General features: G+C 35.0%; 51 protein-coding genes, 1 tRNA gene, 1 pseudogene and 1 other annotated feature (2 of these 54 running past the window's edge). Of the genes and pseudogenes, 13 read left to right on the forward strand and 40 right to left on the reverse strand.

The features are described 5' to 3' along the window. Window positions 1-462: the 5' portion of a PTS sugar transporter subunit IIA gene (locus tag ACTQ54_RS03815; protein WP_441754822.1), read on the reverse strand. 33 nt of this gene lie to the left of the window's left edge; the window shows 462 of its 495 coding nt (coding positions 1-462); it begins with the start codon at window positions 460-462; the stop codon falls past the left edge of the window. Window positions 463-591: 129 nt separating this feature from the next. On the opposite strand from ACTQ54_RS03815, the gene ACTQ54_RS03820 reads away from it, so the two are divergent. Beyond that, the gene (locus tag ACTQ54_RS03820; protein ID WP_441754823.1) at window positions 592-1,431 is read left to right on the forward strand and encodes an undecaprenyl-diphosphate phosphatase; all 840 of its coding nucleotides are present in this window, start codon (window positions 592-594) and stop codon (window positions 1,429-1,431) included. 56 nt (window positions 1,432-1,487) lie between these two features. Here ACTQ54_RS03820 and ACTQ54_RS03825 read toward each other — a convergent pair whose 3' ends face one another. From ACTQ54_RS03825 to ACTQ54_RS03885, 13 genes are all read right to left on the reverse strand, one after another. Further along, complete coding sequence (locus ACTQ54_RS03825; protein WP_441754824.1) at window positions 1,488-2,111, reverse strand: V-type ATP synthase subunit D; 624 nt, start codon at window positions 2,109-2,111, stop codon at window positions 1,488-1,490. Window positions 2,112-2,117: 6 nt separating this feature from the next. Further along, complete coding sequence (locus ACTQ54_RS03830; protein WP_441754825.1) at window positions 2,118-3,500, reverse strand: V-type ATP synthase subunit B; 1,383 nt, start codon at window positions 3,498-3,500, stop codon at window positions 2,118-2,120. Window position 3,501: 1 nt separating this feature from the next. Continuing rightward, window positions 3,502-5,280 carry a V-type ATP synthase subunit A gene (locus tag ACTQ54_RS03835; RefSeq protein ID WP_441754826.1) on the reverse strand — a complete coding sequence of 593 codons (1,779 nt, stop codon included), beginning with the start codon at window positions 5,278-5,280 and terminating at the stop codon, window positions 3,502-3,504. A gap of 27 nt (window positions 5,281-5,307) precedes the next feature. Beyond that, window positions 5,308-5,628 carry a V-type ATP synthase subunit F gene (locus ACTQ54_RS03840; protein ID WP_441754827.1) on the reverse strand — a complete coding sequence of 107 codons (321 nt, stop codon included), beginning with the start codon at window positions 5,626-5,628 and terminating at the stop codon, window positions 5,308-5,310. After that, on the reverse strand, window positions 5,621-6,628 hold the full coding sequence (locus ACTQ54_RS03845) for a V-type ATPase subunit (protein ID WP_441754828.1): 1,008 nt from the start codon (window positions 6,626-6,628) through the stop codon (window positions 5,621-5,623). The genes ACTQ54_RS03840 and ACTQ54_RS03845 overlap by 8 nt, the downstream gene beginning before the upstream one ends. Before the next feature lie 9 nt (window positions 6,629-6,637). Continuing rightward, the gene (locus ACTQ54_RS03850) at window positions 6,638-7,222 is read right to left on the reverse strand and encodes a hypothetical protein (protein WP_441754829.1); all 585 of its coding nucleotides are present in this window, start codon (window positions 7,220-7,222) and stop codon (window positions 6,638-6,640) included. A 45-nt stretch (window positions 7,223-7,267) separates the two neighbouring features. Then, a complete protein-coding gene (locus tag ACTQ54_RS03855; RefSeq protein ID WP_441754830.1) occupies window positions 7,268-7,723 on the reverse strand; it encodes a V-type ATP synthase subunit K in 456 nt (151 codons plus the stop codon). 4 nt (window positions 7,724-7,727) lie between these two features. Further along, window positions 7,728-9,728: a V-type ATP synthase subunit I gene (locus ACTQ54_RS03860; protein WP_441754831.1), complete on the reverse strand. Its 2,001-nt coding sequence runs from the start codon at window positions 9,726-9,728 to the stop codon at window positions 7,728-7,730. Beyond that, a complete protein-coding gene (locus tag ACTQ54_RS03865) occupies window positions 9,718-10,041 on the reverse strand; it encodes a hypothetical protein (RefSeq protein WP_441754832.1) in 324 nt (107 codons plus the stop codon). The genes ACTQ54_RS03860 and ACTQ54_RS03865 overlap by 11 nt, the downstream gene beginning before the upstream one ends. A 299-nt stretch (window positions 10,042-10,340) precedes the next feature. Next, on the reverse strand, window positions 10,341-11,624 hold the full coding sequence (serS, locus tag ACTQ54_RS03870) for a serine--tRNA ligase (RefSeq protein ID WP_441754833.1): 1,284 nt from the start codon (window positions 11,622-11,624) through the stop codon (window positions 10,341-10,343). 37 nt (window positions 11,625-11,661) lie between these two features. After that, window positions 11,662-11,883: a binding site (T-box leader), on the reverse strand. Between the two features lie 46 nt (window positions 11,884-11,929). Then, window positions 11,930-12,457 (reverse strand): tRNA (uridine(34)/cytosine(34)/5-carboxymethylaminomethyluridine(34)-2'-O)-methyltransferase TrmL, encoded by a 528-nt coding sequence (gene trmL / locus ACTQ54_RS03875; protein WP_441754834.1) that lies wholly within the window; start codon window positions 12,455-12,457, stop codon window positions 11,930-11,932. Window positions 12,458-12,473: 16 nt separating this feature from the next. Next, complete coding sequence (queG, locus tag ACTQ54_RS03880; protein ID WP_441754835.1) at window positions 12,474-13,652, reverse strand: tRNA epoxyqueuosine(34) reductase QueG; 1,179 nt, start codon at window positions 13,650-13,652, stop codon at window positions 12,474-12,476. 148 nt (window positions 13,653-13,800) lie between these two features. Beyond that, window positions 13,801-14,427: a 50S ribosomal protein L25 gene (locus ACTQ54_RS03885; protein WP_441754836.1), complete on the reverse strand. Its 627-nt coding sequence runs from the start codon at window positions 14,425-14,427 to the stop codon at window positions 13,801-13,803. Between the two features lie 197 nt (window positions 14,428-14,624). Here ACTQ54_RS03885 and ACTQ54_RS03890 point away from each other — a divergent pair, with 197 nt between their 5' ends. Beyond that, the gene (locus tag ACTQ54_RS03890; protein WP_441754837.1) at window positions 14,625-15,035 is read left to right on the forward strand and encodes a NusG domain II-containing protein; all 411 of its coding nucleotides are present in this window, start codon (window positions 14,625-14,627) and stop codon (window positions 15,033-15,035) included. 39 nt (window positions 15,036-15,074) lie between these two features. On the opposite strand, the gene ACTQ54_RS03895 is transcribed toward ACTQ54_RS03890, so the two are convergent. The 7 genes from ACTQ54_RS03895 to ACTQ54_RS03925 all read right to left on the reverse strand — a co-directional run bounded on the left by ACTQ54_RS03895 (window position 15,075) and on the right by ACTQ54_RS03925 (window position 22,629). Beyond that, the gene (locus ACTQ54_RS03895; RefSeq protein ID WP_441754838.1) at window positions 15,075-16,187 is read right to left on the reverse strand and encodes an FAD:protein FMN transferase; all 1,113 of its coding nucleotides are present in this window, start codon (window positions 16,185-16,187) and stop codon (window positions 15,075-15,077) included. A gap of 140 nt (window positions 16,188-16,327) precedes the next feature. Continuing rightward, window positions 16,328-17,248 (reverse strand): 2-keto-3-deoxygluconate permease, encoded by a 921-nt coding sequence (locus tag ACTQ54_RS03900; RefSeq protein ID WP_441754839.1) that lies wholly within the window; start codon window positions 17,246-17,248, stop codon window positions 16,328-16,330. A gap of 157 nt (window positions 17,249-17,405) precedes the next feature. After that, entirely contained in the window at window positions 17,406-18,734 is a 1,329-nt protein-coding gene (locus ACTQ54_RS03905) for a LysM peptidoglycan-binding domain-containing protein (RefSeq protein WP_441754840.1), read from the reverse strand. Between the two features lie 567 nt (window positions 18,735-19,301). Further along, window positions 19,302-20,297, reverse strand: coding sequence for an FMN-binding protein (locus ACTQ54_RS03910; protein ID WP_441754841.1), 996 nt, complete (start codon window positions 20,295-20,297; stop codon window positions 19,302-19,304). 430 nt (window positions 20,298-20,727) lie between these two features. Then, on the reverse strand, window positions 20,728-21,744 hold the full coding sequence (locus tag ACTQ54_RS03915; RefSeq protein WP_441754842.1) for a peptidylprolyl isomerase: 1,017 nt from the start codon (window positions 21,742-21,744) through the stop codon (window positions 20,728-20,730). Window positions 21,745-21,837: 93 nt separating this feature from the next. After that, window positions 21,838-22,191 carry a YtxH domain-containing protein gene (locus ACTQ54_RS03920; RefSeq protein WP_441754843.1) on the reverse strand — a complete coding sequence of 118 codons (354 nt, stop codon included), beginning with the start codon at window positions 22,189-22,191 and terminating at the stop codon, window positions 21,838-21,840. Window positions 22,192-22,203: 12 nt separating this feature from the next. Next, window positions 22,204-22,629, reverse strand: coding sequence for an HIT family protein (locus ACTQ54_RS03925; protein ID WP_441754844.1), 426 nt, complete (start codon window positions 22,627-22,629; stop codon window positions 22,204-22,206). A gap of 325 nt (window positions 22,630-22,954) precedes the next feature. On the opposite strand from ACTQ54_RS03925, the gene ACTQ54_RS03930 reads away from it, so the two are divergent. The 3 genes from ACTQ54_RS03930 to ACTQ54_RS03940 all read left to right on the forward strand — a co-directional run bounded on the left by ACTQ54_RS03930 (window position 22,955) and on the right by ACTQ54_RS03940 (window position 24,447). Further along, window positions 22,955-23,656 (forward strand): hypothetical protein, encoded by a 702-nt coding sequence (locus tag ACTQ54_RS03930; RefSeq protein ID WP_441754845.1) that lies wholly within the window; start codon window positions 22,955-22,957, stop codon window positions 23,654-23,656. Between the two features lie 73 nt (window positions 23,657-23,729). After that, a tRNA-Arg gene (locus ACTQ54_RS03935) sits at window positions 23,730-23,801 on the forward strand. Window positions 23,802-23,862: 61 nt separating this feature from the next. Then, the gene (locus ACTQ54_RS03940; protein ID WP_441754846.1) at window positions 23,863-24,447 is read left to right on the forward strand and encodes a Gx transporter family protein; all 585 of its coding nucleotides are present in this window, start codon (window positions 23,863-23,865) and stop codon (window positions 24,445-24,447) included. 71 nt (window positions 24,448-24,518) lie between these two features. Here the strand turns inward: ACTQ54_RS03940 and ACTQ54_RS03945 are convergent, their stop codons facing one another. The 10 genes from ACTQ54_RS03945 to glgB all read right to left on the reverse strand — a co-directional run bounded on the left by ACTQ54_RS03945 (window position 24,519) and on the right by glgB (window position 40,775). Continuing rightward, a complete protein-coding gene (locus tag ACTQ54_RS03945; RefSeq protein WP_441754847.1) occupies window positions 24,519-25,463 on the reverse strand; it encodes a 3'-5' exoribonuclease YhaM family protein in 945 nt (314 codons plus the stop codon). Window positions 25,464-25,508: 45 nt separating this feature from the next. Continuing rightward, window positions 25,509-28,334, reverse strand: a complete 2,826-nt coding sequence (locus ACTQ54_RS03950) for an AAA family ATPase (RefSeq protein WP_441754848.1) — start codon at window positions 28,332-28,334, stop codon at window positions 25,509-25,511. After that, window positions 28,324-29,595, reverse strand: coding sequence for a metallophosphoesterase family protein (locus ACTQ54_RS03955; protein ID WP_441754849.1), 1,272 nt, complete (start codon window positions 29,593-29,595; stop codon window positions 28,324-28,326). The genes ACTQ54_RS03950 and ACTQ54_RS03955 overlap by 11 nt, the downstream gene beginning before the upstream one ends. A gap of 168 nt (window positions 29,596-29,763) precedes the next feature. After that, window positions 29,764-30,123 (reverse strand): YlbF family regulator, encoded by a 360-nt coding sequence (locus tag ACTQ54_RS03960; protein ID WP_441754850.1) that lies wholly within the window; start codon window positions 30,121-30,123, stop codon window positions 29,764-29,766. 88 nt (window positions 30,124-30,211) lie between these two features. Further along, entirely contained in the window at window positions 30,212-32,317 is a 2,106-nt protein-coding gene (locus ACTQ54_RS03965) for a transglycosylase domain-containing protein (protein ID WP_441754851.1), read from the reverse strand. Between the two features lie 315 nt (window positions 32,318-32,632). Beyond that, window positions 32,633-35,044: a glycogen/starch/alpha-glucan phosphorylase gene (locus ACTQ54_RS03970; RefSeq protein WP_441754852.1), complete on the reverse strand. Its 2,412-nt coding sequence runs from the start codon at window positions 35,042-35,044 to the stop codon at window positions 32,633-32,635. Between the two features lie 21 nt (window positions 35,045-35,065). Next, window positions 35,066-36,505, reverse strand: coding sequence for a glycogen synthase GlgA (gene glgA / locus ACTQ54_RS03975; RefSeq protein WP_441754853.1), 1,440 nt, complete (start codon window positions 36,503-36,505; stop codon window positions 35,066-35,068). A gap of 9 nt (window positions 36,506-36,514) precedes the next feature. Next, entirely contained in the window at window positions 36,515-37,660 is a 1,146-nt protein-coding gene (gene glgD, locus ACTQ54_RS03980; RefSeq protein WP_441754854.1) for a glucose-1-phosphate adenylyltransferase subunit GlgD, read from the reverse strand. Beyond that, window positions 37,647-38,798: a glucose-1-phosphate adenylyltransferase gene (locus ACTQ54_RS03985; RefSeq protein WP_441754855.1), complete on the reverse strand. Its 1,152-nt coding sequence runs from the start codon at window positions 38,796-38,798 to the stop codon at window positions 37,647-37,649. The genes glgD and ACTQ54_RS03985 overlap by 14 nt, the downstream gene beginning before the upstream one ends. A 54-nt stretch (window positions 38,799-38,852) precedes the next feature. Continuing rightward, window positions 38,853-40,775 (reverse strand): 1,4-alpha-glucan branching protein GlgB, encoded by a 1,923-nt coding sequence (gene glgB, locus ACTQ54_RS03990; RefSeq protein WP_441754856.1) that lies wholly within the window; start codon window positions 40,773-40,775, stop codon window positions 38,853-38,855. 592 nt (window positions 40,776-41,367) lie between these two features. On the opposite strand from glgB, the gene ACTQ54_RS03995 reads away from it, so the two are divergent. After that, window positions 41,368-41,583 (forward strand): hypothetical protein, encoded by a 216-nt coding sequence (locus ACTQ54_RS03995; RefSeq protein ID WP_441754857.1) that lies wholly within the window; start codon window positions 41,368-41,370, stop codon window positions 41,581-41,583. A 638-nt stretch (window positions 41,584-42,221) separates the two neighbouring features. Here the strand turns inward: ACTQ54_RS03995 and gloA are convergent. The 4 genes from gloA to ACTQ54_RS04015 form a co-directional block, all read right to left on the reverse strand. After that, a complete protein-coding gene (gene gloA, locus ACTQ54_RS04000; protein ID WP_441754858.1) occupies window positions 42,222-42,602 on the reverse strand; it encodes a lactoylglutathione lyase in 381 nt (126 codons plus the stop codon). Window positions 42,603-42,671: 69 nt separating this feature from the next. Further along, window positions 42,672-43,079, reverse strand: a complete 408-nt coding sequence (cdd, locus tag ACTQ54_RS04005; RefSeq protein ID WP_441754859.1) for a cytidine deaminase — start codon at window positions 43,077-43,079, stop codon at window positions 42,672-42,674. Window positions 43,080-43,094: 15 nt separating this feature from the next. Further along, on the reverse strand, window positions 43,095-44,492 hold the full coding sequence (locus tag ACTQ54_RS04010; protein ID WP_441754860.1) for a hypothetical protein: 1,398 nt from the start codon (window positions 44,490-44,492) through the stop codon (window positions 43,095-43,097). A 1-nt stretch (window position 44,493) separates the two neighbouring features. Next, the gene (locus ACTQ54_RS04015; protein ID WP_441754861.1) at window positions 44,494-44,757 is read right to left on the reverse strand and encodes a hypothetical protein; all 264 of its coding nucleotides are present in this window, start codon (window positions 44,755-44,757) and stop codon (window positions 44,494-44,496) included. Between the two features lie 166 nt (window positions 44,758-44,923). Between ACTQ54_RS04015 and ACTQ54_RS04020 the strand changes: the two genes are divergently transcribed. After that, on the forward strand, window positions 44,924-45,766 hold the full coding sequence (locus ACTQ54_RS04020) for a DUF368 domain-containing protein (protein WP_441754862.1): 843 nt from the start codon (window positions 44,924-44,926) through the stop codon (window positions 45,764-45,766). A gap of 67 nt (window positions 45,767-45,833) precedes the next feature. On the opposite strand, the gene ACTQ54_RS04025 is transcribed toward ACTQ54_RS04020, so the two are convergent. Continuing rightward, the gene (locus ACTQ54_RS04025) at window positions 45,834-46,829 is read right to left on the reverse strand and encodes a LacI family DNA-binding transcriptional regulator (protein WP_441754863.1); all 996 of its coding nucleotides are present in this window, start codon (window positions 46,827-46,829) and stop codon (window positions 45,834-45,836) included. 208 nt (window positions 46,830-47,037) lie between these two features. Between ACTQ54_RS04025 and malQ the strand changes: the two are divergent. The 4 genes and pseudogenes from malQ to ACTQ54_RS04045 all read left to right on the forward strand — a co-directional run. Beyond that, window positions 47,038-48,519 (forward strand): annotated as a pseudogene (gene malQ / locus ACTQ54_RS04030) (4-alpha-glucanotransferase); the annotation flags it as partial. Window positions 48,520-48,807: 288 nt separating this feature from the next. Further along, a complete protein-coding gene (locus tag ACTQ54_RS04035; RefSeq protein ID WP_441754864.1) occupies window positions 48,808-51,090 on the forward strand; it encodes a glycogen/starch/alpha-glucan phosphorylase in 2,283 nt (760 codons plus the stop codon). A 118-nt stretch (window positions 51,091-51,208) separates the two neighbouring features. Then, window positions 51,209-51,742 carry an alpha amylase N-terminal ig-like domain-containing protein gene (locus ACTQ54_RS04040; RefSeq protein ID WP_441754865.1) on the forward strand — a complete coding sequence of 178 codons (534 nt, stop codon included), beginning with the start codon at window positions 51,209-51,211 and terminating at the stop codon, window positions 51,740-51,742. A 17-nt stretch (window positions 51,743-51,759) separates the two neighbouring features. Continuing rightward, on the forward strand, window positions 51,760-52,968 hold the full coding sequence (locus ACTQ54_RS04045) for a glycoside hydrolase family 13 protein (protein WP_441754866.1): 1,209 nt from the start codon (window positions 51,760-51,762) through the stop codon (window positions 52,966-52,968). 466 nt (window positions 52,969-53,434) lie between these two features. Here the strand turns inward: ACTQ54_RS04045 and ACTQ54_RS04050 are convergent, their stop codons facing one another. After that, a complete protein-coding gene (locus tag ACTQ54_RS04050) occupies window positions 53,435-53,899 on the reverse strand; it encodes an S-ribosylhomocysteine lyase (RefSeq protein ID WP_441754887.1) in 465 nt (154 codons plus the stop codon). A 126-nt stretch (window positions 53,900-54,025) separates the two neighbouring features. On the opposite strand from ACTQ54_RS04050, the gene ACTQ54_RS04055 reads away from it, so the two are divergent. Further along, window positions 54,026-54,460, forward strand: a complete 435-nt coding sequence (locus tag ACTQ54_RS04055; protein ID WP_441754867.1) for a VOC family protein — start codon at window positions 54,026-54,028, stop codon at window positions 54,458-54,460. A 21-nt stretch (window positions 54,461-54,481) separates the two neighbouring features. Further along, the gene (locus ACTQ54_RS04060) at window positions 54,482-55,276 is read left to right on the forward strand and encodes a helix-turn-helix domain-containing protein (RefSeq protein WP_441754868.1); all 795 of its coding nucleotides are present in this window, start codon (window positions 54,482-54,484) and stop codon (window positions 55,274-55,276) included. Between the two features lie 117 nt (window positions 55,277-55,393). On the opposite strand, the gene ACTQ54_RS04065 is transcribed toward ACTQ54_RS04060, so the two are convergent. From ACTQ54_RS04065 to ACTQ54_RS04075, 3 genes are all read right to left on the reverse strand, one after another. After that, complete coding sequence (locus ACTQ54_RS04065; protein WP_441754888.1) at window positions 55,394-56,344, reverse strand: LacI family DNA-binding transcriptional regulator; 951 nt, start codon at window positions 56,342-56,344, stop codon at window positions 55,394-55,396. 29 nt (window positions 56,345-56,373) lie between these two features. Continuing rightward, the gene (locus ACTQ54_RS04070; protein ID WP_441754869.1) at window positions 56,374-57,249 is read right to left on the reverse strand and encodes a hypothetical protein; all 876 of its coding nucleotides are present in this window, start codon (window positions 57,247-57,249) and stop codon (window positions 56,374-56,376) included. A 244-nt stretch (window positions 57,250-57,493) separates the two neighbouring features. Continuing rightward, a protein-coding gene (locus tag ACTQ54_RS04075) for a sugar ABC transporter permease (protein WP_441754870.1) crosses the window boundary here: on the reverse strand, window positions 57,494-57,671 show its 3' portion. It continues 674 nt past the right edge of the window; the window shows 178 of its 852 coding nt (coding positions 675-852); the start codon falls outside the window, past its right edge; the stop codon is at window positions 57,494-57,496.

The following is a 57,671-nucleotide window of genomic DNA, read 5'->3' on the forward strand; positions in this document are numbered from 1 at the left end:
TTTTGTTACTGTTCCACTTGTGGTTAATTCAAATGATTCAATGACTTCATCGCCATTTGTAAAAATAACGACAATATCAGTCTCTTTCTCTGCATCCAAAACTTCTTGTAGATTCATTGTGGATACGACATCATTGTGTGTAATTTTTTGAGATTCTTTTACTACCGTATCAAAAGGCTTGCCATCTAGTGATACAGTGTCAATTCCCATATGTAATAAAACTTCTAGTTTTGAACTTAATAAGCCTACCGCATGCTGAGTAGGAAAGACTGTGCTTACATTACCATCAACAGGTGCCGTTACTGTACCATTGGTTGGTCTAACAGCATAGCCATCGCCCATCATTTTTTGCGCAAAAACGGGATCACTGACATCTTCAACTTTGATTAATTCCCCATCAGCGGGTGCATATAAAATAATTTCTTTTGTTTCTTCTTCTTTCTTTTTAAAAAAATTAAACATTTTCTTCCTCCATATTTTGTGGCATTTATACCAAAATAATACCATAAGGCCAGCATTTAATAAAATAATAAAGCTATAAAAGACTTATTAGTGTATAATGGGATTTGTTATTAATGAAGAGGTGATTAAATGCAAAATATTATAGATACGATAGAATTACTGAAAATAATCCTTTTAGGTGTTGTCCAAGGTATTACCGAATGGCTACCGATTAGTAGTACTGGACATATGATTTTAGTCGATGAATTTATTACATTAAATAGTTCAGCTGAGTTTAAAGAAATGTTCTTTGTTTTGGTTCAATTAGGGTCCATTTTTGCAGTTATTTTGCTTTATTTTAATAAACTAAACCCTTTTTCTTTTAAGAAATCAAAAGAAGAACGAAAAGATACTTGGATGCTATGGTTCAAGGTTGCTGTCGGTAGTATTCCGGTGATGATTGTTGGATTAGCGTTGGAAGATTACGTAAATGAATATTTTTACAATCCATGGGTCGTAGCAATTGCCTTAATTTCATACGGTATTATCTTTATATGGGTTGAAAATAATCAAACTGCTAAACATTCATTTATGGTTAAAACTTTTAATGAGTTATCCTTCCGTAGAGCCTTTTTTATTGGATGTTTCCAAGCTCTAGCCATTATTCCAGGGACATCTCGTTCTGGTTCAACGATAATCGGTGCCTTATTACTTGGTACGTCCCGCTTTATAGCAACCGAATTTTCATTTTTCCTAAGTATTCCAGTGATGTTCGGGGCAAGCTTCTTAAAATTAATTAGTTTTGGCTTTAATTTTACGCAAGCTGAACTTATTTATTTGATGGTAGGCATGTTCGTAGCATTTATCGTTTCAGTCATTGCCATTCGTTTCTTACTTGGATTCTTGAAACGCAATGACTTTAAAGCTTTTGGATACTATCGTATCGCATTAGGTTCGCTGGTTATCCTTTATTTCTTATTTAATCGTTAAAAAATAGACCTAGAATTGTAGTCATCAAAATTACAATTCTAGGTCTTTTATTGAATTTAACGATCTTTAATTTTAATCATACGCGTTATTGAAGAACGTTCATTTTCTTCTAATTTCATTTCAATAAAATAAATAGTTTCTTCCAAATTCGGAATTGTCTGATATTCCAGAGCGTTGACACGACGACGTGTTTTTTCAATTTCACTCGCCATCAACTGGCAGGTTTTTTCAATTTCTGCCAAATCTAACAAATCTTGCAATGAATTTTCAATAGCAACAATTGTCTCATCCATTTCACTATTAGAAGCAACAAAACTATAATCACTATCGGATGATGTATCTAAATCCTCAATGTCTACATGTAATTTAGGCACCCGAACACTCATAATATTGTCTTCACGGATTCGCAAAGAAACATCTTTAGTTGGGGTAGCGAACGTCTCACTAACCATGCGGTCGTTTTCTAATGTTTTAGCTAAAACAAAATCTTGCATGACAGGTTGTAAATTCTCTTCAACTTTTTGGCGTAATTCATTATTTTGTCTAATTAATAAAATAAATTGACGTACTAATTCATCACGCTTGTCTTTAAGTAGTTTATGCCCTCTTGTGGCTAATTCAAGACGGTCTTTTAATTTACTCAGTTCACCACGTGTAGGTTTAACATTTAGCTTTGCCAAATGGCATCACTCCTTATCTGGTAAATACTGATCAATCATCGAAGATTTAATTCGTTTTAATTCTGATTTTGGTAATATATCTAATAATTCCCATGCAAGATGAAGTGTTTCAAAGATTGAACGCTCTGTATCAAACCCTTGATTCACATATTCCTTTTCAAAACGATCAGCAAATTCAACATAAAGCTTGTCTGTTGGAGATAATGCAGCTTCTCCTAAAACGGCTGATAGTTCTTTCGCTTGTTTTCCTTCAGCATAAGCTGCAAAGACTTGGTTCATCGTTGGAGCATGGTCTTCACGCGTCTTGCCTTCTCCAATACCATCATCTTTCAATCGTGACAAGGACGGTAATACATCAATGGGTGGACGGTAACCATTATTATATAACTCAGCTGAAAGAATAATTTGCCCTTCTGTTATATAACCTGTTAAGTCTGGAATTGGATGGGTAATATCATCTTCCGGCATGGTTAAAATAGGTAATTGTGTAACTGAGCCTTTTTTTCCCTCGATACGCCCCGCACGTTCATATAAGCCAGCTAAGTTGGTATATAAATAACCTGGATAACCACGTCGACCTGGCACTTCACGGCGTGCAGCAGAAACTTCACGCAAGGCTTCACAATAATTGGTAATATCTGTCATAATAACTAAAACATGCATACCTTTTTCAAAAGCTAAATATTCTGCTGTCGTTAAGGCAATTTTTGGCGTCGCTAATCGTTCGATTGATGGGTCACTTGCTAGATTTATAAACATCACAGAACGGTCTAGTGCGCCTGACTCACGTAAATCATCCATAAAGAATTGTGCCTCTTCGAAAGTAACACCCATCGCTGCAAAAACAACCGCAAAATTATCATCAGAATTCAATACAGCTGATTGTCTTGCAATTTGAGCGGCTAGTTCTTTATGAGGAAGCCCTGAACCTGAAAAAATAGGTAATTTTTGGCCACGAACCAATGTATTCAAATGATCAATGGTCGAGATTCCTGTTTGAATAAATTCATCTGGATAAACACGTGAAACTGGATTAATCGGCTCCCCTTCGATATCCAATTCTTTTTCAGATATAATAGCAGGTCCTTCATCCATCACTTTACCCATTCCATCAAAGACACGCCCAATCATGTCTTCTGAAACATCAATGGTTAATGGTTTCCCTTGAAAACGGACACGGGTTCTATCAATATTAATTCCGCTTGAACCTTCAAATAATTGAACAACAGCGGCATCTTCACTTAATTCTAAAATCTGTCCTTGGCGAATTTCACCTGTTTGTAATTCAACTTCCACTAAATCGTTATAATGCGCATCTTGAACCCCTTTTACAATCATAATTGGGCCTTCAATTTGAGAGGTTGTACGATATTCAATAATTCTTGCCATCTTAATTTTCCCCTCCAGTTTGTAAAACTTCACGCATATCTTGATCAATTTGTTCTTTAATTAAATCAATTTGATCTCTGTTATCTTCCGTAATTTCTTTACTACGTGCGATACGTTCACGTACCTGATTTGTGCCATTTTCGATATCAGAATATGTCGCACCATATTCTTGGGTTTCGCGAGCTTTTTCATCAAAATGCAAAATATTTGATAACATACTTGCTTGTTTATCAAAAGATGTATAGGTATCAATATCATCATAAGCATTTTGCTGTAAATAGTCTTCACGTAGCATCCTAGCTGTCATCATTGTGATTCGATCACGATCAGACAAGGACTCTACTCCAACTAGCTGAACAATTTCTTGAAGTTCACTTTCATTTTGTAAGATACTCATCCCACGATTAACCATTCCAAGCCAATTCATATTAGTCCTTTGGTTAATTGTTTCACCAATTTCATCTAAGTAAAGTGAATACGATTCTAACCAATCAACGGCTGGGAAATGTCGTCTTTGTGAAAGACCTGAATCTAAGCCCCAGAACACTTTAACAACTCGTAAGGTATTTTGTGTTACAGGTTCAGAAGTATCTCCACCTGGAGGTGAAACAGCACTTATAGCCGTTACCGACCCTTGTCTACCACTATTCCCAAGTACTTCGACAAGACCTGCACGTTCATAGTATTCAGCAATACGAGAACCTAAATAGGCAGGGTAACCTTCATCTCCTGGCATTTCTTCCAAACGTCCAGACATTTCTCGTAATGCTTCGGCCCATCTTGAAGTGGAATCGGCCATTACTGCAACAGAATAACCCATATCACGGTAATATTCAGCGATTGTAATCCCCGTATAAATAGAGGCTTCACGCGCTGCAACTGGCATATTTGAAGTGTTGGCGATCAAAATAGTCCGTTCCATCAGTGATTCACCTGTATTAGGATCAATCAGTTTTGGAAACTCATCTAATACTTCAGTCATTTCATTTCCACGTTCACCACAACCGATATAAACAACGATATCAACATCTGAATATTTAGCAATTTGATGTTGGATAACTGTTTTTCCTGCACCAAAAGGTCCCGGAATCGCAGCTGCCCCTCCTTTGGAAACAGGGAAAAATGTATCAATCACTCTTTGCCCTGTAATTAAAGGCTGTTTTGGTAGCAATTTACGTTTATATGGTCGCCCTTGACGAACGGGCCATCTTTGTTTCAAAGTTCCTTCGAATATACTACCATCTTTTTGCTCTACCGTATAAACGATATCATCAACTGTTTTTTCACCCGGTTCGATACTTTTAATTGTTCCTGAAACACCTTTTGGAATCATAATACGGTGTTCAACAATTTTAGTTTCTTGTACTACAGCAACAACATCACCATGTTCAACAGTATCACCAATCGAAACTTTAGCTTCTACTTCCCAAAGCTTTTCTTTATCTAAAACGGGAACGCTGACTCCTCGAGCTAAATACTCACTTTTGGTTACTTCTTCGATTTTTTCTAATGGTCTTTGAATCCCATCAAACATTTGTGACATTAATCCAGGACCTAACTCTACGGATAATGGTAATCCTGTTGTTTCAACGGGTTCATTTAAACCAAGTCCTGACGTTTCTTCATATACTTGAATAGCGGCGACATCATTTTCCATTTGAATAATCTCACCAATTAGTTGCAAGTTTCCTACTTTGACAATATCACGGATATTAGCTGATTCCATATTTGCAGCTTCAACTAATGGTCCAGCTACTTTAATTACTCTTCCTTGACTCAAATGTTTCCCTCCTTTTATTTTTCATCATTATAAAATATCAGCTCCAATAGCTTTTTCTACATTCTCTTTGATACGTGCCATACCTAATCCTTTACCTTTTTTATGGGTAGGAATTAAAATAACAGCGGGTACCATAACAGAATCATAATATCGTATTGTATCAGGTATAAGTTCAGCTATGTCTTCCGTTATATATACAACACCATATTGTTCTTTGGCTAATGTATCTAAAATAGTTGTGGCTTCTTGTGCTTTTGTCGTTGGATAAGCATCAAAGCCTAACATCTTAAAAGGAAGTATTGCATCTCGATTACCGACAACTGCAATACGATATGTATTTCTAGTCATAAACCGGACGCATCCTTTCTCTAATTTTCTCAGTTGAAATACCACTTATGCGTCCATTTAAAACAAGGCGTAAGTTGGTGATTTCCATTTCTTTGCGATATAAATAAAATAGCAAAGGTGCAACTTCATTAGACGTTAATTGTTCTTCTTGAAGCATTTGATACATATACTCCGTCTCCAATTGCTCCAATTGAAACGTCTCAATCGTGCCATCCTTCATTTTTTTAATATAATCGTCAAATGCTTTACTATAAGGTAATTGCGTAAAAGACTCAAACCATTCAGCAATTCGATTTTCCGAAACTAGACTTATCAACTCATTAATCGGAATAGACCCCTTATCAGTTGTCATCTCAAACATAAAACTGCGTGGTTTATTTAAATCTAAGCCACGTTTAACTGTAATGACATTATAGAAGTCAATCATTGTAGTAATTGTTGCATCAATAACAGGATTAGAATTAGCTTGCCTAATATCATCCAAATGATCAAAATAAGCCATGTCTAACCCTAAGTTAACGACTTTTATATCTTGATAGTTTTGATAATCTGACCAAATATGTTTCATTCGATCAATAATCACTTGAGGTATAACAGATGATTCATTTGTTTGAATAATGTGATATAACTCATCATAGCTAAATCGACCGATGGGAATCATTAAATTTTCAAGATCCTGATTCAGAATCTGATTTCTAAAAATAATTTTAAAGTTATGATAAATATATTTAGCCGCAAAAACCTCTACAACCGTTTGATCCGGCGCTTCTGCCAAAGCAAAACGATAGTTTGAAATTAGATTATTCATTAAATGTTCTTCAATCTTATCTAAATCCTGTAAATCTTCTGCTTTGAAAAAATAACGGGTATCTTCTAAAATACGCAAAGTCGCAGAAATCGAAGGACTGCCAAGTAATTGTTCAAATTGTTGACCATTTAAAAGGGTTCCTGAACGAACATCAATCAAGGTATTTATTTGACTATAATTTGTTTTACTCAAATAATTCACCTACGCTTCATTGAAAACACGTTTGGCAATTTCAGCACTCATATCATGACGCGTTGCATCAACCAATTTGGAATAAATATAATTATAATCCACACGACCAATCGAAATAATAAAGCCACCTTTTTTCTCAATAGGATGAAGGTTTATTTTGATCTTATTAAATTCAGCTTTTAAGTCTGATAAATCCTCTTCCGTGAAATGCTTCAAGGTATATTCACCAAATTGAATACGTAAATAATTATCGTGATACATTTCTAACACTTGATAAACAAACTTCAAATGTTCTTCCTTAGACCAATGATTCATCGCATCAATCGCTTGATCAAACATACTTACAATCATCTTTTGTTTACCAATCAAGGCTGATTGACGACGTCTATTTTCAACTTGTTGAATCTGTTGTTCATACTTATTTTTCATTCGTTCAAGTGCTAATTCTTCCTCATAAACAAAATTATCATGGAAATCACGACTGTCTTTTTCAAATTGTTTAGCAGCTTCTTCTTTTGCTCTATCTAGCTTTAACTGCCCTTTTTTATGCGCTTGCTTTATGACAGACGCTTGTAAGCGAGTTAATTCTGACATTAGATATCCCCCTTCTTAAATAATTCAATTCTAATAAATATCTCCTTAAATTAATAAGAAAGAAATAACAAATGCTAAAATAGCGTACATTTCCACCATCGAAGCAAAGATAATACCTCTTGATGTCTCTTCTGGACGTTTAGCTAAAATTCCCATAGAAGTTGTAGCAACTCTTGCTTGGTCGCCTGCTGAGAAGTAACCAACAATGGCGATAGGTAAAGAAGCAACTAATAATCCAAATCCTTGTTCTAAACTCATACCAGGTTCCATTTCTAAGAAGATCATAAAACCAATAACGAAACCATATAGACCTTGTGATGCAGGCATCAGTTGTAAAATCAATGCTTGTGCGAATTTCTCAGGTTCTTCTTTAACTAAAGAAGCAGCTGCTTGACCAACGGTACCTAGGCCTCGAGCAGAAGATATCCCACATAATGAAACTGCTAAAAACACACCAAGTCCTGCTAAAATCATGCCACCATTTTCCATAAAAAAGTTCATAAACTTATTCCCCTACTTTCTGATTTTTCGTTATCGAAACATATTTCTCATTAATTTGTAATGGCTTAAACGGACGTCCATTACCTATATAGAACTTACCAAAAAACTCAACAAATATTAAACGTAAGCTGTGGACTCCACCTGTTAGGAGTGACAAGGACATGTTGAAGATATGTAAAAAAGCAAATATGACTAAGCCAATTGTGATACGACCAATAAATGGAATTTGTCCGACAATAATGTTAAAGGCCGCTCCAATACTAATTCCTGACAGTCCAAGCGCCATTAAACGAGAGTAACTGATAATATCTCCAAAGTAACTAACTGCATTTAATAGTCCTAACAAACTTGTTCCAAGGCCAGAAATACTGCCTGCTTCAATCACATTCGCTACCATCATGCCAATAAAGCTGATAATAATCATTCCAACGCCGACAGTCATTAACGCATCCATATTTGGAATAAAGAAACTTAAAGCGACTAGTACAATCCCTATTAATACAACGATCCAATGAATACCATCTGAATAAGCTTTAGCATAATTTTTATCTTTTATTTGTAAATATGTATTAATACCAAAAGCGATTCCCATGTGGATAATACCAATAGCCAATGATAATATCATGACTTCCATAACGGATGACTGTAAGTCTATCAGCTGCATCCATTCAACAGTAAAGCCGAAGAAAGATCCATAAATAATTCCCCAAACCATAACTGAAATACCTAAACTTAGGATTAGATTTAAGATGTTCTTAACACTGTCTGTTACTTTAAATAATAATAATGGCACCAAGGATACTGCTGAGATTAATAAACCATAACCTAAGTCAGCAATCATCATACCGAAAAATAACCAGTAAAATGGCATCACAAATGGTGTTGGATCAACTTCTTTATAATTAGGTAATCCATACATCGTTGTGATCATTTCATATGGTTTAAAAATGCCTTTATTTTTGAGCTTTGTAGGTACGGTATCATAGTCATTTTGGTCTAATGGCTGGATTTTAGCTACAACTAATTGCTCAAATCTATCTTGGATTGTTTGTAGAAAATGCGTCGTATTGTCTGCTTCAATCCATCCGTTAATGACAACTAAATTATCTGCCTTTTTTAATGCATATTTGACTTGTTCGCGCGCAGATAAATTATTGACATATTCATATTGAATTTTAAGTTCATCGAGAGTTGATTGATAAGTTTTTAATGTTTCAACAATTTCTGAGCGTTCATATTTTGCATCTTTGATTGTCTGATTCCATTCATCCAGTTGATCTTTTGGTAACTTATCCGAAGTATATTTAAAAGGGAGAAATTGGTAGGTCTTTAGGTCATTTAATATTTGTGAATTTTCTTTACTATAGCTAAAGACGACTACACCATAATCATTTTCATCAATAAAAACAACTTCAAAAAAATAATTTTCATTTTCTCTTAAGTAGTTAATAAAGCTGTCTTCATTGGTACTAGGCACACGACCTACAACGCCATTAACATAGCTAAAACCGTTTAATTTGTTTGGTGTGATTTCAAGATTTTTCCATCTTTCTAAATCATTAACCTTATCACGTGTATCTTCAAGAACCACTTCTAATTCATCTAAACGTTCTACGAGTTGAATTGTTTGTGAAACAATTTCTTTTTCATCAAACTGTTCACCATGTAGTTGAATGTGATTAAAACTTACTTCACGTTTCCCATCTTTAAAAGTTTTGATAAATGATGGTTTTTCAACAAAGCGATCGGCTAATTCGATTGCTCGTTCAATATTATGTAAACGGTCATCTAAATCTTCCAAAGCTTCTTTGCTAGTATTGACTGAAGATTGTTTTTCATATTCATCTAATAATTCGTCTGTCGATTCCTCTAAACTATCCCATGGATCCTGATTATCTAAATTAATTATTTCTACTTGCTGCAGACCTTGAAGCTCCATTAGCAAATCGTCTACTATATGTTCGGGAGTTAGAAGAGTTAGCTTATTCATTTTACTAATTGCCATATCGTTTCACCACCTCTTTAATAATTTGCGGGACATATTCCGTTTTTGAAATCTCTAATGCATCATCAATGCGTTTCTGGTTATGATTTAATGCATCTTCTAGTTCTTGCTCGGCATGTCGAAGTCTTTCCTTTAAGCTTCCTTCTAATTCAGCTAGTTTTTTATCACGAGAAATTTCTAATTCTCTCTTTTGCTCTGCCAATCGATTTTTATAATCTTGATGGACTTGGTCAATTTGATGATCGTAATCATTTTGAATTTCAAGAGCTTGATTTTCAATCGCTTCGACTACTTGCATGGTTGTTTTGGCCATTTTATCACCTCCATTTCTGACAATTACTCTTTAATTATAACAAATAACGATGCATTATTCAGGTTTTTTGTTTTAAATTTTCAATAAAATCAATGTTTCTGATTGGATTTAGTTATATATTGACATATTAATATTATCGTCAAAACTTGCGATAACTATTTTAACAAACAAAAAAAACGACATTTTCAAATAAATGTCGTTTTGTCTTAGTATGATAAGAATACTTACTCATTCCATAGTAATAAAACATTAAATTTTAAACAAAAAATTATTTTTTTATTGTTTTTTAATCTTTATTATTATTTTTTAATTGTAATTTCTTCTACACCGTTCATATAAGGGACTAGCACTTCAGGAATTTTTACAGTTCCGTCTGCTTGTTGGTTGTTTTCTAAAATAGCAACAACAGTTCGTCCAACAGCTAAACCTGATCCATTTAAGGTATGAACAAATTCAGTTTTACCTTCATCGTTACGGAAACGAATTTTAGCACGTCTAGCTTGGAAGTCTTCACAGTTAGAACATGAAGAAATTTCACGGTAGGTATTTTGTGCTGGTACCCAAACTTCAATATCATAAGTTTTCGCAGCCGATAATCCCATATCACCGGTAGATAAGGTAATCACTCGATAAGGTAACTCTAAAGCCTGTAAAATTGCTTCAGCATTACTTGTCATTAATTCTAATTCTTCATAAGAATGATCTGGATGCGCAAATTTCACCATTTCAACTTTATTAAATTGGTGCAAACGAATTAATCCACGTGTATCACGTCCAGCGCTTCCTGCTTCAGAACGAAACGATGGCGATAAAGCTGTAAATTTAATGGGTAATGCTTCTTGATCAATGATTTCATCGGCATAATAATTGGTTAATGGTACTTCTGCCGTAGGAATTAAAGAAAAATGTCTTTCGTCTGTTAATTGGAAAGCATCTTCTTTAAATTTAGGGTATTGTCCTGTACCAAACATGGCTTGATCGTTAACAATATATGGGGGAATCATTTCAGTATAACCATGTTCTTGCGTATGCATATCTAACATGAAGTTATACAATGCGCGTTCTAAACGAGCACCAAGGCCTTTATAATACACAAAGCGACTTCCTGCTACTTTTGCTCCACGTTCAAAATCTAGGATGTCTAGATTTTCAGCAATATCCCAGTGGTTTAATGGCTCAAAGTCAAATTCAGTTGGTGTACCCCATCGTCTATTTTCAACATTTGCTTCTTCATCTTCACCTACAGGAACAGATTCATGTGGTATATTAGGCAAGATAAATTCGATTGCTTCTAATCGCTCGGTAACGTCTGCTAATTGGGCATCGAACTGAGCAATTGATTCACCAACAATTTTCATTTCAGCTATTTTATCATCAGCATTTTCTTTATTACGTTTCAATTGGGCAATTTCTTGTGATGTTTGATTACGATATTGTTTTGCCTGCTCTGTTTTTAAAATAACTTCACGTCTTTCTTCATCTAAAGTCCGATACTCATCCAAAACTTCTCTTTTCACACCACGAGCTGCTAATAATTTAGCCGTTGCTTCAAATTCATCTCTTAATTTTTTACGGTCTAACATAAAATACCTCCTATAAATATAAAAAAAGCCCTCATCTTTTTGGGACGAAAGGCTCTTTTCGCGGTACCACCCGAATTCAAATATTCCTTATTGAATATTCACACTCTATATCGATAACGGTGATACCGGCACTATTTAATCAAAAAGTTTTCATAGGCATAAAATAAATGTGGATTCACTGATTAATTTTAATGATTTGCACCAACCATCATCTCTCTAGAAAAACGCTTCAGCTACTATTCATTCTTAACTGTATTATAAAAGATAAAATTTCTTTGTCAACTAGAACTGACAAAGGCTGCTCGCTACCAGTTTAACTGATTAGCTTTTTGTGTATCATCATAATGATGAATTTTTTCTAAGCCTTGAAAATTTTGCTGTCTTAAAGCTTCATAAATAATAATATTAGCTGTATTGGATAAATTCAGTGACCGAACATGTTGGTCATTCATTGGTATTCTTAGACATTGTTCTTTATATCTTTCCATAAATTCTATCGGTAAGCCCGTTGTTTCTTTACCAAAAATAAAATATTGATCTGAGAAGCTGGAATCAGCTAGATTAGCCTCAGTATATACTCTTGGTGCAAACTTAGTAATTAGATAGAGAGATTTATCATTTACAATGTCTAAAAAAGCCTCCAAGGAAGCATGGTATTCAATGTCGACAGCATGCCAATAATCCAAACCTGCACGCTTTAACATTTTATCATCTGTACTAAAGCCAAGTGGTTCGATTAAGTGCAAAGTCGTATTCGTAGCGGCACACGTCCGAGCAATATTACCTGTATTCGCTGGCATAAGCGGTTTATACAATACAATATGATTTTTCATAACATTAATCTCTTTTCTAACGTTGGTCTCTTGGTAAACGCTTGTTTCTAAGGGTTTCTAATGCTGTTTCCATTTCTGCAATTGTTTCTGGATCTGTTTCTTTAGCCAACTGGTCTGCGACACACTCTACCATCGCTTCATTGTAATACCTTTGAATTTGACCAATTGCCCAAGCAGCAGTTCCTCGAATCATAGGACGTGGGTCTTCTTCTAAAACTTCGATTAATTGAGGCAATGCTGTTTGATCACGGAAATTGGCTAATGCAATAATGGCATTCCTTTGAAGAGGTTTTTTACCGCGCCACGATCCAGCCATTTCACCAAATTGTTCTTTAAATTCACGATTTGTCATGGTTAACATTGGCTTTAACAAAGGTTGTACGGCTTCAGGTTCAGGTTCCATTTCTGGGTGAATATGAAAATTCTTACCTTGGTTATACGGACAAACTATTTGACAGATATCACAACCATAAATGACATGGGTTATTTTACGGCGATATTCAGCAGGCATGTAGCCTTTCGTTTGCGTTTGATAAGACAAACAACGTCTACCATTCATTCTACCATCACCTAATAATGCATCGGTTGGGCAAGCATCGATACAACGATAACAATCACCACAACCAAAAGCGACTTCTTCATCTGTTTCAAATTCAATATCCGTAATAATTTCACCTAAGTAGACATACGAACCAAATTCTTCCGTTATTAAAAGGCCATTACGCCCAATAAAACCGAGCCCCGCTCTTTGAGCGGTTACGACATCCATTAATTCTCCTGTATCAACCATTGGTTTAAAATTTGCATCAGCATATTCATCTTGAATAACCTCAACTAAGCGATTCATACGATCTCGTAAAACATGATGATAGTCCGTTCCCCACGAAGCTCTCGAGAAAAACCCTCTTCGTTTATCTTTTTCTTGAGGTAGAGGATCTTTTAATTGACTTGGATAAGCTAAGGCAATTGCAATAATTGTTTTAGGTTTATTAAAAATACGTTCTGGATAAATTCTGTCTTCAATGACTGGATGTTCAAAGCCAGTTGTATGTCCAGCTGCTTTTTGCTCCCTCAGCGAGTCTTCTAAATGATTGAAGGGCTCAGCTGAAGCAAATCCTATTTTATCAATCCCAATGTCTTTTGCAGCTTGAATAATTCTTTGTTTAAAATCAGCCGTTGCTTTCAATTCGTTCACCCCTCCAATCACTCTTTTAAAGTTATTTTAACATATAACTTCATTTTCTTCGCCTATTTTACTATAATCATTCTTCTAAATAGATAAAACCAGTAAACAAGGCTTAGTTAAAGCCGCATCTACTGGTTTAAAATTTAACTTAAATAAATTAAGCTTCTTCCTCTTCTTCAGAATCAGATTCGCCAATTACTTCGGGCTCTAATTCTTCTGCATCAACTTCTTCAGCTTCTTCTGGTTCTTCAGTTGGAACAGAAACTGTAACGATGGTTGCTTCTAGATCATCTAAAAGTTCTACGTTTTCAGGTAATTCTAAATCGCTCATTGAACGAGTATCACCGATTTCTAATCCTGTTACATCAATTTCAAAATGGTTAGGAATGTTATCTGGTGTTGTTTCAACAGAAACAGTGTTAACAACTAATTCAACAATACCATCCTCAACCGTTTCAGCATTCACTAAACGTAATGGTACATCAACTGTAAGTTTTTGGTCAGCTGAAATAGCTTCTAAATCTAAACTATAAACTTCATCTTTTAAAGATGCGCGTGTATAATCTTTGATCCATACTTTTTGAACTTTACCATCGTAGTTAAGATCAAAAACGGCGTTTGTACCTTCAGCTTTTAATAAAGCTTCAAATTCTGCACGGTTAACCAACAATGAAACAGGTTCAACTGTTTTACCATAAAGTGATGTAGGGATTTTTCCTTCTTTACGAGCTTTACGGGAATCGCTTGTTCCAGTTGCTGTTCTTAAATCTGCATTTAAATTCATTATATTGTATTCTCCTTTATATAGTTTCCGATGCTCAAGTTATAAATTTTGCACATTCCTTATATTATCAAATTTTCTATAAAATTGCTAGAAAAAATTGGCTTTTTTTATTACAATAGAGATAAGTCATAAGTTTTTTCAATGAATACGAGCATTTTACATAAACAAAAATACGTTAAAAGTCTAGAGGAGGCTATATGAAAGCTATTTTAAAGCAAATGAAAGCATTTGATTATGTCATCATTGTAGTTTGTCTCATCATCTCTTTCTTACCTAATATCGTTACCGCAAATATTTATTCGAATAGTAATGATGAACAAACGATTGTTGCATTAATTAAAATTAATGGTCAAGAAGTCGATCGTTTTGTCTTAGGCGATGAAACAGAAGATTTTGAAAAGACTTATTATCCTGATACAGGACAATATAATATCATTCAAAAACAAGGCGACCAAATTCGAATCCAAGAAGACAACAGTCCTGATCAAATCGGTGTTCGGACAGGTTGGATTAGTCAGCCTGGTCAAACAGCTATCTGCCTTCCACATGGATTTATTATTGAAATCCAAGGTAAGGTTGATGAAGATCCGCTTATACTACCTTTATAACACATCATACCTCTATCAAATCACGATAGAGGTATTTTTTTATTTAACAATATGATAAGCGTCATTAGTTAATTCAAATGTGTCCTTTAGGCCTTCACTCAAGTGTACACCCTTATCTTTATCAATAAATACCGCTTCAATTCCTTCAGTTTGGTTAACAAACGCAAGACCATCTTCAATACCGAATAAGAATAAAGCTGTTGAATAGGAGTCACCATCAAAGGATGTTTGGGCAAAAACAGTCACACCACTAACTTCATTTTCTAATGGATAACCTGTTTCGGGATCCATAATATGGTGATAAATTTCGCCATCCTTTTCAAGATAACGTTCATAAATACCAGAAGTCACAACGGCTCTATCAATCACTCTTTGAGCCCCAACGACAGAGCCACGACTTTGATCAGGATCTTGCACACCAACATTCCAGCCGTTTTCGTTAGTAGGAGAGCTACCCATTACAACAACATTCCCACCTAAATTGATGATGGCAGTTGTGATACCATATTTCTTAAAAATATCCACAATACGACCACCGATGTAACCTTTAGAAATACCACCTAATTCCATTACCATGCCTTCTTCTTCTAACATAACGGAAACATCTTGCGGATTCAAAGCTATTTTTGTATAGTCAATCTTTTTTATGGCAACTTGGATTTCTTCATCTGAAGGGATGCGAGCATCCCCAGACCCAATTTGCCATAAATTTGTAATCGCACCAATCGTAATGTCAAATTTTCCATCTGATTGGTCTCCAATTTGGATAGCTCTTTCGATAACAGTGTATGTTTCAGGATCTACCTTGACGAATTCTTTGCCTGCTGCTTGATTAATACGATAAACATCTGAACCTTTTAAGTTAGTAGAAAATATCTTCTCCATCTCAGTCATATAATCAAACGCTTCTTGCATGGCATCTTCCGTATTTTCATGATAAATCTGAATTTGAACAGCCGTATGAAGTAATGATTCAGTTCGTGTCAATGGTTCTTCACTTATAGGTAGAGGCTCAACATCTTCAATCGGAGTAGCTGTTGATGTAACCTCAATATCAGAATCAGATGAACTCTCTTGCCCATAAATAATATTGACAGGCGAACTAATTAATAACATAGCGGCTAATAAATACTTATTAAATTTAGAAACCATAATAAATTACTCCCATATAATAAATTGTAAATATTGTTAATATTTTAACATATTTTATTATATGATGGTATCTTTACAGTTATATATTAAAATAGCGAATTGTCTTTACGAAAGTAATGAAGACAACCGCTATATTAAAACTATTTTCTATTGTAAACCATTCTCGTTAAAATAGGTGTAACAATGACCGTTAAGATGGCTATCGTTAAAATTTGGGCAACCGCTGATGGCACAAAAGTCATTAGAGCGGGTGAAGATGCAGCAATGATGGCCGGAAAGGCAGTTGATGCTCCAGCAGCTGTCGTCATCGACATTCCCACTACACCATTATTTTTTAGGACATTTTTGTCAACGATGAACAATGGCGACATCAATAGGTAGAATAGGATACATAATATAATACCTGATCCACCTGACTGCAGTGCTTCAATTAGATTCATTCCTTGACCAAGATTCCAGCCTAAGATAGGGGTTAGCACACTAACGCCTGTTCCAAAAATTGTATTGAACTCTTGATCAATATTTCCCAGAACAATCCCAATAATCAAAGGGATAAAAGTTGAAACAATTGGCATCCAGTCAATGGAGCCTCTACCTGAAAAGGCATAAACAATCATTGGAAATACCGGAATACTAAATAAGGCTGTTAAGGCAAAAGCAGCTTGATCTTCTTTATTACCATATTCCCAAACCAATGCAATATACACTGCTGGGTTCATACTAAACATCGCAACGGTAAATGCAATCGCACTAATACCAAAGATTCCTGTTTGTCCAAAAATATTGATATAAAGTAAGCTCACTGCAAAAGCGATGATTAATTTAACCAACACAATCATGCCGTGTCGTTTAAATAAAGATGTTAATTGGTTTAAATCAATCATGAGTCCTGAACAAAAAGTTAACATACCAATGATAAAATTCGTACTGGTTCCACCTAGGAAGGCTTCGGTTACCCCACCCAATCTAAATAAATTGGGTGATATTGTATATAATAGTGCACTTAATAGCATTGGAACGAGAAATGTTCCAGCCGGGATTTTTTTAAGAAAACTTACCATGTAAATCCTCCTATTTCTTTTATCTTAAATAAATACTCGCATGCTTATTTTATATTAAAGTCAATAAACTATGAAGTAAAAAGACATACAAACCTAAGTTTATTTCCATAAAAAAACGCGAATGGAATTATCCACTCGCGTTATAATAGTATTTATTTTATGGGTTAAAAGAAACGTGAACGTGGTCATAATGATTTGCTGTGACACTTCCACGGTCTTCCATCAAAGACCATGATTGATTCCAAGAACCATAAATTTGTTGTTCCCAGATAACATATGAAATATTGTGAGCTCCCATGTTACTGATCGCGTATTGAGCAATCGCATCACCTAGATCAGAACCAACAGGTACCATGAAGTCAACGGCTAATCCCTGACCGTGGTCACCACCATCACCAGGACGATATGTACTGAATGATGTAACGCCAAAGACGCTTGCTACTTCATCTTTAAAAGCAGCGGCATTGTAGCTTAAACCAGAGTTTGATGGGTTAGTTGTCGGATCATATGGTGGAGTTGATGGCTCAACCGCTGGCTCTTCTGGAATGATTTCTTCCACAACAGGTTCTTCTTCAACTGGTTCTTCCACAATAACTTCTTCTTCGATAATTGGTAGTTCTTCTTCTACAGGAAGTTCTTCGTCAATAATCGGAAGTTCTTCTTCTAGAACCGGAAGTTCCTCATCAACGATTTCTTCTTCAATAACCTCTTCAGAAATAATTTCCTCGATTGTTTCTTCGTCGATACTTTCTTCGATAATATCTTCAACTGGAACTTCTACAATAATTTCTTCTTCAAGCCAATCTTCTACTTCATCGATCACATCAACTGGGATAATTTCTTCTGACACAGGAATTACTTCTTCAGTGATATTTTCTTCGATGATTTCTTCTTCGATGATTTCTTCTTCGATGATTTCTTCTTGGATTACATCGTCAGATTCTACCACTTCAGAAATAACAGGTGTTTCAGACCATTCTGGTACTTCTGTAACAATACCAACTGAGTTATTAGCCTCTGTTTCCACTACGATTTCGTCTGTTTCTACATCTTCATGATTTTCCACAATAATTTGTTCTTCAATTGCCACATCTTCTGAAAATGTTTCAGGTAAATCAATATCAAAACCTTCGCCATCTGGTGTTACAATCGTTAAGTTGGCAACAAATTCGTTTTCTTCTGCTGTCGTTTGATAGGTTGCTGTTAATAAAGTATCTGGGAAGATTAAATCAATATTTACAATGTTATTAATCTCTGCTAACACATTTAAATCAACTTCTAAAGCTTCAGAAATAACACTTAATGTATCTCCATATTGAATCGTATAAATCAATTCATCATCTTCATTAACGACCATGTCTGCTAAAACTTCTTCAACTATACGAGCTTGCCATACATCGTTTGCTTCAAAAGCACTAACACCGATGCTTGAACTCATTATTGCTAGCAATGAGGTGCTAATCCATAGTTTCTTCTTAAAATTCATATTATATTCACCTTTTGCATATTATTTTTCACAAATGTAAGTTTATCACAGCCTTTATATTATTCAACAGCTTCAATCGCTTTTTAAATGAACTGTATTCGTTTTGAAATATATACCCTAAAAATTGATTTTTTGTAATATTTTTATAAAAAGGAATGAAATCTAGTTTGCTACAAGAGAAACTTTGAGTTAGTTCTAGAAATTGTGTAAATTGATTGAGTTATCGTAGGTATGAAGTAGCTAATCGTTTCCTCAACGAATACAAAAAATGTCTTCATTACTGCGATGAGTTTAAAACTTTAGCCAGGTCCTTTCATGGTTTTTACACAATTTTGTGGACTTTATCGTGTATGTATTAAATAACAGTTAATGTATGTCTATGGAAGTATTGACTGACAATAAATACCTTTATCGGTTTAACCTTACTGATCAACAATTTAAATACACACCAAAATTAAGTCAATAAAAAAACAGAAACCACTAACTCGTAAATGAATTAGTAATTTCTGTTTTATATTTATCCGAAACCATTTGTTTCAGACTTTTATTCTTTAAATCAATTATAAATTATTCTGACTCGTCATCTGATTCTGATTCTGATTCATCTTTTGATGATGACTCATCAGTAGATTCTTCAGATTCTTCTTCATCTTTTAATGACACTTCAATTGTTTCTTCGTTACCTTCAGCTGCAGCTTGCATTAATAATAAAGTATATTTTTTGAATGCTTCACTTGTTTCTGTAGCACCTGAAACAACATCAACTTCATTAGGATTTTGTGATTCTAATAAACTTGCAACTAATTCTTCTACAACTTCACCAAATTTGTTGCCAGTATGCTCTTCTAATAATTTGTTATATTCCTCATCTTCTGACTTCAAGTTTCCTTCATCGTCTACCATATCATAATTAGCTTCAGCAATTTCGCCGTCTTTAACTACGATTGTATAACGGTGAGCCCAACCATGATCATCCGCATCCGTTTCAAGTGAATATTCACCATCTTGTAACTCTAAATCTTCAGGATTAACAACTACTTCAGATGCTGATTCAGTTGACTCTTCTGATTCGTCTGACTCGTCGGTTGACTCTTCAGATTCTTCTGCTGATTCCTCTGACTCGTCGGTTGATTCTTCTGATTCTTCTGCTGATTCATCAGACTCGTCGGTTGATTCTTCTGATTCTTCTGCTGATTCCTCTGACTCGTCGGTTGATTCTTCTGATTTCTCCGCTGATTCTTCAGACTCTTCTTCAGATTCTTCGGACTCTTCTTCAGATTCTTCGGACTCTTCTTCAGATTCTTCGGACTCTTCTTCAGATTCTTCGGACTCTTCTTCAGATTCTTCGGACTCTTCCTCAGACTCTTCAGATTCTTCCTCAGACTCTTCTACTACTTCAACAGATTCTACTTCTACACTAACTTCTTCTTCAACAGATTCCACTACAGTACTTGTTGCTTCCTCTACTGATTCAACAGATTCTTGTGAGTCACCACAAGCTGCTAAAACCATCATTGAAGCCAGTAAAATTGAACCTCTAGTTAATAATTTTTTCATTTCCATTATGAAATACACTCCTTAAACAGTCTGTCTTTCAAAAACATAATTTCATATTAAACTAAATCTTTTTTTTTGTCTAGTTAACACAATTATATAATTAAAATAATTTTATTATATTAAATATTTTGGGACAAAATAAACTTTTGATAGTGCTGTTTCTTGGCATACTAATGAGCTAAGTTGCTTGTTTTGTTATTATCTATAAATTTAAACTATAAATATCCTGAATACATTTTATATCAATCAGTTGCATTTCTAAGTAACATTAAAGACTTGTTGAGCCTGTCTTTATTTAGATAAAAGCTATTTTAGAATTCAACCAATGCCATTTAAGGAAAAAAAGGCAATAAAATAAACAGAAGCCACTACTTCATAAATGAAATAGTGATTTCTGTTTATTTAGATAACTGAAACCTTTTAACTCTCTTAAAGCTTACTCTGCATCTTCTGTTGACTCTTCTTCTACAGTCTCTTCTGTTGCTGATTCTTCTGTGGCAGCAGATTCTTCCGCGTCTGTTGATTCTTCAGTTTCTGCTTCACCTTCAGCAGGAGCTGCCAACGCAATTAAGTCATCAATTGCATGTGTTAAATCTTCATCATTAATTTGTACATTCGCTTCTTGAACTAAACGTCCAATAATTCCGAATGCATAAGCTGAATCTTCTAAACGACTATTAATATATTGTAACTCTACTTCTTCACGCACTTCTTCTAAAGGTGCTTTTGAACCGTTATTGATTGTACGGATTACGTGAAAACCAAAGTTTGATTCAACAGGTTCTTGTGTCATTTCACCATTTTCTTGCGAAACAACCGCTTCTTCAAATTCAGGAACCATTTGACCAGTTGTGAATGATCCTAAAAGACCTCCGTTTGAAGCAGAACTATCAAGTGAAACTTCTTGAGCTACGGCATCAAATTCTTCGCCATTATTAATTCGTTCAATAACATCATATGCTTCTTCTTCAGTTTCAACTAAAATATGTTGTGCTTCCATAATTGGAGAATATTCATTGTCATAATAGCTTTGAATAGCTTCATCTGACATATCTGTATTTTGTTCAATTACTGATTGAAATAAATTACGTAAGTAAATTTGTTCAGTAAATTCTTCAGTCGAACCTAATTGTTGGTAAGCTAATAATTGATCAAAAACTTCTTGTCCACCAGCTTCATCAATTTGTCCTTGTACTTCTTCTTCTGCTGCGGTTCTTAAAGCAGTTGCATCAGGAACACTATTTTCAAGGACCATTTCTAAAATAAGTGTACGTAAAGTTACGTCTCCTGCAACGGCTTTTAACTCTTGATAAAATTCCTCTTGCGTTATTTCTTTATCACCAACAGTTGCAATAACACCATCTTCTTGTGCTAGTACTGCTGTTTGAAATACTCCACCTAAGGCAACAAATGATGTTGTTGCTACAATTATTTTCTTAAAACTTTTTTTCATTTAGAAAATCGACTCCTATTTATTAATTTTTTTAACTAACAAAGTACACTATACCATTAAATATTAGTCAAACTAAAGCGAATACAAGAAACTTTAAGAAATTTCATTAAAATTTTCTATATTAACTTCAATACTTTGTTGCAATCTTTCTGCACGATCTTTAATTCTACGCATTCTAGGCTGCGTTTCTTCTTGAAAATGTTTCAAAGATAACTGAATATCTTCCGATGCTGTTTGAGCACTTGAAAGACCTTCTTTTGTCAAACGTTCAATAGCCATTCTTAAATTATCAACTTTAAAACGAACATCATTAACGTCTTCAGTCGTTTGATCCACAAAGTCTTTAAGATTTTGTCTTGTTTCACGACCACTAGCTGGAGCATTCATTAATCCAGCTATACCTCCAAATACTGCTCCCCAAAATAACCCACTTCCAAATCCTGCCATCATTCCCACTCCTTATTTTATAGATTGGTTAATGCTATTAGCAATTTCACTAAGTTCTTCTTGCTGATATTTATTTTGATTATTTTCAAATTTAAGCGCAAAACCTTCATCTTCTTGGTAACGAGGAATTAGGTGAATATGTGAATGAAAAACTGATTGGTATGCTAGAGCTTCATTGTTATTAACCAAATTCAAGCCTTTCATATCAGGAAACGCCTCTTTTAATGCACGTGCTAATTTAGGCACACGGGCAAAGAAATCAGCCGCTAATGTTTCATCTAATTCATAAATATCTTTAACATGCTCTTTTGGAATGACTAAAGTATGTCCTTTCGTCACCTGAGAAATATCTAAGAAGGCATAAACTTTATCATCCTCATAAACTTTTGACGAAGGAATTTCACCATTAATTATTTTGCAAAAAATACAATCATTCATCAAACTAACTCCTATCTGCTTATTTAGCTATCATTATCAGAATACTTATGATGATATTTTAACATAAACGAACGATAAGCTAAAGAATCCCCACACCCTTTAAAATAAATATCACTATCTTTATACCATGGCATGCTTACCTCAATCTAAACAAATCAATAAATTTCATTTATCAAGAAAATTCATACTATATTCATAATTACTTCATAAAAAAGATTGTTCTTCAATCTTATTTCGATTATTCATCACTAATCTATGCATTTCATATGCTATAATATTCAAGTAAGGAAGAGAATTATATTAGCATAATTAAGGAGGTACATTTATGTTAAATATACGATTTAATTTATATAAAAAAACAATCATCTCATTGATTATTGCCTTTTCTGTTTTCACATTATCAAATGTAACGGTTATTGCTCAAAGTGATGCTGAAGATACTGAGATTGAATATGTACAATCTGAAGGGACAGATTTTGATTCATTTATACCCTACTCTCAATTTGTGAAGTATCAATATTTAGGCAATGGGTCAAATTTTTCAATTAAAGATATTATCATGGAATATACACCCGATGCGAACGGGGTATTTCAAGTAACAGAGTTCACCGGAGACCAGGCAAAAGCCTTCATCTATCAAAAACGTGAAACGGGTCTCTATGAACTTGCCTTCTTTGATCAATATCACGATGTGGAAGATTTAAGATATTCAACTGATGCAACGGATGGCGTTGATTCACTTATTTTACCTGCCAATTTAAGTGTCGGTTATACTTATCAATCTGGTTATAATAATGAAGCTATCCGCACCATTATTGACAAGTATTCTATCGTCACGATAGGTAATATTAGTTATGAAGATGTCTTTTTAATTGAAGAGCAATCGACAAGTAATGGTCAAAATATGAAAAAACAATTCTACTTTGCGCCTCAATATGGGATTATCCAAGTAGATCAAATTCATAGTGATGGCAGTACATCTCCACTCATGCAACTATCACATACAGAAGGATTTATAGGTCACTAAAATTAATTTTTACTTTAAAATCATGTTTTTGCCTTGCAAAAACATGATTTTGTTAGTATTATGAGAAAGTTAGGTCAGCGTAGTGTAATGGATATCACACAAGATTCCGGTTCTTGTAATGGGGGTTCGATTCCCTTCGCTGATGTTATAGAAACGCACCTAAAAGGTGCTTTTTTCATATCTTTTTTCAAATTTTGGAGGTTTATATGTCAAGAAAAAATAATAATCGTATGATGGTTTATATAGCGACGCTGGCTGCCCAAGCGGTTATTATCAGCCTGCTTGAGCGCTTTATCCCCTCTCCTTTTGCTTTTGCCCCAGGTGCTAAACTCGGTTTATCAAATTTAATATCTGTCATTGCTATCTTTACTTTGCCTTTTAGATACAGTCTTCAAGTTGTCCTTTTAAAATTTGTCCTGACTGCTCTTTTAGGTGGAACATTATCAACCTTTATCTATAGTTTTTCAGGTGGAATGCTGAGTTACTTTATGATGTTACTGGTCAAACAGTTAGGTCCAAAACGTGTTAGTATTATCGGAATTTCCATTCTCGGTGGTGTGATGCATAATGTCGGCCAGCTAAGTGCAGCCGCTCTTATGGCTCAATCTTGGTCTGTTTTAAATTACCTACCGGTTTTATCTATCAGCGGAATGTTAGCAGGTTTTGCTGTGGGAATTGGTGGAAATTATTTACTGAACCGAATTTCCGTTTTACGTGTTTACCATACAGAATTAACAGTATCTGACAACCAAGCATCATGGTTAAATCCAATTGAAGAAACTGAAAAATAATTAATGATTTCCAAACAAAGACCCCATAAGCATTGTGTTAACAATGTTTATGGGGTCTTTAATGTAGATATTTATTTAAAGGTTGGACGATACATGCTTCGGCGATCCATTGGATAAATGGCTTCACTGAATTCACCTGGTTTTGTTTTTGAAGTGGCTGATAAAATCATATTAACGGATGCATCTAAATTATCAATCATATGAATAACCTCAGCTTCCAGTAACCTTGGTGTCACAGGACTTCCATATTCCAACTTACCATGATGTGATAATACCACATGCTTTAACAAGACAATTGCTTCATGATCCGTATTAATCCCTATTTCTAGACATGCCCGATCAATCATTTCATTAATAATCACAATATGACCTAATAATTGGCCTTTAAATGTATATTCCGTCGACATTGGGCCACTTAACTCAATTGTCTTGCCTAAATCATGTAAGATGATACCACCAATTAATAGGCTAGAATTCAATTCAGTATAGACAGTCAACAGATGACGCGCAATTTTCAACATGGTTGTCGTATGATAGCTCAAGCCACCAGCAAGTGCATGATGGTTTCTTTTTGCTGCTGGAAAAGTATAGAAGTCGTTATCTACTTGATTTAAAATTTTACGAACAACACGTGCGATGTTCGGCTCTCTAATTTCAAATAAAGCTTCATTCAATTCTTCTTGCAATACTTCTTTCTTAATATCAATTCTTTCAACATACAGTGTCGGATCATCTGGTTCGCCTGCTTCAGCTAGACGAATAGCCTTTATTTTAACTTGAGGCTGTCCTTGATAGGTATCACGTTCCCCGCGGAGAAAAACCACTCTTCCTGTTTGAAAAGTTGAAATTTCTTTTTCCGTTGCGGACCAATACATCCCATCAATGGAACCTGAACGATCTTGAAAGGTAAAAGCAATAAAAGGATTCCCATTGCGGGCTGTTTTAACATCGGCTGTTTTAATTAAAACGAACAAACTGAACTCTTCGCCATTTTCAATATCATAAATATGTTTCATTTCTTCCTCCTGACGTTTTTCATTCATTTTTGTTTTCCACAATCATTACTCACCAGCATGTACAACTTCTTTCTCCACTAAATTATTGCTTACACTCAAATCAATTCGTTGTTCATCCTTAAAGGATTCTTTAGCTTGTTGGTCGAATGTAAAGAATAAAATTTGAATCTCTTCACTCATTTTTTCAAGGACTTGATACATACTTGTCTTACGGAAATCATCAAAATTAACAAATGCATCATCGATAATAATCGGCATCTTAACCATACCCGTTGCACTCAATACAAAAGCTAAACGTAGAGCAACATAAAGCTGCTCCAAAGTTCCTTGTGATAATTCATGTGGTTCAAATAAAATATCACTGAATTGTTTAACTTTGATTCCTGTTTTATTTAATTTAATTTGGGTGTAACGGCCATAATTTAGGGTTGCAAATAATTCATTGGCTAATTCATTCATTTCAGGAACTGGATTATCTAAACCTTGACGTAATGTTAATTGGATTAACTCCATGGCGACACGCTTACGTCCCCATTCAGCAATAGCTGTTTTAATTTCCTCTTTTTTGTTTTCCAATTCTTGACTGAGTTCTTGCGAAGTACCATCTTGTTCTAATTGTTGAATTTCAACCGATAAGTTAGCTCGCTCATTTTGATGTGGCGTTAGCCGCTCTTTTGTTACTACTAGTTGATTTTCTAACTTCTGCATCAAGAGTGTTAGCTCCTGTTTGTTAGACACTTGTTCTAATGCTTCTTCATAACCTACCATTTGTTCTTGATACATTTTATGTTTAGATTGAAGTTCAACAATACGTTCATTTACCTCTACTTTTTGATGAAACTCAACTTCATTATGACTATCAGCATCTCTTAAAATATTTTGAATCACTTCATTTGTCTGCTTAATCGTCTGTTCAAGTTCACTGATAGATTTTTCAGTCGATTGAATTTTCTCTCGAATGATATTTCCGCGTTCTTGTGTTCGCGATAAGGATACTTCAATATCCTCAACATGGCGGATTAAAAGTCGTATCGAATCATCGTTTGAAGGGAATCTTTTTAAGAGGTCAGCAATAGATTCCTTCCAAGCATTAGTTTGTTGTTCTAATGTTTCTTTTTCTGCTTCTAGTAAAGTGCGTTTATCCTTTGCTTCAAAGTACTGCTTGGCAGGGTTTGTTTTTAATATAATTTCAGGATCTGCTGTTGGGTAAAAGCCAATTTCAACTAACCAATGTTTTTGATCACGAACATTATTTTCAATTTCAGCATCAATTTGATTAATTATGTCATCACGATGGTTGATTTGAATGCCTAGTTGATTGATTTGTTCTTTGTATTGATTCTCTTGCTCCCTTAGCTCAGAAATTTTACTGACGATGGGACTTTCTTTAAAGGCTTTAAATTCTTTACGATGCTTAATAAAAACTGCAAAAGTCATGATTAATCCAACGATTGCTACAACAGCCCCTATAATTAAATTCATTCGACTTGAATTATTGAAACTTAAAATCCCAACAAATACACCTACAACAATAAAGATTAAACCAATAAAATAATTTTTAAGGCTGGTTTCTTCCATTAGTTTGGCTTCATCATTGATTCGTTGATTCTCTAATTTTGCCGCTTGCGAACGGACAACAGCCGTAAAATTCTGTTGGTCTTTACGGTGATCCAAAAACGCTCTTCGTTCACCAAAAATATTTTCGCGTTGACTCTTCAAGTCATCAATATTCGCCTGGATACTTAATCCATCTTCTAATTTCTCATCATATTCGACAGACTGCGTTATTTTTTCAGGATAAAACTGACCTCTTTGAGCCAATTCATTCATCATATGATTTTGTTCTTTAATCCGATCAATCGTTTGCTCTAGTTTGGATTGAACTTCCTTTATCTTTTGCGCATCTGCTTTCCATTGTCGGCGTTCGTCTTGATGACTCACTGCCCAGTTATAGCGAGTCAAGGTATTTATTTCATCATTGAAGTGATTGATTCTCTCTTTCAATTGGATGATGGATGTTTGATTTTGCTGATTCATTCTTAAACTATCATCTAATGTCGAAATTGAATCTTTTTCAATCGGGGTATAAACCAACTCATCTAATTCGCGCATAACCGTTTTATCTTTAATAAAAATATCATAGCGACTAATTAATTTATCTAATTCTCGAATTTCCTTCTCAAGTTGAGTGATCTCTTGATTAATTTCATTTACGAAATCTTCTTGTCTTTTTTGTTGATCCACTAAACTAGTGTAACGATGCATATTTTTTGTTACAACTTCAAGTCTCGCTGCTAAACTATCGTACTCAGTCAACAATTGATTTAAATATCGGTTAGTCGCTTGGGGACGATACATGTCATTGGTTTCTTTTTCGAATTTTTTAGCAATTTGAAGGAATTTATCGCTTCCTATCGTTCCAATACTTAAGAAATAGTCACTTAAGCGCTCTGCATCAATATTTGCTAATTCTTGAAGATTTTGTAGATTAAAGGCATAAAAGTTATCAAACAAAACTTCGTCAAGTCCACCTAAGATTTGTTCTAAGGCAGAATTTTCTAATTCAGTTCCATCTTCTTTATAGATACGAAATACCTTACTAGTCCGCTCTACCCAAACCGTTCCAAATTGAGTATCCGTCAAACAAATCCTACCGCCATAGACATCTGAATGGTGTGGCTCATAGCGATTAACTTGATTTACTTTTTTTCTTCTCGTTGGGAAGCCGAATAGAATACTCCGAATAAACGACTGTAAGGTCGACTTACCTGCTTCATTTTTACCATAAAAAAGTTGTAAATGCTCATTAATCTCAAACCGTTGGTTGACCCATTTACCATATCCATAAATATCGAGTGTTTTAATCTTCATGGTCAACCTCCTCAACATCAAATCCAATTGATTGGACGAGTAATTCTTGCGCTTCTTTTATTATTTCTTCCTTTAAAGATTCATCTAGGGCAACATCACTTAAACGTGTACGCAAAATACTATGGTTGAAAACATCACTCATAATATTTTCATACAATTGATTCGTTTCAAGTCCTGCAACAGCCTTTTGATAGCTTGCATTCAATTTAGGATCATATTGAAAAGCATCTAAAGACATTTGACGATTGAGTTCAATTGAAACAACAACTACAAAAAAAGACTCACCTTCATAATCCGATACCACTTCAACCAATTCACCCTTTTCAACTTGTTCCTGAAGGTCAACTGGCAGTCTCTGAGCATTTTCTAAAATAATATTTAATAAATATGATTGCTGATTAGGGACTGTTTCGAGTTGATAGTTTTTAATGGCCTCATTTATTTTTTCCACTAAATCATTAGCTTGCCAACTAAGTTGACAATCAATCTCAACATTCTCATACACAATTTTGGCTAATGAAATAAACGTAGATTTAACTGGCTGATTTTTCTGTAGTTCTATGATATAAGCACCTTTATCGCCTGTTTCTAATCGATTACGCCCTTGAATGGTTCCAGAATATTGAATAAGGGGATTTTGATTTAAGGTCATCGCAAGATGAATGTGGCCTAAAGCCCAATAATCATAGTTTTTGGATAATAATTCTTGAATCGTAAAAGGAGAATAATTTGTTGGATTCGAAGTAGAACTGGATAAATCGCCATGCAATAAACCAATTGTATAATCGGTTTGACCTTGGTTAATTGGAAATTCTTCAATTTTACGTTCAGGAATCCATCGTCTATTATAAGAAAACCCATAAAATCTAATTGTTTCTTTATTTTTTAACGTAAGGTCAATATGTCCAACATCTTCACTCGTTAGTTGATGAACGTTGTTATAAGAATAAGTAATTGGTTGCTCATTTTGTATAAAATCATGATTACCATTAACTAAAACGACCGGAATATTCGCTTTATCAAGACGTTCTAGTTCTTTAGAAAAAAAGTGTTGGGCATAAATCGTTTGCTTACTAGAATCATAAATATCACCTACAATGGTTACTGCATCTACATTTTGATTGATTGCAATAGAAACACAACGTTTAAACGCTTGGTAAGGGGCCTCTATTAGAGGTTTTTGTAGATGATTGATTTTCTTATTTAATCCTACAAATGGACTATCTAAGTGTAAATCAGCTACATGTAAAATTTTTACCATAGATAAACTCCTTTCTTATTTTTATAGAAAAGTAAAATAGTATTAAATTTAAAAGTAATTATACTACTAAGATAGGATTATTTTTCAATTTATGAATAAAAAACAACTGAAAGCATATCGAAATAATCGAATGACTTCCAGCTGCCTCAATAAGTTAATTAAATCCAATTACGCATTATCTTGGTTCTGGTAAATTTCTTGTAGTGGTTGCGTAATTATACGATTTATATCTTCCATAACTTGACTAATTTGTTGTTCGCTTTCCATTAAAAGCTTAATCCCTTCATCTTGAGTAACCTTTACTGATAGAGCTTGAAGAGATTCAATTTCTTCTTCAGTTGGTTGCTCTCCATTCATTTGTTTCATTTGGAATGATTGAGATATTTCTTTAAATTCTTCGAATAAGTTATTGGATTCTTCATTCCCTCGAATTAATTGAAAGGCTTCTTTTAATTTTGCAAAAGCAGGTAACGCACGCAAGTCACGTTCTAGCTGATTCGCTGTATCATAAATATTATTTTGGGTCATGATCTTCCTCCTATCTTCTATATATGATAGCAAAGATAGAAATAAATTGATAGGATAAAACCAGCAAAAATAAAAGTTTTTTTTCGGTTTAATTAACTTGTTCGATAAAATCCGAAGCTGTCTGCCATAAGTCAGATCCTATTTCTTGAATACCATTCCAAGCTTGTTCTAGCCAGATTGCTCCTTGGTCTAAAAAGTCATTTAAGGATTCATTCCAATTTGAACTGACAACTTCATTGGTATCAGCCTCCATTTGCGATGCATAGGTAATGCTATGACTCGTCTGTGGTGAATTTGCCATCAAATTGGTCGTTTGTATGTTAAACAGTTGCCCCATCCCAGTAGGCATTAATTCGTCTAAAGAACCATCATCAACATTATCTAAACCTGACCATGTTACAATGACAAAGTCTGGTGTGTATCCAACCATCCATCGGTCACGAGTATCCATATTTTCTTCAGACACTTCGGTACTTCCAGTTTTCCCCGCTAAGAAGCCATAATCAGGTCCTGCACCATAACCAGTCCCATATCCACCATAAGTATCAAGCATCATACTCGTCATATCTGCTGCCACATTTGGTGTCATGACCATATGCTTCGTTGGTCGACGATTATCATAAACAACTTTTCCTTGTGCATCTTCAATATAACGAATAAAATAACTTTCATTTCGGACCCCCCGATTAGCAAAACTTGAATAAGCATTCGCTAATTGTAGTGGCGATACCCCTTGTTGCATAGCCCCAAGCGCAAGCGTTAAACTTTGGTCTTCTTGGGCAACACGAATTCCGAATTGACCTAGTTTTTTCACCGATTCATTAATACCAAATTCATCCATTAAATATACGGCTGAAGTATTTTTACTTTGGGCTAAAGCGTAATAAAGTGGTACTTCTCCGTTTGGATCCGTTTGTAAATTATAATTTTCTGGAGCATAGTTATCAGAACCATACCCTTGTACCACATCAGGCACCATACTATGTATATTGTAGCCTTTTTCTAATGCTGTTGTATAAATCGCGAGTGGCTTTATCGTAGAACCTGGTGAACGATACATGTCTGTCGCACGGTTAAATCCACGATAGACATAATCACCACGACCACCATAAACGGCCATAACGCCTCCCGTAGACGGATCAACCACAACGGATGCACTTTGAACCAATGGTTCACCTGTACCATCATCATTAAATAACCAAGCATTATTTTCATAAGAACTATCAATAGCCCACTGATAGTTAACGTTTAAATTCGTATAAATTTGATAGCCTTTTGAAAGCAAGTCCGCTTCAGGAATATTGGCTAAATTAACAGCTTCATTAATTACCGCATCAAAATAGAATGGATATTCATGGCTGTCAGTCGACACATAACCATCATACATTGGAATTTCTAGGCTTTTTATATAGGCCGCATCATCAGATGTAATTTGCCCTTCATTTTCCATAACGGTTGCTATAACATTTCTTCGATCAATTGCTGCTTCATAATCATCAATCGGATTAAATAATGATGGACCTTTCAAAATACCGGTCAATACCATACTTTCGTTATAGTCCAATGTACTCGCAGAATGACCAAAATATTTCCAAGAAGCGTCTTCAACTCCCCAGACGCCATTTCCAAAATAAGAGTGATTCAAATACATCTCTAATATTTCATCTTTTGTATAGTGTTTTTCTACTTCAAGTGCTAAAAATAACTCTTTAAATTTACGTTGAAAAGTTTGATCCAAAGTTAAAAACGCATTTTTTACAAGCTGCTGGGTCAGCGTACTACCACCCCCACCAGAAGTATCGCGATTGATTAAAAGCCTCATAAAAGCCCGACCAATACCGATGGTATCAAAACCATTGTGTTCGTAAAAACGTTTATCTTCAACCGTGACAACCGTATTTCGCATATTAGATGATATTTGATCTAAAGTGACATACGTCCCTTGTTGGGCGCTTAGTGAACCTGCGGGATCATCATCTATATCATAAACCGTCGTCGTTGATATAAGCCCGTCTTGTAAAGTCGAAACACTCGTCGTTTTCGCTATGATAACAAGATAGGATGACATTAAAAGAGCGATTGTCATACCAATAAATATGATCCACTTCGTTCCACGGTAGTAATACCAATAATGTTTAAATTTTTGCCACCATTTTTTAAAAGATGATTTGGGTTGTTCATGATTTGGTTCCATATCTCAATCCAAACGCTCCCTTCCAAAATTCGATTCTTATTTATTGTATAAAAGCTAACCAACTTAAGCCTCAGCCCAAAGTTTTATTCCATTAATAAGAACTCTTGATTAACTATTTTGAAAATAAATATCAAATACTTCTCCTAATTATAGCGAAAGAACTAACAGAAAAATAAAAAAAGTTGAATTTGATAGTAATATTTAATTCAAAATTAATAATCGATACAAAGTTTAAAATTTCTATCAATGAAAAAATCGTAAACAACGCAACTATGGCTAGTCAGTTGTTTACGAAAAATCAATTTTTTGAATCAACTATTGCAACACTTCTGTTTCAGGTGCAACATTCCAAATATCACTTGCATAACGCAAAATCGTATAGTCAGCAGAGAATTTACCTGACTGGGCGATATTGACGAGTGATTTTCTTGCCCATGATTTCTTATCGGCAAAGTTAGCATCAGCCTTCATTTGAGCTTGATAGAAGCTGTGATAATCTTTCAACAAGAAATATTCATCATTATCATTCACCAGTGAGTTGAAAATATCAATCCCCTCAGATTCAATATTCGGAATCGTCCCATCAATTAAACTATTCAAAATTCTTTGAATTTGTGGATCACGTTCATAAATATCTCTGGCACTATAGTGATGACTATCGCGTAAATTTTGGACTTCATCAGCTTTCATCCCAAATAAGAAGATTTCTTCTGGACCAACCAATTGACTAATTTCAACGTTTGCTCCATCCAATGTTGCCATGGTCAAGGCACCATTAGCCATTAACTTCATATTGGAAGTACCTGAGGCTTCTTTACCTGCTAAAGAAATTTGTTCAGACAAATCCGCTGCAGGAATAATCAATTCAGCTAAGGAGACAGAATAATTCTCAACAAAAACAATTTTGATTTTATCTTTAATTCGGGCATCATTATTAACTAAATCAGCTAATGCATTGATTAATTTAATAATTTGCTTGGCATAAAAATAACTAGGTGCGGCTTTGGCTCCAAAAATAAATACACGCTTGGCTAATTTCGCTTCTGGATTATCCCGCAATTGTAAATAACGGTCAATAATATGCATCACCTGTAAGAGCTGACGCTTATAGGCATGGAGACGTTTAATTTGAACATCAAACATCGCTTCAGGGTCTATGACTAGTCCCATTTCTTCAGAGACATATTTGGCAAAACGCTTTTTGTTAGTTAACTTCACTTTATGCAGTTGTGTTAAAACTTCTTCGTCATCCATATGAGATCTCAACATACGCATTTCTTTTGGTTGGAAGCGCCATTCTTCACCAATTGTTTGATCAAGCAGTTCGCTCAATGGTTCGTTAGCTAATTGAACCCAACGACGATGCGTCACACCATTTGTTTTATTATTAAATCTAAATGGGTAAAGTGTTTTAAAATCACTTAAAGTATAACGCTCTAATATTTCCGTATGAAGCTTAGCAACACCATTCACTGAATGCGATGCGATAATGGCTAAATTAGCCATATGAACTTGATCATCTTGAATAGGCGACGTGCGGTAAGCTAATTCTGGACCATATAATTCTGTTTTGTTGCGTAGGTGTCTTTCATTTATCTCATAAATAATTTGAGCAATTCTTGGAATTAGAGTTTCAAGCATATACACTGGCCAACGTTCCATTGCTTCTTGTAAAATCGTATGATTAGTATAAGAAAAAGTCTTCTTAATAATATTCCAAGCTTGTTCCCATGTGAGCCCTTCATCATCTAACAGGATACGCATTAACTCAGGAACACATAATGTTGGATGGGTATCGTTAATGTGGATGGCAACTTTCTCTGGGAATCGTGTCCAAGGCAAGTTCAAATTCTTGAAGTATCGAACAATGGTTTGAATACCCGCACTACTCAAGAAATATTCTTGTTTCAAACGCAATAGGCGACCTTCATAGTTTGAATCATCAGGATACAATACTTCTGTAATGGAATTGATTTCTTGTCTTTGTTCACTTGTAATATACTTACTTTCTTCATCATGAGGAATTTCAGCTGAAAAAAGACGTAAATTATTTACAACACCATTTCGATAGCCAACATGAGGTGTGTCGTAAGGCACAGCTAGTACATCAAATGTATTTTCATATTTCGGCTTCAAACGGCCATCTACTTGTTCTTCTAACCATACATTTCCACCAAAACGAACCATAACTGCTTTCGACTCTTTTCGAACTTCCCATGGGCTAGGATTTCTTAACCAGTTTTCGGGTAATTCGATTTGATAACCATCAATAAATTTTTGTTTAAACAAGCCATATTGATAACGAATCCCACAGCCATTACCATAAACATTGGTTGAAGCCATCGAATCCATAAAACAAGATGCAAGGCGACCGAGACCACCATTTCCTAGGGCAGGATCCACTTCGGCATCAACGATTTTATCAAAATCTAAGCCAAGTTCTGTCAATCCTTCTTTAACCGTATTATAAATGTTTAAATTCAAAAGATAGGTTTTAAGTTGTCGACCTGGTAAAAATTCCATCGAAAAATAATAGACTTGTTTATCTTGCTTATCAATTTTTTCTTGATTATTCTCAATCCAATAGTCTGTATAATAACCTCTCAACACTTGTCCTAATACTTGAAATTGCTCAAGAGTGCTCCCCATATGGTATTGGATAGCATACATATCTTCAAATCGCTTTTTATAATCTCCTTTAAATGTTTCTAAATCCATTGTTTTCATACGCGTCCTCCTTCATACAATTCACTTTTCATCAAGCAGTTCTTGGTATAAATCGATATACATTTTAGCAGGTTTTTCCCAACTAAAATCTTTATTCATGGCATTTCTTACAAGTCCATGCCAAGCATCTGGTTGATTATAGTATACATCAAGGGCGCGATAAATTGTTTGTAACATTGTCCAGCTATCAAAATCATAAAAACTAAAGCCTGTTCCTTCTCCTGTAAATGCATTGTACGGCTCAACCGTATCGGCTAATCCACCCACTTCATGCACTATCGGTAAGGTTCCATATCGCATCGAAATCATTTGTGATAAACCACAGGGTTCAAAAGCACTTGGCATTAAAAACATATCACTCGAAGCATAGATGCGTTGAGCTAAAGCAATATCAAAATCGATAATACTTCGCATTTTATCCGGATATTTAGTTTCGAAATAACTAAAGCTATTTTCAAAATTAGCTTGACCTGTTCCTAATAAAACAACTTGAACATTCGCTTGTAGCAATTCTTCTAACCGCTCTTCCACAAGTTGAAAACCTTTTTGATTCGTTAGGCGACTAACAATTCCGATCATCGCTACATTGCGATCAGTTGGTAAACCTAAGTCTTTTTGAAGGGATAATTTATTTTCTACCTTCCCTGCCATTTTCTTAGCACTAAAATGATGTGGAATAAGTGGGTCTGTCTCCGGATCATTAATTGTGTAGTCAATCCCATTAATGATTCCTCTTAATTTCCAGGAATTATGCTGTAAGGTTGATTCCAGTCCTTCACCAAATGTCGCTGTCGTTATTTCTTCAGCATAAGTCGGACTTACCGTTGTCACACGCTCAGAAAAGTTAATGCCGCCTTTCATATAATTCATATTATCGAAATATTTAGTTCCATCTTCAGTAAAAGTATTAAAACTTGTGCCGAAAACATTTGTTAGCATATCCGGTGAATAAATACCTTGAAATTGAATATTATGAATAGTGTAGACCTTGCGAATATTTTGCAATTTTTCTTTCCAATGATAACGATCAACTAGTAGTACTGGAACCATCGCTGTATGCCAGTCATTACAGTGGATAATATCAGGAATCCAATCAATAACTTCTAACATTTCAATAATGGCTGTAGAAAAATAAGCAAAACGTTCACCATCATCCCATTGACCATAAATGCTAGAACGATCAAAATAAGCCAAATTATCAATAAAATAGTAAGTTAAGCCTTCTAGTTCTAAAGTTTTAATACCACAATAGACATTTTTATAACCTAATTGAAATCTAAAGTGACGTAACTCTGTCAATTGCTCTTTATATTTCACCGGCATTTGTGAATAATTAGGTAGGACAACACGAACATCTATGCCTTGTTTTAACAATTCTTTTGGCAAAGCGTGCGCAACATCCCCTAAACCACCTGTTTTAAAAAATGGTGCCGCCTCACCAGAAGCAAATAAAACCTTCATCGTATCCTCCTAAGCTTCAACATGCGTATTTTTGGCAATAACAACTAGATTATCTGGAGTTCCCACTATTTTAGCGCCTGGTTCAATGACACAATCCTTATCAATAATGGCATATTCGATAACGGCCCCTTCACCAACTTTTGTTCCTTGTAAAAGGATACTATTTTTAACTGTCGAATTCGCTGCTACTTTAACTTTACGATTAATGATGGAGTTAAGAACTTCTCCTTCAATCAGACAATCTGTCGCAATAATGGCATTTTTGGCATTAGAATCTTCTGCATAATAGGTTGGAGATCCGTTTTTAGTCTTCGTTAAAATTGGTAAGCTTGAATGGAAAACAGCAGTAAATTTGCTACGGTCAAGCATATCCATATTGGCTTGATAGTAATTTTCAATACTACTTAAGTTAGCTGCATAACCTGTATATTCATATGTATTTGTTTTATAATCTAGCGCATAATATTGGATTAATTCATCCAACTCCATATATTGCCCTTCGGATTCAGCGCGTTCAATTATTTCAAACATCTTCTCAGCAGATAATAAATACATACTCAAACTTGCATTAACACGATTATCATCTGAAAAATCAGACATTTCTTCTAGTTGTGTTAAGTAACCATCAGCATCAAAAACAATCGAACGCTCTTTCGGATGATTTCCATCAATTAAGTCTTTTAAGATTGGTTTGTAAATTAAAGTAATATCAGCATTACTTGAAATATGTTCGCGGCGCACCGCTTTTATATCGATATTGGCAAGGATTTTACTCCCTGTTACAAATACATAGTCCGCCCGTGAGCGTTTCATATAAATTTTTTGATTAAAATAGTAATCATCAAAATTATTTTCTAAATGATCTCTGTTTTTCCAGTTTAATTGAGAGAAAGTGAAAATCCCTCCCCCAACCTGCGAATCAAGATTCCAGGCATCTCCTGAACGAATATGGTCATAAATAGAACGACCAGATTCCGCAATAAATAAAGCTGCCGAATCAATATCTGCATGAGCTATATTCGATAATGCAAAGTCGATAACACGATAACGACTAGCAAAAGGTAAAGCTGCAATTGGGCGATGATTCGTTAAAGGTTTTAAGCTACTTTCGTCTTCTGTTAAATTAATAATTGCACATAATTTATTCTTCACCATCGTTTTTCGGTCCTCCTACTGTTTCTGCATAACCTACGACAGCTATGCTATCTTTTGTTCCAATTACACTTGCACCATCTGCAATTACAGCATTTTCACCAATAATTGCATATTCAATTTTACAATTTGAACCAACGGTAACATTCGCCATTAAAATAGATTCTTCAACACTAGAATTTAAACCAACTTTTACATCATTTGATAAAATAGAATGGTTAATATTACCAGCAACATAACAGCCATCAACAATCATTGAATCTTTTACAACGGCATCTTCTGAGACATACTGTGGAGGTGTGACAGCATTGTTTGTATAAATTCTCCAACGATCTTCAGAGATATTTAATGGGTGGTTTGGATCAAGGAATTCCATATTGGCTTCCCACAGACTTTCAATCGTTCCAACGTCTTTCCAGTAGCCATCAAACGCAAATGCAAAGCAATTTTCAGCGTTTTCTAAATAAGCTGGAATAACATTTTTACCAAAATCTTCTAATTCTCTTGTTTTAGCTTGATCTTCAACTAAATAACGGCGTAATGTTTCCCAATTAAAAATATAGATTCCCATTGATGCTAAATTACTTTTTGGCTCAGCAGGTTTTTCTTCAAACTCAATGATTCGATCGCTATGATCTGTATTCATAATTCCAAAACGTGATGCCTCTTTCATTGAAACAGGAATAACCCCTACTGTTAAACTCGCATTTTTCTCTTTATGGAATTCTAACATTTCACTGTAATCCATTTTATAAATATGGTCACCTGATAGGATTAATACATATTCTGGATTCATTGAATCAATATAAGATATATTTTGATAAATAGCATTAGCAGTACCTTTGAACCATTTTTCGCCATCTGAACTTGAATAAGGCTGTAAAATCGTTGCTCCTGCATTACGTCCAGTTAACCCCCAAGAAGCCCCTCTACCAATATGCTCGTTCAATTCAAGTGGTTGATATTGTGTTACAACACCCAAATTACGAATATTTGAATTAGCACAGTTACTTAGGGCAAAGTCAATTATTCGATATTTCCCACCAAATGGGACAGCTGGTTTGGCAGTTTGCTTGGTTAAAACACCTAGACGTGTACCTTGTCCACCTGCTAATATCATTGCAATCATTTCATTTTTCATAGCTGTTTTAGAATACTGATTCGCTGGCGAGGCGACTCGTTTATTATTAGTATTCTATCCCCTTCCTTGTTTATTTACGCCATAAACTCGCTTTGGTTGAATATATTGGACAGATAAACCTGGTACAGATATTTCGATTGAAAATGGTTGCCCATTATACTCTATTGCATCTGTTTTAAAATCGTCCGTTGCGTCTTTACGTTTGCCACCAAATTCTAAGTCATCAGAATTTAGAAGAGTTTGATAATTCCCTTTATATGGAACACCCACTCTTACAGAGTCACGTTGAACGGGAACAAAGTTACAAACTACGATGATAAAGTCTCGTGGCTTAATACCACGACGGATAAATGTAAGAATACCTTCTTGATAATTATCAGCATCAAGAACGGTTAAACCATCAGGTGAATGGTCCAGCTCGTATAAGGCTTTCGTTTCTAAACCAAAATGATTAATCGTTTTCATAAAATGTTGATATTCTTTATTATAAGGTCTGGTCAAATCAATCCATTCTAGTTCAGAATAAAAACGCCATTCTAAATATTGACCCAGTTCGTTCCCCATAAAATGAAGTTTTTTCCCTGGCTGAGCTAGCATGTAGCCGTGAATTAATCTTAAGGTTGCAAATTGTTCGAATCGATTGCCAGGTATTTTTCCTAATAGGGATTTCTTGCCATGTACCACTTCATCATGCGAATAGGGCAAGATATAACGCTCTTTGTATTGATACATAAATACAAAAGTAATTAATGTTAGATTTTGTGGGCGATAATAAGGATCCATTTCAAAAAATTTCAGTGTATCATTCATCCAACCCATATTCCATTTGAAGTCAAAACCTAAGCCACCTTCTTCAACAGAAGCAGTAATTTTTTCTCGACTAGTGCTTTCTTCAGCCATTATGATGACATCAGGTAAAATTTTCTTGATAGATGTATTCATTTTTTGTAAAAAGCGAACACCTTGATAATTTTCATTGGTTCCATCTTCATTCGGTGTCCAAGGACCTTGGTCGAAATCTAAATATATCATATTGGAGACCGCGTCCACTCTTAAGCCATCAATATGAAATTCTTTTAGCCAAAAGATAGCATTCGATATTAAAAAGCTGTGAACTTGTGTTTTACCTAAATCAAAATTTAAAGTCCCCCAACCAATATTGTTTGCCTGATTGACGTCTTGATATTCATAAGTTGGTGTGCCATCAAAATATGCCAAAGCATTAGCATTACGATTAAAATGCCCAGGTACCCAATCCATAAATACACCAATTCCAGCTTTATGAGCTTCATTGACGAAATATTTTAATTCTTCAGGTGTACCAAAACGGGCTCCAACGGCATAATATCCGGTAATTTGATAACCCCACGAAGCTTCCAGCGGATGATCCATTAATGGCATAAATTCAATATGCGTATAGCCCATTTCTTTTACATATGGAATTAAGCTTTCAGCTAGCTCCTTAAATGTATAGTAGCTGCCATCAGGATGTTGACGCCAGGAAGTTGCGTGTACTTCATATATTTGTAATGGTTTTTCAAAGAAATTTTGTGTTTTCCGTCTTCTCAGCCAACTACCGTCAGACCAATTGAATTCTTCTAAATCCCAAATAATAGATGCATCTTTTGGGGCCTTTTCAAAACGAAAAGCATAAGGATCAATTTTATATTCAATATGGCCATTTCCGTGATCAATTCCATATTTATAACATTGACCTTTTTTAGCACCTGTAACAAATAAACTCCAGATGCCACCTTCGTAAAAATCCATTGGATCTATCCGCCACTGATTAAAGTCACCTTGCAGATAGACTTTATGTGCATTTGGAGCCCATACACTAAATTGATAACCAATTACTACACCTTCAGCTTCTATTTTTTTGCTCCCTAGAAACCGATAAGAATCTGTATGATCTCCGTGATTAAAGTGAAAAATATCATCAGTAAAATAATTTAAATGCTGTATTTTATGCTCCATACTCAACATCCTTTCGTCATTACTATTATAGTATTGAAAACGCTTTTTGTAAATAAACTTGCCACTTTCATTTCATAATATTGATAGTACTACATATAAGCTTTAAGGGAAAAGATACTGTTCGATTGACATAATAATATAAATAATTCTAAATTAACATTATCTAATTAATTTGAATTTATATCATTAATTGGTAACAAATAAATCAAAATCTTATTTAATAACTTAATAATAGCATAGCATTTAGATTACCGCTAGAAAGTCTTTCGACAAATAATATTGCTCTATCAATATAATACCAGAATAATCGCAATGCCACTAATTTAAACCAAGGAAACACTCTTGTTTTTATCAATAAATACTTTATTTTTTTATTTAAATTTGTAGCTAATAATTTTGAATCAAAATTATTTCACTGTAAAATATTATTTTTAATTTTAATGTGAGATATTTTATTCGAAGAGAATGTATTTTTAACTTTAAAATCAAAGTTCGTTCTAAAAACCCATCATTTCAATATGCATTAATTGACAAAATATACTTAAAATTGTTACTATAATTATAAATAAATTAACTAAAGGTGGTTATAAAAATGAAGGAACAATTATCAAAAGACAAATTAGTTTTTGTAAAATCAGATGGAGAAAATAGAATGTTTGAACTCCAATTTGATGTTGATGGAAAAGTAGTGATTTTACAAGTATCCTCTGAAGATCACCCTGAAGCAGCTATATATGATGATTATTTTGATAGCGAAGAAAATGTTAAGCAAGCAATTGAAGATGGTATTATCATCGGCGACGAATAAAAATGTTCTTTGTCAAATAAAGTCGATGATGACTAATTTAAAGGTCAAACAATATTTTTTATGCAGCTTGACCTTTTTAGATTATCTATAACTCGTTTGGGAGTATATAGGAAGTGCAAGGACGACTTATTAAAAAAGTTATTATAGTGCAACTTTTCAATGGATTTATAGACTGGTGGCAATGCGTTTGGCAAACGCATGTACCCTTTTCAATTTAGGGTGTACGAGTTCTGTCACTTTTCATTTGTTTAATTAGACAGTTGGCCGCTCCCCGCTTACGATAAATAAATTAATTTATACACTTTTTAGAACGTGATCAACTTACTGATTATCTACGTTTTTGTGTAGAGTCAAAAATGAGGTTGATGACAAATTTTCGTCAACAACCTCATTTATTGTAGAACCTAAAAAACCGACCAAAAACAAAAATTGTTTTTGGTCGGTTTAAAAGTAGTAATCTACTTTTCCGAACGACAAAACCATAAAAATGATCAAAATAAAATGTTCACAGCAAATTATTTTTGTATCAGCTATCCTAGCTTGGTTTCCCACGATACACTGTCTTACAGTCTACCAGACTGCTATTCGACTCATCGCATAAGCGCATTTTAACATAGAAAAATAAGATTGACAAGCATCTATTTTTCTAGCATAACCTCAAGTCTGTACCCATCCGGATCTGTAACAAAGAAGTAAGATGGTTTATTACCTGGTAGTCCTTTTAAATCTGTTGTTTCATAACCAGCTTGAACACATTTTTCATGCATTGCTTCTAAATCATCTACAGCAATAGCTAAGTGGCTAAATCCATCGCCAATTGTATATGGATCAGCGTCATAGTTATAGGTTAACTCTAATTCAAAATCACTACCTGGAACAGTTAAATAAACTAAATCAAATTTGTGCTCTGGGAATCTTCTTTCACGACTCACAGTAAAATCAAATAACTCAGTGTAGAATTTCATTGAAGCATCTAAATCATGAACACGATAACAAGCATGTAATAGTTTTTGTACCATAATATTCCTCCTAAAGTTTAGTTAATTCTAATATAACAAAGGTTCTTGCTAGAGGCAAACAATAGAAAATTACATATCCATCGTTTCAAACGCAAACGGAACAAGTTCTTTAACTGAAGTCGTCAAAATTGATTGGTCTTCACGTGTTAAATATACCGGTGTATCTGGTTCACAAAACTCAACCATCACTTGACGACAAATGCTACATGGTGGTAAAAAGTCTTCCGTATCGCCTGCAACCGCAATCGCTTTAATCGTTTTACGTTGATAGCCAGCTGATAAGGCTGTGAAAATTGCTGAGCGCTCTGCACAGTTAGTTGCTCCAAAGGATACATTCTCAATATTTGCTCCCGTAAATATGTGATCATCATCCATTTTGATAGCTGCCCCAACCCTAAAATTTGAATAAGGGCTATAAGAATTTTCCTTTACTTCATGTGCTTTCTGCATTAATAAATAAATATCATTTGTTTCCATATAATTCTCCTTTGATTAATTTTCAATAGATATTGTTTGATAAGTAAGTTCTATTTTTCCATTGTTTCTGCTGTTCGCAGTGATAACAAAATTACCATCTTCTTGAATTGAAATCCAACTATACAATGTTTGATTAGGTAATTGAACCGCTATGCTCTGAGGTAGACCTAGGCGTGCAGTCACATCATTTAAAGTTAAAGCCTCTTGCTTATCAAGTTTAGCGACCTCTTCTTCATTTAGATGCAATGACTCATATAAGCGTGAATCTTTATTTAAATAGAGATAACCAATCAGCTGATTTTGATAAAAATGAAATTCAAGAATTACTAAATGGTTATCATCCACACCATAGTAGGTTAAAAATTCACTATTGCTGACTTGATTTGCATGCGACTCTGGACCAAATATATCCATAATATTTTCTTTAGTTATTTCTTGCCGGTTCTTTATTTCATTATCAATCTCAGCTAGAAAATCTAATGCTTCTGTTGTATTTCCTTCTAGAGAAACTTCCTCTTCATCTGAATTAAATTCAAGTTGATGAAATTGTTCAAAGGCTTCGATCATTTTCTTTCCATCATGCGGCTGTTCTTCAGCGATATTTATTTCCTTTAAATTTCGACTTAAAAATTCTGACCAATTTGAAGGTGGCTTAATCGTTATCGATGCAGTTGTTTCGTCGTTTGAAGTATCATCTACGATATATCCAGAGGACGTTAACAACGGACCAATGTCGAGTGATAATAGCTCTTCTTCCATCAATAAATCAATCAGATAATTTGAATATTGGTTTGCTGCAAAATCAATCGAGCTCGTTGCAAGAGACGATAAAGATGAATCGTTTTGTTGAATTATTTCAAGTTCAACCTTGTCTTCACTTTCATTATTTATTGGAATTGCCCAAATGATTTGGTCTCCTAAGGTTGGATCTTTAATATAGGTTACCGATGTAGTCGAAACGGCATTTTCACTTAAATCACTCACATGGTTAAGCTCATCAATTGTTTGGCTATCTGTTGTATACTCTAAAGGAATATAAGCCGCCAAATAATTGAGACCAATATAGAATAAGTGTTCTTGGTAAAAAATCAGCTCAATTTCAACAGGATAGGCATTCAATGGCGATCCTTCTGTTTCATACAAGCGACTTAACGAAGTGAGTTCATTCGCTAAATCTAATTTAACCCATTCATCTAAGCCTAAGCTTTCGTGCCAGGCAGATATCGGTTGATCTGCTTCAAAGCGAGCTTGTTCAACGATTGCCTGCCAAACATTGATGGGCGTTTGGTCATGCGTCTCATTAACGACAAGTTGACTTAATTCAGCTTCCGAGACTAAATCGATTTCTTGAGCCTGAACGATTAGCGCTAAGCCTAACACCCCAACAACAAACCATTTAAATAAATATCTCAAACTATTGCGCCTGGCTTTCTAGTAACGCCAAGTCAAAGATCAATCTATCATTTGTAGTTTGTAAAACTGGCACTCCGACACGATTACTTGCTTTAATTTCATCAAATTCGGAACGATTATCTCTTAAATTTAAAAATTGTTTTAGATTTGATATGGATTCATTTATATTCACGGAATCATAGTTGATATTTAATCGGTTTAATTCATCAATAAAAGCAGGGGTATCTGGACACACACTGCTGTAAAAAAGTATATGGTTTGGCATCTTATCTCCTCCTTAATATATAAATTCTATTATAACGGAGAAGAGCTTTTATGGTAAGACTAAAGGCTTATTTTATTAGAATTGAAAATCCCAATTGCTATCTCCAATAAATATCGTTAAACTACTAGAGTATATGATTAATAAATGAAAATACTTGGAGGTAACTATGGGAAACGAAACACATGACAATTTAAATCAAGGATGGCTACTCCGTTTTGTTAAGGGGATGTTCATTGGTTCGGGTTTTATTATTCCCGGTGTTAGTGGTGGAGCTTTAGCAGCGATATTTGGATTATATGAACGCATTATTCGCTTTTTAGCCAATATCACAAAAAACTTCAAAGACAATGTGATTTTTTTCATACCGGTTGGACTTGGAGCTTTAGCAAGTATTGTCTTATTGTCTTTTGGGATTAGCTATGTTTTAGAAAATTATGAAACCATAGTTTTATGGTTCTTTGTTGGTTGTATCGTAGGGATGGTCCCATCTCTTTGGAAAGAAGCTGGGCAAGAAGGACGCAGTCAAAAAGACTATATGATGGCTGTTGTGGCTTTTGTTTTTGGGATTGCTTTAATCTATTTTTCAAATCAATCGTTTGGTGGCCAATTGCCTATTAACTTTTTCAGTTGGGTTTTATGTGGCGCTTTAATTGCTCTAGGGGTTCTAGTTCCTGGGCTAAGTCCTTCAAATTTTATTGTAGTGTTTGGTTTGTATAAACCGATGGCTGAAGGTTTTAGTCGCTTAGACCTGTCCGTTTTAGTTCCTATTGCGATTGGTGGTTTATTAACTATCCTTTTATTTTCAAAAATTGTTGAATATATATTTGAACGTTATTATTCCTTGTTCTTCCACTTTATTTTCGGAATTGTTATTGCCTCAACGATTATGATTATACCATTGGACTATGCTGGCTTTGGTTGGCTTCAATTTTTTATGTGTTTTGTTATGTTAGTTGCAGGAACCGCCTTAGGTTGGTGGATGTCACGGTTAGAAGAAAAATATAAATAAGCTAAAAAACGTAAGTAGCCTCAGAAAAATCAAGGTTACTTACGTTTTTTGTATCTCTATCTTATCTCTAGCCAATAATTTCATGGTCAACGTATCTTTGGAACACCCTCTCTGTTTCTTCTTCTTGATTTTGAATCACTTCTAAAAGCATTTCCAGAGCACCTTTACCGAGTTCATGTGCATTGATATTGACATAGGGGTCGGATGAAAAATTAGCATTTTCATGCATATGGAAAGAATGAAAGGTAATCACTGGTATCTCAGTTTCAGAAACGGCATTCCAGCCTTCTTTAAAGCCGGTTGCTACAAATTGATCTGCTACAACAAAGGCATCAAAATCTTGTTCTTTTGCGATATGTTGGGCCAATTCGTAGCCTACTTCGGGTAAGAAGCTTAAATCATTATAAACCCAGTCTTCTTGAAATTCGATATTGGCGTTGCTGAGCGCCTCTTTATAGCCAAGCAAGCGATCGTTTATAAATTGCTGCTCTGGATCGCCACCGATAAAGCCGATTTTATTATATCCTTTTTCAACTAAGTACTGAGTCATGTCTTGTGCCATTTGTTGATTATTATTATTAACAAATGGGATATTTTCAATAGCTGGCTTTCCAATAACAACAAGTGGAAATTTTTGCTGGTGGACAAATTCTAAAATCGGATCATTTTTACGTGCATAAAGGAAAATTAAACCATCCACTTGCCGACCATGAATCATCCGTTGAACACTGTTGAGACGGCTAGTTAAATCATTTCCTGTTGTCAGCTGTAAAGAATAATTAGAATTGGCTCCTACTTCATTAAGCCCTCGCATGACTGTTGGGAAAAATGGGTTTTGATAAAAAGCATCGGTGGCATCCGGAAAAACTAAACCAATTATAGAATTTTTTTTACTTGCTAAACTTCTAGCGTTTAAATTGGGATAATAATTTAATTCTTCCATCACTGCTCGAACTTTATCTTTTGTTTTTTGTGAAATAATTGAACTATCGTGTATTACGCGTGTTACGGTTGAAGGTGCCACGCCTGCTTTTTTTGCTACATCCTTAATTGTTACAGCCATTTGCCTCATTCCAGTCTATTTAGTTATTTCATTGAACATCACTTAAATAATACATTCGATTATAGAATATTTTGCAGACGTTTGCAAACATTGTTACGTTAACTTTTTGATAGTTTTATTTAATTTTAAATTTTACAACGAAATCGTTTGCGGAATTTAATAAATAGTATATAATAGAATTAAATCATTCCGTAAAGGAGCTCAAGTTATGACACGATTAAGTGGTGTTCTATTACACATTTCATCCCTACCAGGTGACTATGGCATTGGAACGCTTGGGAAATCAGCTTACCAATTTGTTGACTTCCTAGTTGAAACAGGTCAATCGTATTGGCAAATTTTACCCTTAGGCACAACCAGTTATGGCGACTCACCTTATCAATCTTTTTCTGCTTTTGCAGGAAATACTTATTTCATTGACTTTGATTTACTCACTGAAGGTGGTCTATTGAAATATACAGACTACAAAGATATTGATTTTGGTCAAAATAACAAACGTATTAACTATGGGCAGTTATTTCTAACCAAACGCCCTATTCTTGAAATTGCAGTAAAGAATTTTCTCGAAAGAAACCAACTAAGCGATTACCATCATTTTGTAAATGAAAACAAAGCATGGTTGAATCCTTTTGCTGAATATATGGCTATTAAAGAATCTTTTAATAACGAACCTTGGTATAACTGGGATGAACCTATCCGTATGCGAGATGAAGACGCCCTCGAAGAATACCGTTCAAAACTAACTGACTTTATTGTCTATCATCAAGTCACCCAATATTTCTTTTTCCGTCAATGGGAATTACTTAAAAATTATGCCAATCAGAATAATATTCAAATAATTGGCGATATTCCTATTTATGTAGCGCGGGATAGTGTGGAAATGTGGGCCGAACCTGAATTATTTAAAGTAGACGAAGATCATAATCCGACAGTTGTTGCTGGTACGCCACCCGATTATTTTTCAGAGGATGGCCAATATTGGGGCAATCCGATTTATGACTGGAAGTATATGGAGTCTAATGGCTTTAAATGGTGGATTACCCGCTTAAGAGAAAGCTTTAAATTATATGATGTTGTCCGTATAGACCATTTCCGTGGTTTTGAATCCTATTGGGAAGTCCCTTTTGGAGACGCCACAGCCGAAAATGGTTCATGGGCAAAAGGTCCCGATTTAAAACTTTTTGATGCCATTAAAGAAGAATTAGGCGAATTAAATATCATTGCTGAAGACCTAGGCTTTATGACTCAAGAAGTCATCGATATGCGCGATGCTACAGGTTTCCCTGGCATGAAAATTTTACAATTTGGCTTTACACATGAAGACAGTGTAGATTTACCACACAACTATTTACCCAATACCATTGCCTATGTTGGCACGCATGATAACGAGACCGCTGAAGGTTGGATTAAAGATACAGCCGAATCCAGTATCATTCAGCAAGTTAACCAATATACCCACCGTAAGTCTAAAGAATCATTTTCAGCTGCCTTAAATCGTACCTTAGCTGCAACTGTTTCTAATACAGTTATTTATACGATGCAAGATTTACTTGGTTTAGATAACTCAGCCAGAACCAATACTCCTTCCACTATTGGACAAAATTGGCAGTGGCGGATGTTACCGAAACAATTAAATAAGAAGGTTGCTAAAGAATTAACTAAAATAACCCGGACTTATTTCCGTTATAATCCTAAAAATGATCCTATCTTAAAATTAAAGTTAGAGGCAGAAAAAATTAAGCCATCTAAAAAAGATGATAAGGACGATAAAAATGTTACGTCCGAAGAATCGTTTCAGTCAAATAGCGATACAGATGGATTTGTGAGCACTAAATAAGTTTTAAAAGCAGAGATATTTATTGTAAGTAATTAAAAGTTATTTGCTTGTCGTTTTTTATTGCTTTACACTATGAACTAGCAGTGGCATATAGTGACTGCTAATAATATAAAGATTTAAAATGTTTTAAAAGGAGATTATATGAGCTTACTAGAACAATATGTCCTTGAGGCATATGATAAACCTATCCGTGATTGTAATGAACAAGAGTTGTACAATGTTTTAATTGAGTTAATCAAAGATCAATCGAAAGATATTCCAACAAATCAAACTAAAAAGAAACTGTATTATTTCTCAGCTGAATTTCTAATTGGTAAATTATTATCCAATAACTTGTTGAACTTAGGTATTTACGACCAAGTTAATGATGAATTGACTGCACAAGGTAAAAACTTAATGGATATTGAACAAGCAGAATTTGAACCTTCATTAGGTAATGGTGGTTTAGGTCGTTTGGCTGCCTGTTTCGTTGATTCGATTGCTTCACTTGGAATTAATGGAGATGGTATTGGCTTAAACTATCATTTTGGTTTGTTTAAACAACATTTTGTTGATAACCAACAAACGGCCCAACCAGATCCTTGGTTAGAAGGTAAAAATTGGTTAGTGAAGAGTCGTCGTTCTTATACAGTTCCATTCAATAAATTCTCACTTGAGTCTACATTATATGAAATTGATGTGATTGGATATAAGCAAGAAACGAAAAATCGTTTACGTCTCTTTGACTTAGATTCGGTGACGCCAGATATTATTGAAGATGGAATTACCTTTGATAAAACGAATATTGAGGAAAATTTAACCTTATTCTTATATCCTGATGATTCTGATCGTAATGGATTATTATTGCGTATTTACCAACAATACTTCATGGTATCAAACGGTGCCCAATTAATTATTGATGAAGCAAAAGATAAAGGTAGTAATTTACATGATTTGTCTGACTATGCGGTTATCCAAATTAACGATACCCACCCTGCTTTTGTCATCCCTGAAATGATTCGTTTGTTAGGTCTAGAAGGCATTGAATTCGATGAAGCAATTCAAATCGTTCAATCAATGACTGCTTTCACTAATCATACGATTTTAGCGGAAGCTTTAGAAAAATGGCCATTAGATTATTTAGAGGAAGTTGTGCCTCACTTAGTCCCTATTATTAAGAATCTTGATGCGCGCATGAAAGCAAAATATCCAAACCGCCCAGATGTAGCCATTATTGACAGCCACAAACGTGTTCATATGGCTAATATTGCGATTCACTTTGGCTTTAGTGTCAACGGGGTTGCAGCACTTCATACCGAGATTTTGAAGAAATCTGAATTGAAAGCATTCTATGAATTGTATCCTGAAAAATTCAATAATAAAACAAATGGTATTACCTTTAGACGTTGGATCATGGATGCTAACAAAGAATTAGCTGATTACTTAGATCAAATTATTGGGACCGAATGGCGTGAAACACATAATCTAGAAGCCTTGTTAAACTTCCAAGATGATTCTGCTGTTATCGAAAGACTTCGAGCAATTAAATACAACAATAAAGTCCGCTTGAACAAACGCCTAAAAATGACGCAAGATGTGGAATTCAATGAACAATCGATTATCGATGTACAAATTAAACGATTCCATGAGTATAAACGTCAACAAATGCTGGCTTTATACATTATCTATAAATATCAAGATATTAAAGCGGGTAATATCCCGACAACACCTATTACGATTATTTTTGGTGGTAAAGCTGCACCGGCTTATACGATTGCGCAAGATGTAATTCATTTAATCATTAATTTATCTGAAATTATCGCCAACGATCCAGCTGTCAACGAGCATTTCCAAGTAATCATGGTTGAAAACTATAATGTAACATCTGCCCAATACCTCATCCCTGCCGCAGATATTTCTGAACAAATTTCTTTAGCTTCAAAAGAAGCCAGTGGAACAGGTAATATGAAATTCATGCTAAATGGCGCTTTAACAATTGGTACAGAAGATGGTGCTAACGTTGAAATCCATGAACTTGTTGGCGATGAAAACATCTATATCTTTGGTAAAGAAAGTGATGAAATTCTTGATTTGTATGCTACAAATGGCTATAAATCATCCACTTACTACAAGCAAAAAGAAATCAAACCGCTAGTTGATTTCATTATTAGTGATGAAATGCTGGCTGTAGGTAGCAAAGAACGTCTAAACCGCCTATTCAATGAATTAGTTGGCAAAGACTACTTTATGACCCTAATTGACCTTGTTGATTTTATTGAAACAAAAGAGAAAATGTATGCTGATTACGAAAACCATGAAGAATGGACGAAAAAAGCCATCGTGAATATTGCTAAATCAGGTTACTTCTCTTCCGACCGTACAATCCGTGACTACAACCGTGACATTTGGCATTTAGAAACCAATCACGTTGCCATGGATCAATAACCCTTAAATAAATATTTCATTAAAAGCCCTGTCTATTTCCATAACTGAATAACACAGCCTTGCTGCGTTATACTCAAGTGTGATGACTGGGCTTTTTTTGCATAAAGGAGACAATAGAATGATTGATAAAGCTGCAATTTACCACCGCCCTGATTCAGAGTTTGCCTATATGTTCGACTCTAAAACCGTTCATATACGTATCCGAACGAAAAAAGATAATGTCGATAAAATAAATATCATGCATGGCGACCCATATTTAATTTATTTACCTGAACAACTGATGACTAGCCCTATGATAAAAATTGCTTCTACACGTTGGCATGACTATTGGCAAGTGGAATTACGAGGTCCCCATCGTCGCTTGAGTTATTTATTTGAATTGGTGGCTGGTGAAGAGAAGATTTTCTTTACTGATATTGGTGCGCTGAAAGATGATTCGAAACATCTTGATTTAACCTTTAATTGCTTTAAATTGCCCTACTTACATGAGGCTGACCGTTTTAAGGAACCAAAATGGGTCAAGGATACTGTTTGGTATCATATTTTCCCTGAGCGCTTTGCTAATGGTGATCCTTCATTGTCACCTGAGGGAGCTTTAGCATGGGATGCAACAATTGTCCCTAAGAGTCGTGATTTTTTGGCGGGGACTTAAAAGGGATTTATGACAAGTTGGACTATTTAGAAGATTTAGGTGTCAATGGTTTGTATTTGTGCCCTATTTTTGAATCTTCTTCTAACCATAAATATGACACGATTGATTATTATAAGATTGATGAGCATTTTGGCGATAGCGATATATTTAGACAATTAGTAGACGAAGCCCATCGCAGAGGTATGCGAATTATGTTAGATGCGGTTTTTAATCATATTGGAGGCAGTGCCCCGCAATGGGTAGATATTATTGAAAAAGGTGAAGCTTCCATCTACAAGGATTGGTTTCATATTCACAGCTTCCCAATAAAGTCAGTTGACATGAAAGATTATCGTAACTATCAAGCCATTAATTATGATGCCTTTGGCTATGTGCCTAATATGCCTAAATGGAATACAAGCCATCCTGAAGTAAAAGAGCACTTGTTGTCTATTGCAAAATATTGGATTGAAGAATTCCATATTGATGCTTGGCGGCTTGATGTAGCCAATGAGGTAGACCACCGCTTCTGGCGTAATTTTCATGATGAAGTCACCGCAATTAAATCAGACTTTTATATTGTTGGTGAAATCTGGCATTCATCACAAGCTTGGTTACAAGGCGATCAATTCCACGGGGTAATGAACTACCCTCTCACACGTGCAATCAGTGATTTCTTTTTGACTGGAGAAGCAAGTGGTGATGAATTACATGACCGGATTCAAGAACAAATGATGCTCTATCGCCAACAAACCAATCAAGTCATGCTAAATTCTTTGGACTCCCATGATACAGCTCGTATTTTAACGGTGGCTGGCGGAGATAAAAATGCGGTAAAATCTGCTTTGACCTTTATGTTCTTACAAGTCGGTTCCCCATGCCTCTATTATGGGACTGAAATGGGATTAGATGGTGGTAATGACCCGGAATGTCGGAAAGTTATGCCCTGGAATCCTGCGCAACAAGACTTAGATATGCATGCTTTTGTGCGTAAGTTGATTCATTTGAGACGAGAGTTTGCAAGGGCTATAGTAAATGGTTTGGCTAAGTATGAGATTAATGGGGATCTAGTTGCTCTGGAGATTGAATTTGAAGGGTCTGTGTTGAAGGCTTATTTTAATCAAACTGATGAGACAGTTACAGTTGAGCGTTTTGGTAATGAATTATTACTAGACTTGTTGGTTGAAGATAGTGATGGTGGAGATTGGCTTGTTGGTGCTGGTGGGTTGGTAGTGAGTTTAGGGTAGCGTGTGGTTTTTTGGATGAGCTGTGTTAATTATTGGGATTGAAGTTGGTGCGCGGGCATATATGAGACGATATGTGCCGGGGAGAACGGTGCACTGGCATATATGAGATGTGATGTGCCGGGGAGAACGGTGCGCGGGCATATATGGGAAGTTATGTGCCGGGAGAGCGGCGAGCGGGCATCTAAGTAAAGCGGTAAAAAGCAGTTCACTTAGAATTAGGTGTTTTCTCTAAACTCATTGTTATTATGACTGATGAAATATCGGTATTATTATTGTTAAGTGGCATATTTTCTCTTATTTTATAACACTTAAGACAACATGTGGCACACTTCCACATATTTTATGCCACTTAAGGCGACAAGTAGCTCATCCGAATTAGTACATGCCATATCAATCTACATTTCCACCTAAAAAGCAGCGCAGATGTTATCACACAACATCTGTGCTGCTTTTTCATCAGTGATCTTTATTCAAAAACTCTTTCAAAAGGGTCGTGTGAAATTCGATCGTTCAGCACTTGCTCTGCGTAGATTTTCGCACCAATCAAGGAATGGTCGCGGTAGTTCCCACATGCTTTTGCTGTCATGGCTGGCACATCGTCATAGTCAGCCACTTTCTTCAAGACATTTTCCAAGCCGTTCACCACATCGGCAATCGGCGTCTCACCCCAAACTATCATATAAAAGCCTGTACGGCAGCCCATCGGTGAAATGTCGATTACACCTGTAATCTCATCGCGGATGTTAATAGCCAGCAAATGCTCCAAGGTATGCACCACACCTGTTGGCATGGCATCTTTGTTGGGTTGAAGAAAACGCAAATCAAATTTTTGGATGACTGCCCCACTTTCATGCTTTTCAGTCCCTGCTAATCGCACATAAGGCGCCTTCACTTTATTATGGTCCAATTCAAAACTTTCTACTTTTGCCATCATTTCCCTCCTCAATCTTTCCTCTCTACTTTATCAAAATCCCGGTTACTTTTCAAAATTAAAATAAATATCACCTTCACAACAAATCATGTTAAACTAAACTTAGTTAAAAGAAAAGGAGATAAAATGATGCTAGGTGTAGAATTAGATTTTGTCGTTAAAGACACTTTAAAAGCGATTGCATTTTACCAAGCCATTTTTGATTTAGAAATTGTTGAACAAACTGAATTCAAAGTTGGAAATAATGAAGTGGTATTTACTTTGTATGGAAGTCGTTTCCATATGTTAGACGAAAATCCCGAATACCATTTAAATGCCCCATCAGAAAATAGCCCTCAAAGTTTTTGGTTTAACGTTGTCGTACCAAACATTGAAGAAACCTATCAAAAAGCCATGGAACAAGGTGCTAAAGAAATACAAGCGGTTACTCGAATCGAAGAAATGGGCATTTCAAACGCCATGTTTTTGGACCCATTTGGTTATGTTTGGATGCTGCACGAAATCCATCGTGAAGTGAGGTTTGAAGAACGTGTCGAAATCCTAAGTGAAGATTTTGAATAAATAACACTGAAAGGACTTGGCATGGCGAGAAAAATCCCACACGCATTTTCACAACTGTTGCCCTTTGAGTTAGTTCAATCGAGCGTTTCTACTGTTAATATGCCAATTAGTGAAGAAAATCATACACATGACGCTATCGAAGTTATTTATTTAGTGAATGGATCTGCAAGTGTTACGATTAATCAAGAGACAAAACGGATTAAATCGCATCAGCTTTTATTGATATTAGCTAACAATCAGCATGCCGTTTTTAAGCATATAATGAATGCTCGTGGTTTATACTTCAGCTTTAAAACGCTCCCTATGTATCCAGCCATTGAATTTGAGTCAGAGGAAGGTTTCTTAATCTATCATGATCGACTAGGTGATTTCCAACCTTATGTAGAGTTACTGCTACAGAGTGACGTTGATTCTTTAGCAGGAAAATACTTGTTTAATAGTTTTATATACAAGGTTTTAGAGTGTTTTCAACTAGATGATTTTTCCAGACAAGCTATCGATTCGTCTCCAAAAATCGAGCAAATCAAAGAACAGTTAGGCTTTTATTATAAAGATACCGTTCATCTTGAAGATTTAGCTAAATTGGTTAACCTATCCCCTAGCTATTTATCGAGGTTATTTCACAAAGAAACAGGTGAAACCATTACAGAATACATTCGAGGACTCCGTTTAAAACATGCTTGCTCATTACTGAAAGAAACCAATTTAACGATTAATGAAATCGCTAGAGAAACAGGTTTTCAGTCGAGCCATAATTTTTCACAACAGTTCAGTAAGCAGTTTGGTCAGACACCAAATCAATTTCGAAAGCAGTAATTTTTAGAATCTTTAAGTAAAAAATACCTCAAAAGCTAAATCACAATTTAAACAAAAACAGCGTAAAAATCTCATTCATAAGAAATTTTTACGCTATTTTTCTTATCGCAGTGATATTTATTTAGTGGAGTCTCGAACAATTAATTCGGCATCGAAGTAGACTTCTTGTTGGTCTAACTTGCCTGTATCGATCAAAGTCATTAATTGGTTGACCACTGCAACACCCATATCAACAATGCTTTGCTTCATCGTTGTTAGCTTTGGTGAAGCAATCTGGTCAAGGAAGTAGCCGTCAAAACCAATGATACCGTACTCTTCTGGATGTTTTTTGTCCAAAGCTGTCAGACCTTGTTGGATACCAATCGCAATCCGGTCGGAGCCGCAAACAAAACAAGTATTCGGTGTCAATTCCAATTCCTCACGAATCAATTGTTTGGCACGCGAAGAGGAATTTAAAATACGAATAATCTTCGGTTTATGTTGTAGGGACGACTCCTCAATGGCTTGTTGGTAACCTTGCTCGCGCTCTTTTTCAAAGCGCTCTGGGACATCCAAGCCAACAAAAATAACGTTGTCATACCCACGGCTGATCGCATACTGAGTCGCTTCATAAGCCCCTTTACGATTATCGGAATCCACAAATGGGATATTATAATGATTTTCCCCAAATAGCACTAAGGGTTTTTCAAATTTTTGTAACCACTCATAATCAGGTTCTTTCATGCCCGTTACAATTAAACCATCAGATTGGCCTAAATCAATGGTGTTTTCAGTTACTAATTGTAAAGCATAGTTATATTTATCTAATTGCTTGGATATACCGGTTAAAAGGTTCATATAATACGGTTCTGTTACATCCATCTGTTCTAAAATCAAGACTTTAATGACCATTGTACGGTTACTCACTAGAGCACGCGCAACCGAATTCGGCTGATAATTTAGGTCTTCCATGGCTTGATAAACAAGCTCTCTAAGTTCAGCTGTAACAAGTTGTGGATGATTAATGACCCTCGATACGGTCATCTTAGAAACATTTGCCCGTTTTGCCACGTCTTTAAGAGTCGCCACCATTGTCATCTCACTTTCTTCTTTTCTACCTATTCTTCAATTAAAAAATCATCATCTTCTTCAATTTCAGTCCCATTAATACTATGTTCGGTGTAAATATCATTAAAATGAGTTTTCCAATAAGACCATAACAACATTAATACAAATAGCAAACCTTGAGCCATCAACATAGCGGTTGGATCTGCTGTAAATAATCCCACAATAACCGCAATAAAGGTTGGCAACCCAATAGCATTCAAGCAAATCGTGAAGGCTTCACGGAAAGTGTTAATGTCAAAGCTATTTGAAAAGCGCATCAATGAAAGGAATAGACTTGAACCTACTACTAAAAAGATAAAACTCAGGAACATTAATATCCAAACATTGATTAAATTCGTTAAAATAATACCAAAACGATTACCTTCAAACCATTGACGTGACAACTCACTCATAAAGGATTGTTGGTCGGTCACTGTCGTTAACTTTGAATCTTCAACATACTCCATTGATAAAGTCGGATTTTCTGGTTCTTGAATCACAAAGCCTTCATTGGTTAAAATAATACCACCTTTATCGGTTAATAATTCGTTGGCTCTTGTTTGATCAGCCACAAATCCTGCTACCCGGTCTGAAGTGTCTGTCGTTAACTGTTCTTCATCAATTTGTAGTTGATGATTTTCCGTTGAAAAATTTTGTAACTGTTGGATGAATGCGTCATCGACTGTCTCCATCGCTAGTGGCACGAAATCTTGTAAATTAATTTGATCAATCTGCCCGATACTAATGGAAATCGGCAACATCATAACGGCAGTGAGAAAAAAGAATAATAAAATCATCTGCCAAATCTTCAAATATTTACGATTTAAAAACGTCTTAATAGGTGAAATTATGGTCTTGAAATAATTTATCGGAAATATATCTGTCATTTTAGGACTCCATTCTACTTTACTAACACTTATTATATCAATAATCCTTTACATTGTAACCCTTAGCATTTCGATTTTAATAAATATCTCTATAAAAACTTTCCTTTTAATAGTAACTCATTATAAACGCAAAAAATCCCAACCGCTAAATTATTGTGCTAGAAACAGCTGTGCCTGCACTTTATAATTTAGAGACTGGGATTTTCGTTACTCTGCAATAGCAGAGATATTTATTAAAAAGATCTTAGCCTTTCGTTCCACCGGCAGATAGTCCGGACACGAAGTTTTTCTGTAGGAAGAAGAACAAGGTGGCGATTGGAACGGCGATTAAGATAGCACCTGCAGCAAAGAGGGCGACTTTTTGGTTACGAGTGTCGCTAATAAAGGTTTGCAGACCGGGTGCAACGGTATAAAATTTTTGG

The organism is Fundicoccus sp. Sow4_H7 (genome assembly GCF_052115865.1).
In the GTDB taxonomy this organism is placed as follows: Bacteria; Bacillota; Bacilli; order Lactobacillales; family Aerococcaceae; genus Fundicoccus_A.

Bases quoted from the DNA above. Each gene is read 5' to 3' on its own strand.
- ACTQ54_RS04060 (WP_441754868.1), top strand. From the start codon at position 54,482: ATGGCGAGAAAAATCCCACACGCATTTTCACAACTGTTGCCCTTTGAG.
- ACTQ54_RS03840 (WP_441754827.1), bottom strand. From the start codon at position 5,628: ATGACTAGAAATACATATCGTATTGCAGTTGTCGGTAATCGAGATGCA.
- ACTQ54_RS03965 (WP_441754851.1), bottom strand. From the start codon at position 32,317: ATGGAACCAAATCATGAACAACCCAAATCATCTTTTAAAAAATGGTGG.
- ACTQ54_RS03865 (WP_441754832.1), bottom strand. From the start codon at position 10,041: ATGGCCAAAACAACCATGCAAGTAGTCGAAGCGATTGAAAATCAAGCT.
- ACTQ54_RS03900 (WP_441754839.1), bottom strand. From the start codon at position 17,248: ATGGTAAGTTTTCTTAAAAAAATCCCGGCTGGAACATTTCTCGTTCCA.
- ACTQ54_RS03920 (WP_441754843.1), bottom strand. From the start codon at position 22,191: ATGGCAGGATTTGGAAGTGGGTTATTTTGGGGAGCAGTATTTGGAGGT.
- ACTQ54_RS04020 (WP_441754862.1), top strand. From the start codon at position 44,924: ATGGGAAACGAAACACATGACAATTTAAATCAAGGATGGCTACTCCGT.
- ACTQ54_RS03930 (WP_441754845.1), top strand. From the start codon at position 22,955: ATGTTAAATATACGATTTAATTTATATAAAAAAACAATCATCTCATTG.
- gloA (WP_441754858.1), bottom strand. From the start codon at position 42,602: ATGGTACAAAAACTATTACATGCTTGTTATCGTGTTCATGATTTAGAT.
- ACTQ54_RS04040 (WP_441754865.1), top strand. From the start codon at position 51,209: ATGATTGATAAAGCTGCAATTTACCACCGCCCTGATTCAGAGTTTGCC.
- ACTQ54_RS04025 (WP_441754863.1), bottom strand. From the start codon at position 46,829: ATGGCTGTAACAATTAAGGATGTAGCAAAAAAAGCAGGCGTGGCACCT.
- ACTQ54_RS03950 (WP_441754848.1), bottom strand. From the start codon at position 28,334: ATGAAGATTAAAACACTCGATATTTATGGATATGGTAAATGGGTCAAC.
- ACTQ54_RS03940 (WP_441754846.1), top strand. From the start codon at position 23,863: ATGTCAAGAAAAAATAATAATCGTATGATGGTTTATATAGCGACGCTG.
- ACTQ54_RS03905 (WP_441754840.1), bottom strand. From the start codon at position 18,734: ATGAATTTTAAGAAGAAACTATGGATTAGCACCTCATTGCTAGCAATA.
- ACTQ54_RS03885 (WP_441754836.1), bottom strand. From the start codon at position 14,427: ATGAATTTAAATGCAGATTTAAGAACAGCAACTGGAACAAGCGATTCC.
- ACTQ54_RS03820 (WP_441754823.1), top strand. From the start codon at position 592: ATGCAAAATATTATAGATACGATAGAATTACTGAAAATAATCCTTTTA.
- serS (WP_441754833.1), bottom strand. From the start codon at position 11,624: ATGTTAGACCGTAAAAAATTAAGAGATGAATTTGAAGCAACGGCTAAA.
- ACTQ54_RS03945 (WP_441754847.1), bottom strand. From the start codon at position 25,463: ATGAAACATATTTATGATATTGAAAATGGCGAAGAGTTCAGTTTGTTC.
- ACTQ54_RS04050 (WP_441754887.1), bottom strand. From the start codon at position 53,899: ATGGCAAAAGTAGAAAGTTTTGAATTGGACCATAATAAAGTGAAGGCG.
- ACTQ54_RS03915 (WP_441754842.1), bottom strand. From the start codon at position 21,744: ATGAAAAAAAGTTTTAAGAAAATAATTGTAGCAACAACATCATTTGTT.
- ACTQ54_RS04015 (WP_441754861.1), bottom strand. From the start codon at position 44,757: ATGCCAAACCATATACTTTTTTACAGCAGTGTGTGTCCAGATACCCCT.
- ACTQ54_RS03855 (WP_441754830.1), bottom strand. From the start codon at position 7,723: ATGAACTTTTTTATGGAAAATGGTGGCATGATTTTAGCAGGACTTGGT.
- ACTQ54_RS04070 (WP_441754869.1), bottom strand. From the start codon at position 57,249: ATGACAGATATATTTCCGATAAATTATTTCAAGACCATAATTTCACCT.
- ACTQ54_RS03960 (WP_441754850.1), bottom strand. From the start codon at position 30,123: ATGACCCAAAATAATATTTATGATACAGCGAATCAGCTAGAACGTGAC.
- ACTQ54_RS03830 (WP_441754825.1), bottom strand. From the start codon at position 3,500: ATGGCAAGAATTATTGAATATCGTACAACCTCTCAAATTGAAGGCCCA.
- ACTQ54_RS03895 (WP_441754838.1), bottom strand. From the start codon at position 16,187: ATGGTTTCTAAATTTAATAAGTATTTATTAGCCGCTATGTTATTAATT.
- ACTQ54_RS03890 (WP_441754837.1), top strand. From the start codon at position 14,625: ATGAAAGCTATTTTAAAGCAAATGAAAGCATTTGATTATGTCATCATT.
- cdd (WP_441754859.1), bottom strand. From the start codon at position 43,079: ATGGAAACAAATGATATTTATTTATTAATGCAGAAAGCACATGAAGTA.
- ACTQ54_RS04055 (WP_441754867.1), top strand. From the start codon at position 54,026: ATGATGCTAGGTGTAGAATTAGATTTTGTCGTTAAAGACACTTTAAAA.
- ACTQ54_RS03955 (WP_441754849.1), bottom strand. From the start codon at position 29,595: ATGGTAAAAATTTTACATGTAGCTGATTTACACTTAGATAGTCCATTT.
- glgD (WP_441754854.1), bottom strand. From the start codon at position 37,660: ATGGTGAAGAATAAATTATGTGCAATTATTAATTTAACAGAAGACGAA.
- glgB (WP_441754856.1), bottom strand. From the start codon at position 40,775: ATGGAGCATAAAATACAGCATTTAAATTATTTTACTGATGATATTTTT.
- ACTQ54_RS03985 (WP_441754855.1), bottom strand. From the start codon at position 38,798: ATGAAAAATGAAATGATTGCAATGATATTAGCAGGTGGACAAGGTACA.
- ACTQ54_RS03925 (WP_441754844.1), bottom strand. From the start codon at position 22,629: ATGAATGATTGTATTTTTTGCAAAATAATTAATGGTGAAATTCCTTCG.
- ACTQ54_RS04035 (WP_441754864.1), top strand. From the start codon at position 48,808: ATGAGCTTACTAGAACAATATGTCCTTGAGGCATATGATAAACCTATC.
- ACTQ54_RS03850 (WP_441754829.1), bottom strand. From the start codon at position 7,222: ATGTCAGAATTAACTCGCTTACAAGCGTCTGTCATAAAGCAAGCGCAT.
- ACTQ54_RS03860 (WP_441754831.1), bottom strand. From the start codon at position 9,728: ATGGCAATTAGTAAAATGAATAAGCTAACTCTTCTAACTCCCGAACAT.
- glgA (WP_441754853.1), bottom strand. From the start codon at position 36,505: ATGAAGGTTTTATTTGCTTCTGGTGAGGCGGCACCATTTTTTAAAACA.
- ACTQ54_RS03970 (WP_441754852.1), bottom strand. From the start codon at position 35,044: ATGAAAACAATGGATTTAGAAACATTTAAAGGAGATTATAAAAAGCGA.
- trmL (WP_441754834.1), bottom strand. From the start codon at position 12,457: ATGAAAAATCATATTGTATTGTATAAACCGCTTATGCCAGCGAATACA.
- ACTQ54_RS03995 (WP_441754857.1), top strand. From the start codon at position 41,368: ATGAAGGAACAATTATCAAAAGACAAATTAGTTTTTGTAAAATCAGAT.
- ACTQ54_RS03910 (WP_441754841.1), bottom strand. From the start codon at position 20,297: ATGGAAATGAAAAAATTATTAACTAGAGGTTCAATTTTACTGGCTTCA.